Origin of the sequence: Sphingomonas sp., assembly GCF_019746015.1 — a bacterium.
Classification (GTDB): domain Bacteria; phylum Pseudomonadota; class Alphaproteobacteria; order Sphingomonadales; family Sphingomonadaceae; genus Sphingomonas.
The window spans coordinates 1-44,482 of the sequence record NZ_JAIESM010000081.1 but is presented as its reverse complement, the minus strand read 5'-3'; the positions used below and the strand labels follow the sequence as shown (position 1 = coordinate 44,482).

The 44,482-nt window shown below is 63.9% G+C and carries 43 protein-coding genes and 1 pseudogene; 36 read left to right on the top strand and 8 right to left on the bottom strand.

Going from position 1 to position 44,482, the window contains the following annotated elements; all coding sequences use genetic code 11:
* Positions 1-544, bottom strand: a pseudogene (locus tag K2Y03_RS11585) (hypothetical protein); the annotation flags it as partial.
* A complete protein-coding gene (locus K2Y03_RS11580) occupies positions 541-1,161 on the bottom strand; it encodes an RNA polymerase sigma factor (protein WP_294090840.1) in 621 nt (206 codons plus the stop codon). The gene K2Y03_RS11580 and the pseudogene K2Y03_RS11585, both read right to left, overlap by 4 nt.
* A gap of 100 nt (positions 1,162-1,261) precedes the next feature.
* Between K2Y03_RS11580 and K2Y03_RS11575 the strand changes: the two genes are divergently transcribed.
* Complete coding sequence (locus tag K2Y03_RS11575) at positions 1,262-2,173, top strand: autotransporter domain-containing protein (protein ID WP_294090838.1); 912 nt, start codon at positions 1,262-1,264, stop codon at positions 2,171-2,173.
* A 41-nt stretch (positions 2,174-2,214) separates the two neighbouring features.
* Here K2Y03_RS11575 and K2Y03_RS11570 read toward each other — a convergent pair whose 3' ends face one another.
* The gene (locus tag K2Y03_RS11570) at positions 2,215-2,958 is read right to left on the bottom strand and encodes an ATP-binding cassette domain-containing protein (RefSeq protein ID WP_294090837.1); all 744 of its coding nucleotides are present in this window, start codon (positions 2,956-2,958) and stop codon (positions 2,215-2,217) included.
* Positions 2,959-3,575: 617 nt separating this feature from the next.
* On the opposite strand from K2Y03_RS11570, the gene K2Y03_RS11565 reads away from it, so the two are divergent.
* The 7 genes from K2Y03_RS11565 to K2Y03_RS11535 all read left to right on the top strand — a co-directional run bounded on the left by K2Y03_RS11565 (position 3,576) and on the right by K2Y03_RS11535 (position 11,193).
* Positions 3,576-4,382, top strand: a complete 807-nt coding sequence (locus tag K2Y03_RS11565) for a universal stress protein (protein WP_294090836.1) — start codon at positions 3,576-3,578, stop codon at positions 4,380-4,382.
* Positions 4,383-4,507: 125 nt separating this feature from the next.
* Positions 4,508-5,962, top strand: a complete 1,455-nt coding sequence (locus tag K2Y03_RS11560; RefSeq protein ID WP_294090842.1) for a PAS domain S-box protein — start codon at positions 4,508-4,510, stop codon at positions 5,960-5,962.
* Positions 5,955-6,563, top strand: a complete 609-nt coding sequence (locus K2Y03_RS11555; protein WP_294090834.1) for a response regulator — start codon at positions 5,955-5,957, stop codon at positions 6,561-6,563. Before K2Y03_RS11560 ends, K2Y03_RS11555 begins: the two co-directional genes overlap by 8 nt.
* Before the next feature lie 99 nt (positions 6,564-6,662).
* Positions 6,663-7,043 carry a response regulator gene (locus K2Y03_RS11550; protein ID WP_294090833.1) on the top strand — a complete coding sequence of 127 codons (381 nt, stop codon included), beginning with the start codon at positions 6,663-6,665 and terminating at the stop codon, positions 7,041-7,043.
* Positions 7,036-7,788 (top strand): Crp/Fnr family transcriptional regulator, encoded by a 753-nt coding sequence (locus K2Y03_RS11545; protein ID WP_294090832.1) that lies wholly within the window; start codon positions 7,036-7,038, stop codon positions 7,786-7,788. The genes K2Y03_RS11550 and K2Y03_RS11545 overlap by 8 nt, the downstream gene beginning before the upstream one ends.
* Positions 7,789-7,937: 149 nt before the next feature.
* Entirely contained in the window at positions 7,938-9,305 is a 1,368-nt protein-coding gene (gene hemN, locus K2Y03_RS11540; RefSeq protein WP_367114773.1) for an oxygen-independent coproporphyrinogen III oxidase, read from the top strand.
* 121 nt (positions 9,306-9,426) lie between these two features.
* Entirely contained in the window at positions 9,427-11,193 is a 1,767-nt protein-coding gene (locus K2Y03_RS11535; RefSeq protein ID WP_294090831.1) for a retroviral-like aspartic protease family protein, read from the top strand.
* On the opposite strand, the gene K2Y03_RS11530 is transcribed toward K2Y03_RS11535, so the two are convergent.
* Genes K2Y03_RS11530 through K2Y03_RS11510 form a run of 5 tightly spaced genes read right to left on the bottom strand, consistent with a single transcriptional unit; the run spans position 11,126 to position 20,365 of the window.
* Complete coding sequence (locus K2Y03_RS11530; RefSeq protein ID WP_294090830.1) at positions 11,126-11,911, bottom strand: 4'-phosphopantetheinyl transferase superfamily protein; 786 nt, start codon at positions 11,909-11,911, stop codon at positions 11,126-11,128. The genes K2Y03_RS11535 and K2Y03_RS11530 overlap by 68 nt on opposite strands.
* Entirely contained in the window at positions 11,911-15,858 is a 3,948-nt protein-coding gene (locus K2Y03_RS11525) for an amino acid adenylation domain-containing protein (protein WP_294090829.1), read from the bottom strand. Before K2Y03_RS11525 ends, K2Y03_RS11530 begins: the two co-directional genes overlap by 1 nt.
* Positions 15,855-17,081, bottom strand: a complete 1,227-nt coding sequence (locus K2Y03_RS11520) for a cytochrome P450 (RefSeq protein ID WP_294090828.1) — start codon at positions 17,079-17,081, stop codon at positions 15,855-15,857. The genes K2Y03_RS11525 and K2Y03_RS11520 overlap by 4 nt, the downstream gene beginning before the upstream one ends.
* Positions 17,081-17,368 (bottom strand): phosphopantetheine-binding protein, encoded by a 288-nt coding sequence (locus tag K2Y03_RS11515; protein ID WP_294090827.1) that lies wholly within the window; start codon positions 17,366-17,368, stop codon positions 17,081-17,083. Before K2Y03_RS11515 ends, K2Y03_RS11520 begins: the two co-directional genes overlap by 1 nt.
* 27 nt (positions 17,369-17,395) lie before the next feature.
* The gene (locus K2Y03_RS11510) at positions 17,396-20,365 is read right to left on the bottom strand and encodes a Tn3 family transposase (RefSeq protein ID WP_007015734.1); all 2,970 of its coding nucleotides are present in this window, start codon (positions 20,363-20,365) and stop codon (positions 17,396-17,398) included.
* A 140-nt stretch (positions 20,366-20,505) separates the two neighbouring features.
* Here K2Y03_RS11510 and K2Y03_RS11505 point away from each other — a divergent pair, with 140 nt between their 5' ends.
* From K2Y03_RS11505 to K2Y03_RS11370, 28 genes are all read left to right on the top strand, one after another.
* Positions 20,506-21,075 (top strand): recombinase family protein, encoded by a 570-nt coding sequence (locus K2Y03_RS11505; protein ID WP_007015735.1) that lies wholly within the window; start codon positions 20,506-20,508, stop codon positions 21,073-21,075.
* Positions 21,076-22,449, top strand: a complete 1,374-nt coding sequence (locus K2Y03_RS11500) for a hypothetical protein (protein WP_007015736.1) — start codon at positions 21,076-21,078, stop codon at positions 22,447-22,449.
* A gap of 43 nt (positions 22,450-22,492) precedes the next feature.
* Complete coding sequence (locus K2Y03_RS11495; RefSeq protein WP_007015737.1) at positions 22,493-23,161, top strand: hypothetical protein; 669 nt, start codon at positions 22,493-22,495, stop codon at positions 23,159-23,161.
* Between the two features lie 60 nt (positions 23,162-23,221).
* Positions 23,222-23,851 (top strand): hypothetical protein, encoded by a 630-nt coding sequence (locus K2Y03_RS11490; protein WP_007015738.1) that lies wholly within the window; start codon positions 23,222-23,224, stop codon positions 23,849-23,851.
* A gap of 154 nt (positions 23,852-24,005) precedes the next feature.
* Positions 24,006-24,503, top strand: coding sequence for a hypothetical protein (locus tag K2Y03_RS11485; protein ID WP_039330979.1), 498 nt, complete (start codon positions 24,006-24,008; stop codon positions 24,501-24,503).
* A 177-nt stretch (positions 24,504-24,680) separates the two neighbouring features.
* The gene (locus K2Y03_RS11480) at positions 24,681-25,946 is read left to right on the top strand and encodes a DUF3422 family protein (protein WP_007015740.1); all 1,266 of its coding nucleotides are present in this window, start codon (positions 24,681-24,683) and stop codon (positions 25,944-25,946) included.
* Positions 25,947-26,113: 167 nt separating this feature from the next.
* Positions 26,114-27,544: a sigma-54 dependent transcriptional regulator gene (locus K2Y03_RS11475; protein ID WP_007015741.1), complete on the top strand. Its 1,431-nt coding sequence runs from the start codon at positions 26,114-26,116 to the stop codon at positions 27,542-27,544.
* A gap of 153 nt (positions 27,545-27,697) precedes the next feature.
* Positions 27,698-27,928 carry a hypothetical protein gene (locus tag K2Y03_RS11470; RefSeq protein ID WP_168727286.1) on the top strand — a complete coding sequence of 77 codons (231 nt, stop codon included), beginning with the start codon at positions 27,698-27,700 and terminating at the stop codon, positions 27,926-27,928.
* 107 nt (positions 27,929-28,035) lie between these two features.
* On the top strand, positions 28,036-28,998 hold the full coding sequence (locus tag K2Y03_RS11465; protein ID WP_011536524.1) for a hydrogenase: 963 nt from the start codon (positions 28,036-28,038) through the stop codon (positions 28,996-28,998).
* A 13-nt stretch (positions 28,999-29,011) separates the two neighbouring features.
* On the top strand, positions 29,012-30,655 hold the full coding sequence (locus K2Y03_RS11460) for a nickel-dependent hydrogenase large subunit (protein WP_007015744.1): 1,644 nt from the start codon (positions 29,012-29,014) through the stop codon (positions 30,653-30,655).
* An 89-nt stretch (positions 30,656-30,744) separates the two neighbouring features.
* Positions 30,745-31,125, top strand: a complete 381-nt coding sequence (locus K2Y03_RS11455; protein WP_007015745.1) for a hypothetical protein — start codon at positions 30,745-30,747, stop codon at positions 31,123-31,125.
* 11 nt (positions 31,126-31,136) lie between these two features.
* Positions 31,137-31,454: a hypothetical protein gene (locus tag K2Y03_RS11450; protein WP_039330882.1), complete on the top strand. Its 318-nt coding sequence runs from the start codon at positions 31,137-31,139 to the stop codon at positions 31,452-31,454.
* Positions 31,442-31,927: a hydrogenase maturation protease gene (locus K2Y03_RS11445; RefSeq protein ID WP_007015747.1), complete on the top strand. Its 486-nt coding sequence runs from the start codon at positions 31,442-31,444 to the stop codon at positions 31,925-31,927. Before K2Y03_RS11450 ends, K2Y03_RS11445 begins: the two co-directional genes overlap by 13 nt.
* A gap of 3 nt (positions 31,928-31,930) precedes the next feature.
* Complete coding sequence (locus K2Y03_RS11440) at positions 31,931-32,242, top strand: hypothetical protein (RefSeq protein ID WP_007015748.1); 312 nt, start codon at positions 31,931-31,933, stop codon at positions 32,240-32,242.
* A 96-nt stretch (positions 32,243-32,338) separates the two neighbouring features.
* Positions 32,339-33,337: a hypothetical protein gene (locus tag K2Y03_RS11435; protein WP_007015749.1), complete on the top strand. Its 999-nt coding sequence runs from the start codon at positions 32,339-32,341 to the stop codon at positions 33,335-33,337.
* A gap of 6 nt (positions 33,338-33,343) precedes the next feature.
* Complete coding sequence (locus K2Y03_RS11430; RefSeq protein WP_011536531.1) at positions 33,344-33,556, top strand: hypothetical protein; 213 nt, start codon at positions 33,344-33,346, stop codon at positions 33,554-33,556.
* 11 nt (positions 33,557-33,567) lie between these two features.
* Positions 33,568-33,789 carry a hypothetical protein gene (locus tag K2Y03_RS11425; protein ID WP_007015751.1) on the top strand — a complete coding sequence of 74 codons (222 nt, stop codon included), beginning with the start codon at positions 33,568-33,570 and terminating at the stop codon, positions 33,787-33,789.
* A 4-nt stretch (positions 33,790-33,793) separates the two neighbouring features.
* Positions 33,794-34,660, top strand: a complete 867-nt coding sequence (locus tag K2Y03_RS11420) for a NifU family protein (RefSeq protein WP_007015752.1) — start codon at positions 33,794-33,796, stop codon at positions 34,658-34,660.
* Positions 34,657-35,835, top strand: coding sequence for a hypothetical protein (locus K2Y03_RS11415; RefSeq protein WP_007015753.1), 1,179 nt, complete (start codon positions 34,657-34,659; stop codon positions 35,833-35,835). The genes K2Y03_RS11420 and K2Y03_RS11415 overlap by 4 nt, the downstream gene beginning before the upstream one ends.
* On the top strand, positions 35,832-38,198 hold the full coding sequence (hypF, locus tag K2Y03_RS11410) for a carbamoyltransferase HypF (RefSeq protein ID WP_230960710.1): 2,367 nt from the start codon (positions 35,832-35,834) through the stop codon (positions 38,196-38,198). Before K2Y03_RS11415 ends, hypF begins: the two co-directional genes overlap by 4 nt.
* A gap of 17 nt (positions 38,199-38,215) precedes the next feature.
* On the top strand, positions 38,216-38,485 hold the full coding sequence (locus tag K2Y03_RS11405) for a HypC/HybG/HupF family hydrogenase formation chaperone (protein WP_007015755.1): 270 nt from the start codon (positions 38,216-38,218) through the stop codon (positions 38,483-38,485).
* Between the two features lie 14 nt (positions 38,486-38,499).
* Positions 38,500-39,165 (top strand): SIS domain-containing protein, encoded by a 666-nt coding sequence (locus K2Y03_RS11400; RefSeq protein WP_007015756.1) that lies wholly within the window; start codon positions 38,500-38,502, stop codon positions 39,163-39,165.
* On the top strand, positions 39,162-40,295 hold the full coding sequence (hypD, locus tag K2Y03_RS11395) for a hydrogenase formation protein HypD (RefSeq protein ID WP_007015757.1): 1,134 nt from the start codon (positions 39,162-39,164) through the stop codon (positions 40,293-40,295). The genes K2Y03_RS11400 and hypD overlap by 4 nt, the downstream gene beginning before the upstream one ends.
* A complete protein-coding gene (hypE, locus tag K2Y03_RS11390) occupies positions 40,292-41,341 on the top strand; it encodes a hydrogenase expression/formation protein HypE (RefSeq protein ID WP_007015758.1) in 1,050 nt (349 codons plus the stop codon). Before hypD ends, hypE begins: the two co-directional genes overlap by 4 nt.
* Positions 41,342-41,356: 15 nt before the next feature.
* Positions 41,357-42,076, top strand: coding sequence for a high frequency lysogenization protein HflD (locus tag K2Y03_RS11385; RefSeq protein ID WP_007015759.1), 720 nt, complete (start codon positions 41,357-41,359; stop codon positions 42,074-42,076).
* A complete protein-coding gene (locus K2Y03_RS11380; RefSeq protein ID WP_011536540.1) occupies positions 42,076-42,318 on the top strand; it encodes a hydrogenase maturation nickel metallochaperone HypA in 243 nt (80 codons plus the stop codon). Before K2Y03_RS11385 ends, K2Y03_RS11380 begins: the two co-directional genes overlap by 1 nt.
* 44 nt (positions 42,319-42,362) lie before the next feature.
* Positions 42,363-43,211: a hydrogenase nickel incorporation protein HypB gene (hypB, locus tag K2Y03_RS11375; RefSeq protein ID WP_231725734.1), complete on the top strand. Its 849-nt coding sequence runs from the start codon at positions 42,363-42,365 to the stop codon at positions 43,209-43,211.
* 396 nt (positions 43,212-43,607) lie between these two features.
* Complete coding sequence (locus tag K2Y03_RS11370; protein WP_196490158.1) at positions 43,608-44,459, top strand: alpha/beta fold hydrolase; 852 nt, start codon at positions 43,608-43,610, stop codon at positions 44,457-44,459.
* Positions 44,460-44,482: the final 23 nt, after the last annotated feature.

The window sequence follows — 44,482 nt, the reverse complement described above, 5'->3', positions numbered from 1 at the left end:
GCGCACGGGCCAGCGGGCGGCGCATTTCGGCCGCAACCGGCGCCGGCACGGGTGCGGCGGCCACCGGCACCACCGGCGCCGGGCCGGCAACGGCGACGGGTGCTGCAAGCTCGCGCGTGATCGCGCCCTCGACCGGTGCCGGCGCCACAGGCGGCGCAACGCTTTGCACCGCCGGCGCGGCAGCGGCTGTCGGCGGCGATATACGGGGGGCCGGCCGCGACACGACCGGCGCAGGATCGGGCGCGGCGGCAACCAGCTGGGTCAGCCCCGGCAGGCGGCGCGCCAGCTCCTGGAAGAAGCCGGTCGCCGCTGCCGTGCCGGTCAGCCCGATCACCGCGACCCCGATCAGCGCGCGGCGCACCCATGGCCCGCGCCGCCCGCCATCGGCGCGGCGCCGTACAAAAGCCCAGCGCGCCGCCGGCGCCCCCGCGCCCTGCGGCAGGTGCGACAGCCGCGCGAGAAAGTCGGGCGAGGGCGGCGGCACGTCGAACCGGTCGAGCGCGGCGCCCCAGCGGGCGTTGAAATCGTCAGGGTGCGGCGTCATCTATTGGCCCCTCCAGCCGGATGTTCGGCAATGCCGGCCTGCACCAGCGCCGCCTTCAGCGTCTGCCGCGCGCGGTGCAGCAGCGATTCAAAGGCTTTCAGGTTCAGATCGAGCGCATCGGCGGCCATAGCGTTGGACAAACCCTCATAATAAGTCAGCACGATCGCCGCGCGCTGGCGGTCGGAAAGCTGCGCGATTGCGGCCACCACCGCCGCCTTTTGCTGATCGGCTTCGATCAGCGCGTCGGCGCTTGGCCCGTCACAGGCGCGCTCGGGCACCTGCTCGGTCACCACGAAGCGCGTCCGGCGCAGCCGGTCCAGGCACAGATTGACCGTCACCCGGTTGAGCCAGGCGGCCGGCCCCGCGCGTTCCGGCCGCCAGCGCGCGGCGTCGCGCCACAGGCGCAGCAACGCCTCCTGCGCGACATCCTCCGCCTCCCCCACATCGCCCAGCATGCGATAGGCGATGCGGCGCAGCCGGACGGCATGGCCGTTGACCAGCGGCTGAAACGCGCCGCCATCGCCCGCCGCCACCCGGGCCATCAACGCCGTCTCGTCAGCCGCCTCCCTTTCGATGCCGGCTGATGAAACAGGTGGTGGATCGCGATCAGCGAGCAATGACAGGTCCTCTCCCCTCCCCACGTCACCACCCAAGATAGCCAACGCGCGGCCGCGAAAAAACCTTCGCTCGCTGCGAAGGTTTTTCAATCGCCGTCCGTTGGACGATCGTAACGCCATAATGGGGGAAGATGTGTTCCATAAATTTGCGATTGCCGCCTTGCTGTGCGGCCTGCCCGGGGTCGCGCTGGCCGCTGACGAAAAGCAGGAGCGCAAGCCCGACTGGGCGGTCGCGGTCGATGGCGGCACCACCTTTGGCGGCGGCCTGGGCAACCAGCCCTTTGTCTCGCTCAGCCTGACGCGCAATCTTGACGATAATTATGTGCGCGTGTCGGTGTCGCAGATCAGCGCCGATACCAATGCGCGCACCGCGATTTTCGTGCCGGCAACGACGCGGCTGGTGCGCCTGTCGGGCGGGCTGGCGCTGGGCGATTTCACGCTGGAGGGGTATGGCACGTTCGGCGACCGCGCGTTCGACGCCCGCAATGTGCGCCGCGCCAACAATACCACAATCAATATCAGCTCGTCGGGCAGCATTGCCGGCGGTGGTGCGTCGCTGACCTATGACCTGGCGCTCAGCGAACGCCTGTTCCTGTCGCCCTATGTCGCGATCGATTACAGCCGCATCACAACCGCGCGCGTGGTGACCGGCACGGGGCTTGCCAACCCGCTGCTGCTCAACGAGTCGCAAAGCGGCGTGACGGGCAGCGGCGGCGCCACGCTGCAATATGTGTTCGGGCCGAAGGACCGGCATCTGCTGGCCTTTACCGGATCGGCGCTGACCACGTCGAACGACGCCTCGGTCAACCGCAGCAACGCAACCGGGGCCACCGGGAATGCGCTGGGCGTGCTCAACGGCAATGGCGTTTCCGACACCTGGGGCGAAATCGCGCTGACCGGGTCGTTCGGCCTCAATGACCGGCTGAGCTTCACCGTCAACGCGGTGCGCACGCTGGGCTTCGCTATTGGCGACACCACGTCGATCTCGGGCGGGCTGCGGCTGGCTTTCTGAGAACGGCTCTCAGCCGGCTTCAGCCCGGGCACCGGCGCGGCTCAATTATGGGCCAGCCGGCGCCCGCCACCCCCGGCCAGCAGCCGCAATGCCTCGTCCACCACACTGGCGCCGGTGGCCGGCAGGATCATGTCGAAATCGAACTGGGTGCCGGCCTGCTGATCGGCAAAGGGCACGAAGGCGGTGCAGCGCGCCAGCTCCGCCATGTCGCAACTGGCGACGATCGCGCCGCCGCCATCGGCGGCAACCTGTTCGATCGCGCGCCAGATCAGGTCATTTGTCTCGCGGTCAAAACCCGCGCCCGGCTCGTCGAGCAGCAGCAATTGCGGGGCGTTCATCAGGATGCCGGCGAAATGCAGGCGACGCGCCGGGCCGTTCGCCAGCGTACCGGCCAGGTCGTCGGCAAAGCCGGTCAGCGCCATCGCCTTGAGCACCGCCTCCAGCCGGGGATAGGGCGCATCGGCATCGCGCGCAGGGTTGTTGCACAACAGGTTGTCGATCACCGACAGCTCAGGATAGAGCGCCAGCCGCTGGCCCATATAGCCAATGCGCCCCCGGCGGCGCGACAGCGGCACCACCACATCCTCGCCCAGAACCGTGCCATGGCCAAGGTCGGGCCGGACCAGCCCGGCCAGCATCCTGAGCGCGGTGGTCTTGCCGCCGCCCACCGGCCCGGTCAGCCCCAATATCTCACCCCGGCCCAGCCGCAACGTCACGCCATCGACCAGCCGGGTGCCGTCGATCAGCTTGCCAAGCCCGTGAATGTCGACCAGCAGCTCAGCCACGCCGGCGGTCCATGCGCGCGCGCAGCGCGGCCGCGCGCATCACATCCCAGCAAAGGCAAACCCGGCCAGCCTGCATGAACGGACATCCTCGAAACGGGCACCAGTGGTGCCGATTTCACCGATACGGAAGACGCAAACCCGAAGTTACAACAGGATTACATCCCTGCAAGGTCAAAATGACGACGTTTGCATTAATAAGCAAAGTTTTGACAATAACGCCGATCTGTTGCGCGCAGGCAGAGCACGGATTTCCATTTCGATAATGTAACAATACCGCCCACCCGCCGTTTTTGTAGCGGGTGGCGGCATCGCTCGGCCGCGGAACGGGCCTTAGGATCAGCGCATCTGCGGCTCGCGGTCGGTGAGCGAGGCAAACAGCAGCACAGCCGAGAAGCTGGCCATCGCAACCATGACCATATCGACATAGTGGGCGGCGATGAACTGGAACATGGCAAATCTCCTGCGGCGCGAGGATCGCGCCATTCGCTCACGTTGCCGCCCGCCCGGCGATGCGTCCTTGATCCAGATCAAACCGGCTTACGTATCAATCCGCATCGCCGCGCCCCGCCGCCGGGGCCTATCCTCCATGGCATCGGGCGGGCGGATGGAGGCCGACGATGAAAAACATCCTTGTACTGATTCATGATGATGCGGGCCAGGAGGCCCGGCTGCAGGTCGCGCTGGACATTGCCCGCGCGATGGACGGGCATCTGAACTGCGTCGACATCACCATGGTGCCGATGCTGGTCAGCGACTATGTCTCGATGGGCGGCGGCGCAATGCTGCTGGGCGACGAGCAGGCCGCCGAAAGCGCAAACGGCGCGCGCATCCGCGCCCGGCTGGAGCGGGAGGACGTGCCCTTCACCTGGCAGGACATGACCGGCGACGCCGCGACCTGCCTGAAGGAAGCGGCACGGCTCGTCGATCTGGTGGTGCTCAACCGCGTGTTCGACAAGGCGCTTTACCCCAACATGGCCGATCTGGTCGGCGCGATGCTGACCGAGGGCGACGTGCCGGTGCTGGCGGTGCCCGAAAACGCGCGCGGGCTGAACGTGGGCGGCCGGGCGCTGATCGCCTGGGATGGCTCCAAAGATGCGGAGGCCGCGCTGAAAACGGCGCTGCCGCTGCTCGCACATGCCAGCGAGGTGACGTTGCTCTATGCCGATGACGGGTCGATCACCATACCCGCCGAGCAGGGCGCGATCTATCTTGGCCGGCATGGCATTCCGGCGACCGTGCGGCGCGAGGAAACCGGCACCGACCGGCCCGGCACGGTGATCCTGGTCGAGGCGGCAACCAATGCCGACTATCTGGTGATGGGCGGCTATGGCCATGCCCGCTGGCTGGAGGCGATCTTCGGCGGCACCACCGAAAAGCTGCTGGCGCGCAGCCCGGTGCCGGTGTTCCTCGCCCATCATCGCTGAACGCAATAGGGGCTGGCCCCGCGCGCCCTTGTCGCGCTAGGCTGGCCCCTGTGGTGGGTAGCGTAATCGATCCGGAATGGTCGCCGGCGGACTTGGCGGCCGAAATGGCAGGCTTTGTCGGCGGCATGCACGATCGTGCCGTGCTGTTGCTTGCGCCTGACGGCCGCATCGCCAGCTGGAACAAGGGCGCCCGGGTGCTGACCGGGTGGACCGCCGCCGAAGCGATCGGCAGGCCCGTCGACATTCTCTACACCCCCGGCGACCGCGTGCAGGGCTGGCCGGCGGAGGACCGCGAGACCGCGCTCACCAGCCCCTTGCGGCTGGAGGCGTGGCGGCAGCGCAAGGACGGCTCGGAATTCTTTGCCGACATCATGCTGGTGGCGCTGGGCCATGGGCGCGATCACATTCGCGGCTTTGGCCTGTCGTTCCACGACATCACCCCGCGCAAGGCCGCGCAGCAGGCACTTGTGCAGAGCGAGCTTCACTATCGCTCGATCCTGGCGACCGTGCCCGACGCGATGATCGTGATCGACGAGCGCGGCAAGATATTGTCGTTCAGCGCGGCGGCCGAACGGCTGTTCGGCTATGGCGAGGCCGAACTGCTCGGCCGCAATGTCAGCCAGTTGATGCCCGACCATGACCGGCGCCGGCACGACAATTATATCCGCCATTATCTGGACACCGGCGAGCGGCGGATCATCGGCATCGGGCGCGTGGTGAGCGGGCTGCGCCGCGACGGCAGCACCTTCCCTATGGAGCTGTCGGTGGGGGAAGCACGCAGCGACGGGCACCGCGTGTTCACCGGCTTCATCCGCGACCTGACCGCGCGCGAGGCTGCGGCGAGCCAGCTGAAGGAGCTGCAGTCGGAGCTGATCCACGTCTCGCGCCTCAGCGCTATGGGCACCATGGCCTCCACCCTCGCGCATGAGCTGAACCAGCCGCTGACCGCCGTTGCCAATTATCTGGAAGCCGCGCGCGACCTGCTCGACCACGAGACGGCCAACCGCGACGCCATCATACGCGAGGCAATGGACGAGGCCGCGAAAGAGGCGCTGCGCGCGGGGCATATCGTGCGGCGGCTGCGCGGCTTTGTGGCGCGCGGCGAGCTGGAGCAAAAGACCGAGCCGCTGCCCGCGCTGGTCGATGAGGCAAGCCGGCTCGCGCTGATGGGCGCGCATGAGCGCGGCGTGCGCAGCTTCCTGATGCTAGACCCGGCCGCGACCCATATCATTGCCGACCGGGTGCAGATTCAGCAGGTGTTCGTGAACCTGCTGCGCAACGCCGTCGACGCGATGGAGCACAGCCCCCGCCGCGACATCACCATCGCCAGCAAGGCCGAAGGCGATCTGGTGCGCCTGTCCGTCACCGACACCGGCGGTGGCATCGCGCCCGAGGTGGCGCCGCGCCTGTTCGAGGCATTCACCACCAGCAAGGAAAGCGGGATGGGCCTGGGCCTGTCGATCTGCCGCACGATCGTGGAGGCGCATGGCGGGCGCATCTGGGCAGAGCCCGCCCCCGATGGCGGCACGGCCTTCCACTTCACCGTTCCCAATGCCAGTATCGAGGACGCAGATGTCTGAACGCCTGATCCATGTCGTGGACGATGAAGAAGCGGTGCGCCGCTCGGTCAGTTTCCTGCTGCGCACTTCCGGCTATCGGGTCGCGCTGTACGAATCGGGCGTTGATTTTCTGGCCGAAAAACAGGTCGAGCCGGGCTGCATCCTGCTCGATGTGCGCATGCCGGTGATGGACGGGCTGGCGGTGCAGCGCGAGCTGGCCGCGCGCGGCGTGACGCTGCCGGTCGTCGTGCTGACCGGCCATGGCGATGTGACGACGGCGGTGCAGGCAATGAAGGCCGGCGCGGTCGATTTTCTTGAAAAGCCGTTCGAAAAGTCGGCGCTGATCGCCGCCATCGATATCGGCTTTGCGCGGCTGGACCAGCATGACAGCTCCGACCTGGCCGCCAAGGACGCGCAGGTGCGGCTGGCGGTGCTGACCCCGCGCGAGCATGACGTGCTGGAAGGGCTGGCGCGCGGGCTGCCCAACAAGACGATCGCCTTTGACCTGGGCATCTCGCCGCGCACGGTGGAAGTGCACCGCGCCAATCTGATGACCAAGCTCGACGTGCGCAGCCTGTCCGACGCGCTGCGCATCGCCTTTGCCGCCGGGCTTGGCAAATAGCCCCAGCCTGGCACGCGCCCAGCTTATTTTTCGGAACTCTACGTAACGACCCGGCCGGCGGCTTTTGCCACAAAGAATTCTCAAAAGACGAGAGAATTCATGGTCAAGCGCCTGCCCGCCAGCGAGTCGCCCCGCCCCCATCTGCTGCTGATCGAAGATGATGAAGGGGTGCGCCGTTCGCTCCAGTTGCTGCTCCATGCGCGCGGTTTTGACGTGCGCGCTTATGCCGCCGCCACCCCGGCAGTGAACGCCGCCGACCAGGTCGATTACGCCGCGCTGGTCAGCGACTATCGCCTGCCCGATGGCGACGGCATCGGCGTGCTGCGCGCCATGAAGCGCAACGGCTGGTCGGGCAAGGCGGTGCTGATCACCGGCTTCCCCTCGCCCCATCTGTTCGATTCGGCGCGCGCCTGCGGGTTCGATGCGGTGCTGGAAAAGCCGCTGCGCACCCATGACCTGGTCGATGCACTGAATGGCTGATCAAGAGGAACTGACGCTGGCCATGTACAAGTCCACCGCTTCCTTCGAACTGGCGCCGGAGACCGCGGTGCCGCAGCGCTGCGCCGAATGCACCGGCCGCGCGGCAGCACTCTGTGCCAACCTCGCACCGGCCGCGCTGCAGAGCTTTGCCGCGCTCGGCCGGGTGCGCCATCTGGAACCCGGCGCCACATTGCTGTGGGAGGGGGAGCCGGCCGAGTTCGTCGGCACCGTGCGCTCCGGCATGTTCAAGCTCAGCGCCTCGCTCGACGATGGGCGCGAACAGATTCTGGGGGTCGCCGGCCCCGGCGATTTCGTGGGCCAGCCGCTTGACCAGCCCGCCACCCACAGCCTGACCGCGCTTGGCCCCGCCAGCCTGTGCGTGATGCCGCGCCAGCAGTTCCACAATTTCGCGCTGGCACACCCGGCGATGACGCAGGCGCTGGTCGTGCGGCTGTTCGGCGAGCTGGAACGGGCGCGCGCGTGGATGCTGCTGCTGGGCCGCAAGAACGCCGAAGAGCGCGTCGCCAGCCTGCTCCACGATCTGGCCGAGCGCAGCGGCGCGGACGCAGGCGCGCCGGTCGACCTGCCGCTGTCGCGCCAGCAAATGGCCGGCCTGCTGGGGCTGACCATCGAGACGGTCAGCCGGCGGCTCAGCCGCCTCGCCGCCGACGGGGTGATCACCCTGCCCGATCTGCGCCATTTCACGGTGGAAGACCCGGCCGCGCTGAAGGCGCTGGCCGGCTAATGACCGCCCTGATCTGACCAACCACCGTTCGTGTCGAGCCAAGTCGAGACACGCGGACCGGGCACGGCTCCCGGCTGCACGTCCCTCGACTTCGCTCGGGACGAACGGGGCGAGGTTGAAATGCCCACCGCAATACGCGCACGACCGGCTTGACCTGGATCAAGGACGCGCCGCCGCCGCCACGCCATCATGGCATCATGTGGCGCTATCACCCCCAGCTGCTCGCGGTTGCCGTGCCGCGATACACCAGCTTCCCCACCGCCGCCGAATTTGGCGACACGGTCGGCCCCGACGACATGCACGCAGCGCTTGACGCGCTGGCGCCCGACGATGCGGTGTCGCTCTATCTCCACGTGCCCTATTGCGAGCAGCTCTGCTGGTATTGCGGGTGCAACACCGGGGTTGCCAACCGCACGCTGCGGGTGGCGGCCTATATGAAGCGGCTGGGCGAGGAGATCGACCTGCTCGCCACCCGCATCGGCGGCCGGCGGATCAGCCGCATCGCCTGGGGCGGCGGCAGCCCCAATGCCATCAGCCCGGCCCAGTTCGACGCCGCCATGGCGCAGCTGCGCGCCCGCTTCGACACCAGCGACGCGCAGATTTCGGTCGAGCTCGACCCGCGCGGCTTTGACTGGCGCTGGGCGGCGGCCATCGAACGCAACCGCGTGACGCGGGTCAGCCTGGGCGTGCAGACGCTCAGCAACCATGTGCAGGCCGCCATCGGCCGGGTGCAGCCGATCGCCCGCATTGCCTGTGTGATGGCGCAGCTGCGCACGGCTGGTGTCGGCTCGGTCAATTTCGACCTGATGTACGGCCTGCCCGGCCAGTCGCGCGCTGATCTCGCGGAAACGCTCGAACAGGCCATCGCCATGGCGCCAGACCGGCTGGCGGTGTTCGGCTATGCCCATGTGCCGCACCTCATCCCCCGCCAGCGCCAGATCGACGACAGCGCGCTGCCCGATGCAGAGGCGCGCTTCCGCCAGGCGGAACTGGCGCATTTCATGCTGACCGGTGTCGGCTATCGCGCGATTGGCTTTGACCATTTCGCGCTGCCCGGCGATGCCATGGCGAAGGCCGCGCGGGCGGGCACGCTGAAGCGCAATTTCCAGGGCTTTACCGAAGATCCGGCCGATGCGCTGGTCGGCCTTGGCGCGTCCGCGATCAGCGCCTTTCCCGGCTGGCTGCTGCAGAATGAGAAGAATAGCGGTCGCTATCACCTGCGCATCGGCCAGGGCCAGTTCGCAATTGCACGGGGGCTGCGCCGCTCGGCCGCTGACCGCGCGCATGGCCGCGCGATCGAGCAGCTGCTGTGCCAGGGGCAGACGGACCTGGCCGGCCTGCCCGAGCTGGGCGACATCCTCGCGCGGCTTGCCCCGTTCGAGAAAGCCGGCGTCGCGGCGCGGGCGGGCAGCACCCTGCGCATCGCCCCGGGCGGGGTGCCCTATGCCCGCGCAATTGCCGCGACGATCGACCCGTATCGCGCACACAGCACCACAAGGTTCAGCAGCGCGGTGTGAACGCCGCCAATAGATTGCGCCAAAGCGGCGTTTTACAGAAAAATTATATTTGATTCCGTGAAGTCGCAGTGAAATGGTGCCCCCAATGCATTTGGGGGGGGCAGCGTTAATGTCACGCATTGTGTCTATTTTTCTGGGGCTGTCACTGTTCGGGGCGACATCGGCGCATGCCGAGTGCAAGCTGGAAAAGATCGTCGAGTTTCCGGTGACGATGATCGACAACAAGGCGGTTGCCGATGCTGAAATAAACGGCACCAAGGTGCGTTTCATTCTGGATAGCGGGGCCTTCTTCAGCACCATTTCGCGCGCCTTGGCCAAGGACCTGAAGCTGGTGACGACGGACGCGCCGCCCGAGTTCCGCATCACCGGCGTCGGCGGCGAAGTGCGCGCGCAGGTGACGCGCGTCAGCCAGTTCAAGCTGGCCGGCGTCAAGATTCCCCAGGCCGCCTTTCTGGTGACCGATGCCGATTTCGGCCATGCCGGGCTGATCGGGCAGGACGTGCTGGGCTTTGCCGATGTCGAATATGACCTGCCGCACGGCATGGTCCGGCTGATGCGGTCGCGCGACTGCGCCGACGTCAATCTGGCCTATTGGGCGGCCGAGCGCCCGGTGACGATCATGCCGATCGACCGGGTGAATACCGACCAGCCGCACACGGTCGGCACGGTGGTGCTGAACACCGCCAAGCTGCGCGCGATGTTCGACACCGGCGCCTATTCGACGGTGGTCACGCTCGACGGCGCGCGCCGCGCCGGCGTGACGCCGAGCAGCCCGGGCGTGGTGGAGGCCGGCGCCAGCACCGGGCTGGGCAGCAAGGTGCTGCAGAGCTGGCTTGCCCCGTTCGACCTGATCGACATTGGCGGCGAACAGATCAAGCGCGTGAAGCTGCGCATGTCTTCGCTGGAGTTGAGCGATGCCGACATGCTGATCGGCGCCGACTTTTTCCTGTCGCACCGCGTCTATGTCGCCAACGGCTTGCGCCGGCTCTATTTCACCTATGAAGGCGGGCCGGTGTTCAACATCAAGCCCAGCGGCGCGATGCGACCCGACGGCACCCGCGTGGCGGTGGCCGACAGCGGCAGCGAACCCAAGACCGCGGACGAATTTGCCCGCCGCGGCGCCGCGCTGATCGCCAAGGGCGACATGGCCAAGGCAATGGCCGACCTGAACCGCGCGGTGGAAATGGCGCCGGGCGAGGCGCGCTATGTGCTCCAGCGCGGCGAACTGCACCAGCGCATGGACAAGGACGAGCTGGCGCTGGCCGATTTCAACCAGGCGGTGAAGCTGGCCCCCGGCGACGGCGAGGCGCGCGTCACACGGGCCGCCGCCCTGCTCAACGCGGGCGAGGATGCGCAGGCGCTGGCCGATCTGAAGGCTGCCGACGCCGCGCTGCCGGCCAATGCCGATCTGCGCCTGTCGCTGGGCTGGCTCTATACTCGCGCCGGTGACCCGGTGACCGCGATCACCAACTACGACCAGTGGTTCCGCACGCATGGCGACGACCCGTCGCGGGGCAGCGCGTTTAACGGCCGCTGCTGGGCGCGCGCGGTGCTGGGCCGCGACCTCGACAAGGCGCTGAAGGACTGCAACGCCGCGCTGAAGGTGGAGCCGGGCAGCCCCGACATTCTCGACAGCCGCGCGCTGGTGCTGCTGAAAAGCGGCGATCTGCAAGGCGCGGTTGCCGATTATTCCGCCGTCATCGCCAAGCAGCCGCGCAACGCCTGGGCGCTTTATGCGCGCGGGATCGCCCACCAGCGGCTGGGCGACACGGCACGCGCCGAGGCAGACCACAAGGCGGCACTCGCCATTGCGCCCAAGATCACGCGCTATGCCGCGCGGCTTGGGCTGGTGGAGAGCGGCGCGCCAGCCGCAGCGGCGACACCATAAGCCGCCGCTTGGGCCTGGCGGGCGTCGGGGCTGCGGGTTCGGCAAGCGGCAGGGTCCATGTCTCACCCGGCTGCACCAGCCGGCACTGCGGCGCTGCATCCCCCTGTACCGTGATTGCCACGCACAGGCCGGGCCGGGGCCACAGCACCGCCGCCTGCCAGCCGGCCACGCCCGCCTGATAGGGGGCGCCGGGGCCGTCCGCCACGATGAACGCATCGAGCGGGAAGGACAGGCCATGGCCCAGCGCCTTCACCATCGCTTCCTTGCGCGCCCAGACTTCCAGAAAAGCGGCCGGTGCTTCCTCGGGCGCCAGCGCATCCAGCGCCTTGCGCTCGACGGCAGCGAAGAAGGCGCGAGCCACCTCCCGCCACGCAAAGCCGGGGTCGAGCCGGGCGAGGTCGCAGCCGAGCGGCACATCGGCCACCGCCAGCACCCAGTCGTCACCCGCGTGCGAGGTGCTGAACTGCAGCTCGTGGCCCAGCAGCACCGGCTTGCCATAGGCGCCCTCGCCAAAGCGCAAGCCCTCGGGCGCGACGCCCAGATGCGCCGCCAGCAGGCGCCGCCGCCCGCCCCGCCGCGCAACGAAGCGCGCCCGGTCGACCGGCTGATGATAGCGCGCCGCCTGCGCGCGTTCGGCATCGTCGAGCAGCGCCCAGTCGCGCGCCATCGCCTCGGCGTCCTCCCCGCACGCGCCGAGATGGACGATGACCCCGGCCATTATGCCGCGCGCGACAGCCCGGTCGCGCCCCGGCCAAGCGCCGCGCGCAGATGCACGGCAAAGGCATCGACATGCGGCGGCGCGATCATCCCCCAATGGTCGCCGGGGGCGAGATGCGCGTCGAACCGGCCGCTGACATCGCCACGCCATGCCTCTGCATAGCGGAAGATGCGCGGCCCCTCGCGCGGTTCGATGACCAGCACGTCGCCATCATAAGCGGGCGGGTCATAGCGCCAGGCACCGGCTTCCAGCACCGCCTGCACGCGCGGCGCCAGCACCGCCTCGGGGTCGAACGGCGCGGCGGTTTCCCACAGCCCGCGCACCCGCTCCTGAAAATAGCGCCAGCGCTGGCCGGCGGGCGCCTTCAGAACCAGCGGCAGGTGGTAACGCAGCTTGCTGACCAGCTTGGCCAGCCGCCCCATGCCGCGCAGGTGTGGCGGGTGCGCGGCATGGGCCAGCACCAGCAGCTCGACATCGTCGCCCGCCGCGCGCATCTGCGCCGCCACCGCATGGGCCAGAATGCCGGCGGTGCACAGGCCGCCCAGCCGGTATGGCCCCTTGGGCTGCACCTGCCGGATCGTCTCCACCACCAGAGCGGCCGCGTCGTTGAAGTCGGTCGGGCAGCCGCGCTCGAAAATCTGGCCGAGCGCAATGCCCATGAAGGGCTGGTCCGGCCCCAGCCGCTCGGCCAGCGGCACGAACAGGCTGGCCGCCTCCAGCCACAGGATCGGCGTCTGGCGGCCATGCGGCTGGATCGGCACCAGCGCGGGATTTTCCAGCGGCCGGCCCGAGGCGATGAGCGCCGCCATATCGGCCAGCCGCCGCGCGCGGAACAGCGCGCCCATCGGCAGCTGCACGTCCATCTCGGTCTTCAGCCGCCGCAGCAGCCGCGCGACGAGCAGCGAATGGCCGCCCAGGTCGAAGAAATCATCGTCGCGCGCGACATCAGCCACGCCCAGCACATCCTGCCAGATCGCCGCGAGCTGCTGCTCCAGCGGGGTTTCGGGCGGCGTGCCCTTGCCGCCCGCCACCACCGGCTCGGGCAGCGCGGCGCGGTCGACCTTGCCGGTCGCGCCGATCGGCAGCGCGTCCATCGCCACGAAGCGCGTGGGGATCATATAATCGGGCAGCAGCTCGGCGAGCGCGGCGCGCCAGGTGGCGGCGTCCCCCTCACCCACCACATAGCCGGCGAGCGAATGGCCGCCCTCGCCTTCGGCCCAGGTCCGTGCCGCCGCTGCGCGCACGCCGGGCAGGCTGGCGAGTGCCGCCTCCACCTCTTCCAGCGCGATGCGAAAGCCGCGCACCTTCACTTCATTGTCGCGCCGGCCCAGGCATTCCAGCGTGCCGTCGCCACGCCAGCGCGCGCGGTCGCCGGTGCGATAGAAGCGGGCGCCTGCCCCTTCCACAAAGCGCGCGCCGGTCAGGTCCGGCCGGCCGCGATAGCCGCGCGCAACGCCTGCGCCGCCGATCCACAGCTCGCCAACCGCGCCCTGCGGCACCAGATTGCCATCGGCGTCGACCACGCGCAGCTGGGTGTTGTCGATCGCGCTGCCGATCGAAATTTCGCCGGCATCAACCTCGGCAACGGTGGACCAGATAGTCGTCTCGGTCGGGCCATACATGTTCCACAGCTTGCCGACGCGCGGGCGCAGTGCCCCGGCCAGCGCCGGGGTCAGGGCCTCGCCCCCGCACAAAGCGGTCAGGCGCTGGCTGCCGGTCCAGCCGGCCTCGATCAGCCCGCGCCAGGTGGCGGGCGTTGCCTGCATCATGTCAGGCGTGTCGCGGGCGATGCGCGCGGCAAGCGCTGCCATGTCGCCCGCTTCCTCGCGCGTCGCCAGCAGCACCGTGCCACCGCTGACCAGCGGCAGCCACAGTTCCAGCTCGGCAATGTCGAACGACAGCGTGGTGACCGCCAGCAGCCGCGCACCCGCCGCAAAGCCCGGCCGCCGCTGCATCGCGGCGAGCAGATTGGCAAGCGCGGCATGGCCGATCTCGACGCCCTTGGGCTCACCGGTCGAGCCGGAGGTGTAGCGGCAATAGGCCAGCATCTCGGCGCCGGGCGGCGGCCCGGCAAAGGGCTGCGGCGCGATTTCTTCCACCAGCAGGCGCTGAACGCTGTCGGGTGCGACGGCGGCGCTGGCTGCATCGGTCAGCACCAGCGCGGCACCGGCGCGCTCGACCAGCGCCTTCAGCCGCGCCGGCGGCTGGCGCGCATCGAGCGGGAGATAGGCGGCGCCAGCCCTGAGCACGCCCAGCATCGCCGCGACCATCCACGGCGTGCGATCAAGCGCCAGCGCGACCAGCGCCCCCGGCGCCACCCGGTCGGCAAGGGCGGCGGCGATGGCGTCGGCATGCGCGTCAAGCTCGCTATAGCGCCACGCCGTTTCGCCCTGCGTAATCGCCACGGCATCGGGCCGGGCGGCGACCTGCGCGGCGACCCCGGCGACGACGGTGCCGAACGGCGCGGGCGCCCATGGCCCATCCCACCCGCCGGCCAGCTGCGCGGTTTCGTCCGCATCCAGCATCGGCAGATCGGCCAGCATCGTGGCGGGATTGTCGGCAACCCCTTCCAGCAGGCGGATCCAGTGGCCGATCATGCGCCGGATCGTCGGCACCTCGAACAATTCGGTCGAATAGAGGAAGCGCCCGGCCATCCCCTCCGGCCGTTCGTCCAGTTCCAGATAGAGATCATATTTGGCGGCGCCGACCACCACGTCCATCTGCGTCAGGTCCCAGCCCGGCGCGAACGGATCGACCGGTGGCTCGATCGAGAACAGCGTGTTGAACAGCGGGTGGGTGCCCTGCCCGCGCCGGATGCCCAGCTCGCGCACCAGCCGGTCGAACGGCACGTCGCAGGCGCCCAGCGCGCCGATCACGCTTGCCTTCACCTGGGCCAGATAGTCGCGGAACGACACCGCGCCCTGCGGCCGGCTGCGCAGCGCCATGGTGTTCAGGAAATAGCCGACCAGCGGCTGCAGTTCGGGCCGGCGGCGGGTGTCGGTCACCCCGCCCACGATGATGTCGGTGTCGCCGGTATAGCGATAGAGCATCGCCTTGTACGCGGCGAGCAGCACCATGTAGAGCGTCGCGCCCTCCGCCCGGGCCAGCGCCTTCAGCCGGTCGATCAGCGCTTCCGACAGCTCGAACACTTCCATCGATCCGGCATGGGTCGGCTGTGCCGGGCGCGGATGGTCTCCCGCCAGTTCCAGCCGGGGGAGTGGCCCGGCCAGCGCCTCGCGCCAATGGGCGATCTGGCGCGCGGCGTCCGGCCCGTCGGTCTGCGCTGCCTGCCACACGGCATAATCGGCATAGTCCAGTGCGGGCTCGGGCAGCGGCGATGCCTCGCCACGCTCGAACGCGGCGACGATGGCCGCCAGTTCGGGCATCAGCGTGCGATAGATCGAGACGCCGTCGAAAATGATGTGGTGGAGCGTCAGATAGAGCCGGTGTTCCTCCGGCGCGAGCCTGGCGACATAGGCGCGGAACAGCGGCGCATGGTCGAGGGGGATCGGCGTGCGCGCGGCCTGGGTGGCCAGGCGCAGTGCGGCTGCTTCCTTGTCCGGGTGGAGCGTGAGGTCGATCAGCGGCAGCGAGATCGGCTCGGAGGGGGCAATCTGCTGCTCGACGCCGGCCTCGGTCTCGACAAAGGCGGTGCGCCAGGCCGGGTGGCGACGCACGAACTCGGTCAGCGCGCGCGCCATCACCTCATGGTCATAGGGGCCGTGCCGGTGAATCGTGATCGATTCGTTATAGAGCGGCATGTCCGGCGCCATCTGCGCGTGCAGCCACAGCTGGCTCTGCTCCAGCGTCAGCGGCACGGCGCGCGCGGGGTCGCGGCGGCCGATGGGGGCAGGCGCCGCGCGCGCGGTGCCCGCCTCGCCCGCCAGCATGCGCTTCAGGAGCGCCGCGCGCGCACTGTCGGCGGCAATCCGGGCGGGCGCGTTCATCCGAAGCGGACCGGCAGCGCCGTCAACCCGCGCAGCCCCAAATTGGTCCGCCAGCGCAGCCTGTCGCTTGCCCGCGCGACATTGGGCAGCCGGTCGAGCAGCGCGCGGAACGCAACCCGCGCCTCCAGCCGGGCCAGCGGCGCGCCGAAGCAGAAATGCGCCGCCCAGCCGAACGCCAGATGGCGATTTTCGGCCCGCACCAGATCGAGCATGTCGGGGTCGGCAAAGCGTTCGGGGTCGCGGTTGCCGGCGGCCATAACCGCCATCACCGCCTCGCCCTTGCGGATCAGCTGGCCGCCCACCACCGTATCGGCGGGGCAGATGCGGCCGGTATGCTGGCTGGGGCTTTCAAAGCGCAGCAATTCCTCCACCGCGCTTTCCATCAGGTCATGCCGGTCGCGAAGTGCCGCCAGCGCCTCGGGCCGTTCCATCAGCGTGACCAGGCCGTTGCCGATCAGGTTGGTGGTGGTTTCCTGCCCGCCCACCATGGTGACGATGGCGTTGGCGATCACGTCTTCTTCCGACAGACGCTCGCCATCCACTTCGGCCTCGACCAGGCTGCGCAGCAGGCCGTCGGCCAGCGGCCGCTCCACCTCATGGATCGCGCGGCGGAAATAATCGGTCATCTCCGCCGTCGCCTTCAGCACCAGCGGCGCGCGGTCGATATTGTGCTGAAAATTGCCCAGCATCTCGGCAAAGATTTCGGACCAGGCCTTCAGCTTCGCGTGATCTTCCTCGGGCACGCCCAGCAGCGCGGCGAACACCATCGACGGGAAGGGCGCGGCGAAATCGCCGACCACGTCCATCGTGCCGTTCGGCACCACCTGGTCGAGCAGGCGGTGGGCGATCTCGGTCACCCGATCCTCCAGCAGCTCCACCCGGCGCGGGGTGAACGCCATCGAGCACAGCTTGCGCAGCTGGGTGTGGCGCGGCGGATCGAGGAACAGCATCTGCCGCATCATCACCGCGGCCACCGGCTCCAGCGAATCGATGCCCAGCGCGCGCAGCTGTTCCGGGCTCAGCGTGCGGTCGGCGGAAAAGCCGTGCAGCACCTGATGCACATCGGCATAGCGCGTTACCACCCAGGCGTGGAGGAACGGGTCCCAATGGACCGGGTCTTCCTCGCGCAGGCGGCGATAGAGCGGATAGGGATCGGCCAGCACCGCCGGATCGAGCAGGCGGTAGAGGCTGAGCGAAGGGTCCGAGGCGGGTTTGGTGGCCATTATTCGGCTGCCCATTGCTGGATGTCGTCGTCACTCATCGAGTCGAGCTTGGCGATCACCAGCTCCTCGATGATCGCGGCGAGCCGGGCGACGGTGCGCCCCTCGAACAGGTGGAACAGCGTCAGCTCCACGCCAAAGGCGTCGCGCGCGCGCACCACCACCTGCGTGCCGAGCAGCGAATGGCCGCCGAGCATGAAGAAGTCGTCATCCACGCCCACGGTCGGCCGGCCGATCACTTCGCAGATGATACCGAGCAGAGGGCATAGCGTGGATGGTACGCTAAACAACGCTAAGGGCGAACAATCAGCGAACGCTTATGCGACGCGGCTATCCGGCGGGAGATTGAGGGCCTTGCGGCCAGCGGAAGCGGCTGCGCGATCCCAGAGGAAATCGCCGGAGAAGGCAATATGCTCCCAACCCACGGGGGACGTATGGGCGAGCAGATAATCAGGCACCGCGACCGAGGTTGATCGTAGATGCTGGGCGGCAGCATCCATGTAGATCGTGTTCCAGTAGACGATCGCGGCGATGACTAGATTGAGGCCGGATGCCCGATATTGTTGCGCCTCATGGCTGCGGTCGATGATCCGGCCTTGGCGGAAGGTGTAGATTGCCTGCGTCAGGGCATGGCGTTGTTCGCTGTTGTTGAGACCAGCATGGCATCGCTGGCGCAGATCGGGATTTTCCAGCCAGTCCAGCATGAACAGGGTTCGCTCGATCTTGCCGATTTCCTGTAGCGCGACGTCGAGTTGGTTCTGCCGTTCGTACGCGGCGAGCTTTCGCAGCATGACCGATGGCGCGACATGGCCGGCCTTGATCGAGCCGACGAGGCGCAGCACGTCATCCCATTGTTCAGCGATGATGTCGGTGCGGATACGCTTGCCCATTAGCGGGGCGATGGCCGGATAGGCCTTAACCGGCGCGATCGGCGCGAGGCGCCGGTCTGGAAAGTCGCGCAGGCGCGGGCAGAAGCGAAATCCCAGCATCGCGCACAGGGCGAAGACATGATCGGTCGCCCCGCCAGTGTCGGTGTAATGCTCGACGATTTTCAGATCGGTGCCGTGGCTGGTGAGGCCGTCGAGAACATAGGGTGCCTCATGCGTCGCGGCAGAGATCACGTTGACGTGGTAAGGCGCACGCTGGTCGGAAACATGAGTGTAGAAGCTGAAGCCATGATCGACGCCATAGCGGGCGTTGATATCGCCGCCCGATGCACCGCGCTTCGCGCCCCTGAAGAACTGGCCATCGGAACTGGACGTTGTGCCGTCGCCCCATACGCGCGAGAATGGCAGGCGGTGATGCGCGTTGATGAGCACGGCCAGCGCCGCGCAGTAGCTGTCGTCGCGGATATAGGCGTCATGGGTCCACAGGAGCTGGTCGCGCGTCACGCCCTGGCTCGCGGCAGCCATGCGCGACAGGCCGAGATTGGTGGCATCCGCAAGGATGGTGGCGAGCAGCGCGTTTTCGTTGGGGCACGCTTCGCCGGTGCGCAGGTTCGTGAATGCAGCAAGAAAGCCGGTTTCCTGCGCCACTTCATGCAGCAGCTCGGTGATGCGGATGCGGGGCATCATCGCATCGAGCCGGTCAGCCAGCGCTTCGGCATCGGGCATCGCGATCGTGCGAACCGGGGATATCTGGAGGCGGCCGTCGCGGAACCGCACACCCTCCAGAGCGTCGCGCTTCAGGCGCTGGGCAAATTTCTTCAGTCGCCAGTCCAGTTCGCGGCCCCGTTGTTCGAGCCATTCGCTGGCTGTGGGTGGCAGACCAAGAGCCGACACGATTGGCTTCGCCTTCGGTTCGCTGAGCAGGTAGCTGTCGAACTGGCGGTATCCCGCCGATCGCTCCACCCAGACATCCCCCGAACGCAACTTGTTGCGCAGATGCGCGATCGTTGCGATTTCCCAGAGCCGCCGGTTGATCTTGCCGTTATCGCCAACGACGATTTTTCGCCATTCTTTACGGAAGGGCATCGGAGCGTCGGTAGGAAGATCGCGTTTGCCCGACCTGTTGAGGTCGCGCAGCATTTCGATGGCAGCGATCGTTTTCGCACTGCCCTTTCCGGCCCTGAACTGGAGCGTCTCAAGCAGGTCGGGGGCGAACTTGCGTAACGTCGCATAGCGGTCGGCCGCGACCGTCAGCGGATCGAGGTTGGCGGTTTCCGCGATGCTCGCCACTTCCGGCCTCGCCTTCATCAGGGTGTTCCACCCGACCGATGCGTCCAGGACCTCAATTGGATCTTCGCCAGTATCGACCGCATCGGTCAGCGCATCGATCGTTCTGCGAAAGATCAGCATCAGCCGCGCCACGTTCTTCGATGTGGCGGCATAGCTACGCGCCTGGGCATTCTTCGCGCGGGTGAAGATGCTGCCGATCAGCTTGTCCGCCATCTCCAGAGCGCTGTCGGTCAGCTGCTCTTCAAGATCGAGCAGGAAGGCAACCAGCGTGGCGCGCCGCCGGGAGGGAACGTATCGCTCGATCATATAGGCAGGCGATGCACGGCCTTCCCGGACATATTGCCGGAAGCGGTCCGCGTGGATGCGGCCAGCCACGTCCGGGGAGATGCCGATCTTCCGCACTTGCCGCAGGCGGTCGAGAATCTGGCGGATATGATCGGGCCTTGCCGCGATGGGAATGGTCTTGAGCGAAGCGAGCTGGCTCATGCCCCCGGCGTCGTCAAAGAGCTGGTCGAGGGCGTGGACCTGTTCAGCGCTGAGATCGTCGATCAGGGCATAGGCGGCTTGCTTGCGGGCACGCGCGCGCCCCGCGCTGCTGGCACGCTCGATGGTGGAGATGGACGGCAGCAGAATCCGGGCCTCACGAAGGGCGGTGACAACACCGGTCGCTATCGTCATCCCCTTGTCGGTCGCCCATGCCGTTTTCGTGGCCGCTTCGATCATGAACGGAATATCGGCACGCGTCGGCCCTCGCAGTCCCAAGCGCGCGGCTAGCTCGCGAGCATGGTCCGTCATGGTCTGGTCCCTCGCCGCATAGTCAGCCAGATCCGTGACGCGCAGGCCAAGCTGTTCTGCGACGAAGGCGGCGAGATCATGGGGCATCGCTCCCCTGTTCTGTATCAACTGCGCCAGTGTGATGCCCGGGTGGCGCAAGAGCGCGAGTTGCAGCGCGACGCCCAACTGGTTCCGTCGTTCCCGTCGCGCGCCGATGATCTCGATGTCCGCAGGCTCGAAGGTGTAGAGCCGAGCCAAGTGGTCGCGATCGGTCGGGATGGCAAGGATCTGATTGCGCTCGCTCTCGGTCAGGAGTTGATGCTTGCGCTTCGTCATGCCGATTCCCGTCCACAAAAGGTCAACTGCGCCTATGGACAGCCATGAGTAAAGAGACATAGTATGTGGACGGCTATGGGCGGGGTGAAGCGGTCGCCCTTCAGAGCGTCCACAGAACGACCGTTTGGGAGACACGATAGATGGGCGGCATTCTGGGCTACGCCCGCGTCAGCACCGGCGATCAGGATGTGGCGGGCCAGACCATGCGACTGGAGAATGCCGGCGCCATCAAGGTGTTCACCGATGTAATATCGGGAAAAAGCATGGAGCGGCCTGGACTGGCCGAACTGATCGCCTATGCCCGCAAGGGTGACACGCTCGCCGTGGTCCGCCTCGATCGGCTTGGGCGTTCGCTGACTGAACTGCTCGCCACAGTCGAAACTTTGCGCAGCCAAGGCATCGCCCTCCTGAGTCTTGAGGAAAAAATCGACACCTCGTCGGCCGCCGGCGAACTCATCTTCCATGTGTTCGGAGCTATCGCCCATTTCGAGCGGCGGCTAATCTCTGAGCGGACCCGCGATGGGATCGCCGCTGCACGCGCCAAGGGCAAGCAGCCTGGCCGTCAGCCGCTCGACATGTCCAAGGTGGATGCGGCCATCAAACTGGTCGAAGCCCGTATCTCGCCGACAGAGGCAGCACGGCAACTCGGCATCGGCAGATCCACCATCTATCGCGAAATGCGCCGCCTTGGCGTGGAAAGGCCTGCCTGAATGTCCAGATTGAAATCTGCTCACGATCTGTCCGGGCTGATGAAATATGCGGATCGTGCTCCGTGGGACGAGGCGATGGATGAAATGCTGTCCGCGCATCTCGGTCCGGCATGTGAAGCGACCGGCCTCGAACCCGACGCCATATTCGAGATCATCGGTGATCATTGGCAAGGGCCGCTATGGGGCTGCGCCTTTGAAGATCTGCTGACACAGGAACTGGAACCTGACGGTCGCAATCTGGTCGATGACTATCTCAAGCGCCGAGGCTGGAACGAGAAGGCGCCGAACAAGGCCTATATGCGCGCGCTGCGGGATACGATGATGTCGCTCTATGAGGTTAGCGAGGTCGTCCCCGGTCAGTCGATGACCTTGCGTGATCTGTTGCGGGATGTTGCGCCAGTCACGGTCCGCGAACACGGCGCGACACAGACCCTCGTCAACTGGGACAAGATCGCTGCACGGGTTGTCGATGTGAACGGTCGCCATGGCATCTCGGGCGCGCTGTTGCCGTTCAGCGCTGATGGCGCCCTACAACTGATCGACGCGTTTGGCCGGCTTGCGGACGATGCAAAGGACACCTCCGAACTAAACCAGACCGACCGGGATGCTATTTTACGGGCATCAGGCCCGATGTTCACGAACATGTGGCTGCTCGATTGTCTGGGCAAAGCCATGCCTGGCACCATGCCGGATATGGTCAACGCCGATGGCGATGATCTTGTGTTCCACCGCATCGTCTTCCCCCTGGCCAAGGGCGTGATCGGCAAGAGCGTGGTTCGCAGGCTGAACGCGGCACAATGGCTGGAGCCTGCCAGCGACACATTCTGGAACTGGCTGGTGCCGGTGACGAAGGAGAGAAAACCACGAACGGCCAAAGGCGGGCAGGCTTTTGTGACGACCATGGAGGACGGCACACCCGTCTTCGCCAATGTCGAGTTGGCGGGACGCAAACTGATCGTTGAGGTCAATAGTGCCGCCCGTGCGGAGAAAGCGATTGCGCAAATGGGCGAATGGCTTGGTGATTGCGTGAGCACACCTATGACCGAAATCCGGACTCTGGCCCAGTTCATGGCTGATGACGCCGCCCGCGCTCCGCAGGAAGAGCCGCTCGATATCCCGCCGGACGAAATGGAGCGCATCGTTCATGATATGCTGACACGCGAATATACCAAAACGCTTGATGAAGCGGTGCCTGCCCTTGGCAACAAGACGCCGCGCGCTCTGGCCCGCACGAAGGCTGGCCGGGCGAAAGTGGCCGACTGGCTCAAATATATAGAGAATGGCGCAGCAAAATCCGGGGTCGGCGAGCCAATGGCTACCTATGATTTTACGTGGATGTGGCAAGAGCTGGGCATCATCGGCCTCCGCAGGTGATGCCCTTGCACGCCGTTCCGGTATTGTTCGTCCTTAGCGTTGCTTGGCGTACCTCCCACGCTATGCCCTCTTCAAGGAGCGCGGCAATACCGACGCCATGATTGTCACGCGCCGTAGCCAGCAGGTCTTCTCAGAAAGTTGCGAGGCTCACGGTGGCACCATCGTCCCGGCCGATGACCTGCGGACCGGGATGTTCCGCAACCGCGTCATTGCCCACCTGACCCGACCCACCGGGTATCGTCATCAATGGCGCGGTGAAGTGGCGATCTGCGACGGCAGCGGAGGCGAGCCGCTGGTGGGGTTCGTGTCTCTCCTGATGGATAATTCGGAGATTTCACGGTCCGGCGATATCGGGAGCCAGGTGATGGGGCGTTTGTTCGGCGGCCTGTCCAACACCACGGCGATTTACCTGTTTCACCCGGATCGACTGCCGACCGTTGCCGATGCCGCTGCGGTCGTCGACGAGGAAGAGCGCCGGATTGCCGCGGTCGAAGAGCGGTTCGAGGCAGCGAGCGAGCGGATCGCGGAGTTCCAGCGGAACCTGGCGATCGGCGACGAAAGCAACTGCGGCACGGTGATCGAGGTTCGCGGCCCCATGGCAGAGATTGCGGTGCCGACCAACCGGCGTGCGCCCAATGGGGAAAGCACCTTCTGGTCGCGGATCGAGCGCCTCGCGCCGCCCGGCTACGCGATCTGCACTTTCGGCCTCTGACGCCCACAGACCCACAATTACACATCCCCACAAGTCCACATTCACGAGGAGGATCAACAAATGCGCATAATCTCAGTCCAGAGCATTGCCGGCGGCACCGGTGTTACCAGCGTTGCCACCGAAATCATCGCCGACAAGCTGCGTGCAAAGGAGGCAATTCTGGCCATCGATCTGGGCAACACCCAAATGCTCGGCCGCAAGAATCTCGGTCGTGGTTTCGAGACGCTGGGTGACGCATCGCTGATCTTCGGCGCATGGCCCGCTGGAGTATGGCTACGGCAGGAAGCCCTTCCGCGACTCTGCCTGTTGGACCTGCGGGAACAGCGGCACCCCTATGATGCATGCGAAGAAGAGGTGCTGCTGGCGCTCACCTGCTATGACAGCGTCGGCGATATTCTCGACAGGTTGCGCGACCAGATGGCCAGTTTCGCCACCCGCTTCGACAGCTGCGTGGTGGACCTGTCCCAGGCGCCCGACCTGCTCAGGCGCCTGTTCATCGCCGTCAGCGACGAGGTGCATTTCTGCGAACGCCTGATGTCAGAATCGCAGACCTGGGAGGCCTTCCGCGAGAAATTCCTCGATGGCGAGGAGTACAAGCCCGACCAGATCTGGATCAAGCACCCCGATCGCGGCGAATGGCGGCCGCAGGTGATCGAGGACTGCCCGGGAATGCGGCTTGTCGATGCCTGATCCTTCATCGGCGTGCGCTGCGGCGGGAGGTCGAGCAAACGGTGTCCACCAAAGGGCCGCCCTCCCCTCGCTTCGGACTGCATCGAAGACCCCTTCGATCGCTCATTGACCTTGGTCCGGCACATACGCAGTCGGAGTGTCGAAGGAGAAAGCGATGCGTACCTCATTCGATCTTGGCAAATTCGATCCCGAGGTCACCTTGATGGATGCCGCCGTCGAAGAGGAGATCTTGCCGACCATGCGAATGGTGGCAAATGCCAGCCTGGGCGTCGAGCCCTTCGACGCCTACTACGCGGCGCAGGAACTGCTCGAGGTGCTGGAGGCGGTCCAGAGAAAGACACCCGGGGCAAAGGTAAGGCTGGCAGGCATTCTTTCGGCGGACTGCGACGATTACCAGCGTTGCCTCTATTACTGCCTCGCTGGGCGAGGAGCTGGCGTTATGCTCCTGTCCCTGTCGTGGCTGGTCCGCATTCTCCGCGGAAGGGCGGGTGCAATGGGCGAAGTCCTGCGAACGAAGGCAGAGGTGGAGCCGCCCTGCCCTCCTTATGTCGCCTCCCAACCTGATGGCCCGGTACCGTCGGCAAGCGAAGATTTCCACCTCGGTCCATCCTGGACCAGGGACCCGTTGACATATGGGCCGATCAAAGATTGAAGCGGCAACTTTGTTGGACGGTCCGGAACGGCAGGTTTTGGGGAGTGAACGAGGGATAGCTGCCCATTGTTGCGGCCATGTCCGATGGCAGCTAGCCGAGATCGATTTTACCGGCATTGCGGCTTCGCGCTTGTTTGAATAGGTCTGGCCCGGAATCCACTGGCGGGGAATGAGGCTATGCGAGAACATGAGTTGCGGCGGCAAGTTGTCAGCGAAATGCATTTGCGTCGCTGGCCGCTGTTGCAACTGCCGGTCGCAGTGTTCCAGTGGGTGCTTGAGGTTGGGCCTGGCGAGCGTGAGGCGGAGCGCTCAGTCTTGTCCGCTCTGTGCGGAAGCCAATCGGATGAAGAGAATCCGCGCCACCTGTCAGGTGCACTCTTTGGCGACGTCTCCTTTACATGGGAGCGACAGAGCGAAGGTTCGACGCTGACAGTGTTTTGTCCGGAACGCGCCATCGAAGTTTTGCTCGACCCCGGACTGGACTCTTCGGTGGGCGAGGCCATTGACTGGGCGGAAACCCTGCCGGGCGCAATCATTCGCGCGACATCGATCTGGGTTGGTGGCGACGAAGCCGAAGTCGAGAGGGCATTGCCGGCGGTTGATTTCAATCGCAGCGAGCTTGTGTCATGCGGCCTCTCCGGGGGAGTGCGTATCTGGTCGGATTTTCGCATTCACCCCGATGGCCGGGGGCGCCTTGTGGTGTCAGCCGGGGAAGTCGACCGGAGTGATCTCACCCGGCAACTGCAGCAATTGCAGGAGCTTGGGAATTACCGCAACAAGGCGCTCTTGGGGCTGCCGGTGGCACAAGAGGCCTGGCCAAGGCTGGACGCGGCCGAACGCGAATTGGCCGCACTTGCCAAGGCCGTAACGTCCTCGGTGGCCTCTGACGATGATTTGCTGGCGCAATTGTCTGACCTCAGCCTGGAACTTTCGACCATTGCCACGTCAATCGGCTATCGCATGAACGCTACCGCAGCCTATTCGCGTCTGGTGGAAGAGAGGCTCGCACAACTTGCTCCGGAACCGATCCGTGGGTTCGCTTCGCTCGTCGACTTCACTGAACGCCGCTTCCTGCCAGCAGCGCGCACCTGCGCCGCCTTGACTGAGCGCGAACGCCAGCTGACACGGCGTGCGCGCCAAATCTCCGAACTGCTGCGCGCCCGCATCGAGACGCGAATCGAGAACCAGAACGCGAAGCTGCTTCGATCGATGGAGCGCAGCACGACGATGCAAGTGCGCTTGCAGCAGATCGTCGAGGGCCTCTCAGTAGTGGCCGTGAGTTATTATGCCATCGGCCTGCTAGGGTATGCCATAAAGGGTGCGTCCCATCACTTTGACTGGGTTGATCCGGAAGTTGCGATCGCTTTGCTGGTGCTGCCGGTCCTGGGATCCGTGTGGTTTGCGCTCCATTCGCTCAAGAAGCGGGTTCTGGGCGGCCATTAACTGCATCCACGCGGAAATTGCGCAAGCGACAGCGCCTGTTACCAGCCTCCAAGCACATTTCATTGTTAAGTTAGCAGGCGAAATGCAAACTTTCCTTGCACATCGGTCGCGACTGGCAGTAGCAGTTGCGGTCCGCTGCATGTTGGGAGGTGCATTTGGCCGGGGAATTGACGATCCTTGTTGTTTCGCGCGACGATGCGCTGATCAGCGCGGCGCGAGCTGGGCTGAAGGAGCGAGCAGATTACCGGCTGGTCATAGCTGAGGACGGCAAGGCCGCGCAGGAGCGGCTCAACGACATCGAAGTACACCTCTTGCTTTGCGATCTCGACACGGTGGACGATGCCCAGGACAACATACTGACACGCGCGCGCGTGTCACATCCGGGGGTTTGTCGAATTGCGGTCTCTTCGCAGAATCGCGACGAAGCTGACAGCGAGGCAGTCCGTCGCTCTGCCGCCTATCTCTATCTGTTCAAGCCGCTAACACCTCATCAGATTGCGCTCATGGTAAAGCGCAGCCTGGAAATGAACGAACTTTCGCGACGCCATCGCCTTCTTTCGCGTGAACTGAAGATTTCGGTCGATGACCAGATCTTCGAGGAACGCGTGGATATGTCAGTCAAGGGCGGTTACTCGCAATTCGAGAAGCTCGTTTATGCCAGCGCCAAGATGGCTGATTTGATCGTTGAAGCGCGCAAGGCGGCGGTTACCGATCTGCCAGTCCTCATCGAGGGCGACACCGGGACGGGCAAGGAACTGCTGGCGCGAGCGATCCATTTCAACTCTACACGTGTCGATTCTCCGATCCATGTACAGAATTGCGGCGGTATGCTGGATTCCACGCTCCATTCCGAATTGTTCGGACATGTGCGGGGGGCTTACACCGGAGCCACCGCAGACCGGCTTGGGCTGTTCCGTGCCGCAGATGGCGGAACGGTGTTCCTTGACGAAATTTCAGATGTTTCGCCGAGTTTCCAGGTCAGCCTGCTGCGCTTCCTTCAGAATGGCGAGGTTAAACCGCTAGGGTCGGACAAGTTGTTGCATGCCAATGTCCGGATCATTGCGGCGTCGAACCGGCCGCTTCTGGAAATGGTCGAAAAAGGCGAATTTCGGCGTGACCTGTATTATCGTCTCAAAGGCTTTTCGCTGAGCATCCCGGCGCTGCGAGACAGGCGGGAGGATATTCCTGTTCTTACAGATTTCTTCATCGAGAAATATGCCGGAGTAGTCGGCCGCAGGGTAATTGGCATTACGCAGAGTGCGCTCGACAGGCTGCAGGCTCATCAATATCCAGGCAATGTCCGGGAACTGGAAAGCGAGATCAGGCGCGCGGTGGCGCTGGCTGAAAATGGTGGTTACATTACAGAGCGTAACCTTTCGGCCGTGTTTGATAATCTCGTTGTTGCCCCGGATGTCGGCCAGCAGGCGGAAATGGAAGGCGGCACACTCAAGGAGATGGTCGAGCGTCTGGAGCAACGGGTCGTGGTAGGTGCACTCACCCGTTTTCGCTGGAACCAGAGCAAGACTGCCGACGCGCTGGGGCTATCCCGCGTGGGCCTGGCCAACAAGATCAAGCGCTACGGTCTGCATGATGGCTGACGTTGGTCTCATGCAGGAGCAGGAGCAGGAACGGGAGTGGCAGTGAAATGGCAGACCGGGACAATGTTGTTCGCTTGCGTTTTTCCCGCATGCCCTATCCGGGGCAAGAGGCGCCACAAGACCTCGGCTCGACAAAACTGACGCGAACAGCGGGTGCAGGACTTTCTGGTGCGCATGGCCATTGGTGCGGGCGCTGCAAAGGCATCTGGTATTCGGCGTTCGGCGAAGTTGAATGCCCGGTCTGCGGCAACCGGCACGGCTAGCCTGAACGGTTGGCATACGCACCTCCTGCGGCTCCGACTGCAAAGAATGTTTCAAGGAGTGCGTGCAAAGTTTCTTTGCATTTTCTTCGCCGAAAATATGAGCTTCATCATAAAATACTGAAAATGCTTTATTATTTTTCTGGCACGAATCATGCTTAATGTCCTCCCATAGCCCGCAGGGGCATTTGGCCGGTCGGGCACTCCGCCGGGAAGTTGGGAGACTGAGAAATGGCGAATCTGTTGTGGCTTCAAGGCGGTGCGTGCTCTGGCAACACCATGTCCTTCCTTAATGCCGAGGAGCCCAGCGCATGCGATCTGGTGACGGATTTTGGCATCAATGTCCTTTGGCATCCCTCGCTTGGCCTCGAGCTGGGTGAGAATGTCAAAGTCATGATGGAAAAGTGCCTTTCCGGCGAAATCCCGCTCGACATTTTCGTGTTCGAAGGCAGCGTCATCAATGCGCCCAACGGTACCGGCGAATGGAATCGCTTCTGTGGCCGCCCGATGAAAGACTGGGTGGCAGATCTTTCTGCCAAGGCGCAATTTGTTGTGGCAATCGGCGATTGCGCCACCTGGGGCGGCATCCCGGCAACGGCGCCGAACCCGTCTGAAAGCGAAGGCTTGCAGTTCCTCAAGCGGGCCAAGGGTGGAGCGCTGGGCGAAGGCTTCACGTCTCAGGCTGGCCTTCCGGTCATCAATATTCCCGGCTGCCCCGCTCACCCTGACTGGGTAACGCAGATCCTTGTCGCCGTTGCCACGGGCCGCGCGGGCGACCTGACGCTGGACGAATTCCATCGGCCAAAGACCTTCTTCTCCAGCTTCACGCAGACGGGCTGCACCCGCAACATGCACTTCGCCTACAAGGTCTCGACCACGGCCTTCGGTCAGCGCAAGGGCTGCCTCTATTACGATCTGGGGTGCCGCGGCCCGATGACTCACAGCCCCTGCAACCGCATTCTGTGGAACCGCGTTTCGTCCAAGACCCGTGCTGGCATGCCCTGCCTTGGCTGTACGGAACCGGAATTCCCCTTCTTCGATCTCGCCCCAGGAACTGTCTTCAAGACCCAGACTGTGATGGGCGTGCCGAAGGATCTGCCGCTAGGGGTTGATCGTACCGGCTACGTCAAGCTCACAGCTGCCGCCAAGGGTGCGGCTCCGGCGTGGGCCGAAGAGGATATCTTCGTCGTCTGATTCATGAGGGTTCATGGCGCGCAGCGAAGCGCGCCGCACACAGAATTTCGGGAGAATTACAATGGCAGCTACACAAACCCTCGACATTTCGCCCGTTGGCCGGGTGGAGGGCGACCTTGATGTCCGCGTCGACATCGAGAACGGGATCGTCACCAATGCATGGACGCAAGCGGAAATGTTCCGCGGCTTCGAAGTCATCCTCAAGAACAAGGATCCACAGGCCGGGCTTGTCGTTACGCCTCGTGCTTGCGGCATCTGCGGTGCCTCGCACCTGTCCTGTGCTGCCTGGGCACTCGATTCCGCCTGGGGTACCACCGTTCCGCGTAACGCGATCCTTGCCCGCAATCTCGGGCAAATCGTCGAAACACTCCAGTCAATCCCGCGACATCACTATGGTCTGTTCATGATCGACTACACCAACCAGAACTATGCGAAGTCCAAGTTCTACGAAGAAGCGGTGAAGCGCTATGCGCCCTTCACAGGGACCTCCTATGAAGCGGGTGTGACCATTTCGGGCCGCCCGGTAGAAATCTATGCCCTGCTTGGCGGGCAGTGGCCGCATTCTTCCTTCATGGTTCCTGGCGGCGTGATGTGCGCCCCGACCCTGACCGACGTGACCCGCGCCTGGTCGATCCTGGAGCACTTCCGCCGCAACTGGATCGAACCGTTGTTCCTTGGTTGCTCGATGGAGCGCTATGAGGAAATCACCACGTACGATCAACTGATGGCGTGGCTTGATGAGCGGCCGGAACACGCGAATTCCGATCTCGGCATGTTTATCCGCATGTCGCTCGACATCGGACTGGAGAAATATGGCACTGGCCACGGCAAGTTCATCTCGTGGGGCTATCTCCCGCATGAAGACCGTTACAACAACCCCACGATTGAAGGCCGCAACAGCGCCGTGATCATGAAATCGGGGACGTTCGACGGTGCCAGCGGCGCGTTCAAGCTGATGGATCAGGGCAATGTCCGCGAGGACATGCAGCGCGCGTGGTACAACGAAGGGGACGATATCCACCCATTCGACCGGACGACGATGCCAATCGCGAAAAACGACATCGATACTGATGGCAAATACAGCTGGTCGACTGCCGTTCGCCACGCCGAACATGGTCGTCTTGAGGCCGGCCCGCTCGCGCGGCAGCTGATCGCTGGTGGCGATCATGGCGAGGCCTGGCAACACAGTGATGGACTGGTGCTCGACATGTATCGCAAGCTTGGCGGCGCTTCGACCTACCTGCGCCACTTCGCCCGCCTGCATGAGCTGTGCAAGCTATACCGCGAAGCCGAACGCATCCTGCGCGAGTTCCGTCTCAACGATGAATGGTACATCAAGCCTACTGAGCGCGATGGCCAGGGATGGGGCGCGACCGAGGCTGCGCGTGGCGCCTTGTGCCACTGGATCGACGTGCGCGATGGCAAGATCCACAATTACCAGATCATCGCTCCGACCACATGGAATGTCGGCCCGCGTGCGAGCAATGGCGAGTTGGGACCGATCGAGGAGGCACTCATCGGCACCCCGATTACAAATACTGCCGATCCGGTTGAAGTCGGACATGTCTGCCGTTCCTACGACAGCTGCCTGGTTTGTACGGTCCACGCACACGATGCGAAAACGGGCGAGGAACTGGCGCGCTTCCGCACAGCTTGATATCGGGCCGCCGGGTGGGAGGACGCTGTGAGGTGTCTCCCACCCGAGGCTGCGAATAGAATAACAACCCGTTGGGAGAATGCGCCGGAATGACTGGCGACAACACCGAATTGCAGCGCCAGCGCGAATGGCTCCTGTCCCGGTATGGCGTGGTGCCTTCAGAGGCCGATCATGCGACACTTCTGCGCATGATCGAGGATTATCTCAACGAAGGGCTGGAAACGCAGGTTGAGCCATTTCCCGAAACCGACCGCGAGTTTTCAGGCATTCTTGACGAGTTAAGGGCGCTCGACCCGGATGATCTAAGGGCCAAGCTCGACATTTCCGGCTGGTTGCTTCGCCCGTACGGGGCAGACGAGATGCGCTGTCAGGAATGCATGTATTATCTGGTCCACAGGCGCTGGTGTGACCTGCCGGAGCTAAGCTTGCCCGCCGAGCCCGAATGGTGGTGTCGCCTCTGGCGCATTTGAAGGAGTTGCGCATGGCCACTGATGCAGACGAAACCCTACGGCGGGAGATCGCGGGTCTTCTGGCTGGCGGCCTTGAAACCGAAGTCTTCCCCAGAGCCGAAGACTCCGCGCAGGTCAACGCGATCGTGTCCCGCCTGCAATCGGAAGGCAAGGACCTTGCTTCCAAACTTGTGATTGCCGGGTTTACAGATCACACCATCACGGCTGATGAACTGGAACAGCCCTGCGAAACCTGCATGTATTACCTTATCAAGCGCCGTTTCTGTGATCTGCCTGAACTTATGCTGCCGGTTGAACCCGAGTGGTCGTGCCGCCTGTGGCGAATTTAGACGCACCTGCCACTGCGATCATTGGCTGCGGCAATATCAATCGCGGTGATGACGGGGCTGGTCCGGCCGTCATCGCCCGGCTTGCTGCTGAAGATTTGCCGTCTGATGTAGCGCTGCTGGATGCCGGCACTGATGGGATGGCAGTGATGTACCGTGCGCGCGGGGCGCAGCAGCTTATCGTGATCGATGCAAGGGAGCCCGAAGGCAAGCCGGGGGCTATCTACGAGGTTCCCGGCGATGTGCTGGCGGCAGAACCGGTCCATGGCGTGGGTCTTCACGCGTTCCGTTGGGACAACGCCCTGTTTGTGGGACGCAAGATCTTTGGCGATGACTTCCCTTCTGATGTGCAAGTCTATCTGATCGAAGCGCAGACGCTGGACTATGCCACCGAGCTTTCCGGGCCGGTAGTTGCAGCGGTCGAGAAGGTGGCGGCCAAGATCGCGGCGCGGCTCGTCATCGCCCCCGAGGCTTAAGTCATGGAGCAGACCATCTCGGTCGCGCGCGGGACGATCCGGTTTCCCGCAGGCCTGGTCGCTACCTATTTCTCGGGCATCGATGCAGTTGCGGTGCTGATCGATGGCGCGACCTTGCGGATTTTGCCGGTGTTTCACGCGGCGGCCGGAGGAGCGCTGTTGAAACAACGCAATGCTCAGGGTGATCGGGTAGTTGGCGCTTTCGATGTGTTCGAGGCGCACGGCCTGGCCGACTTCGAGGCGCAGGACGTCCCCGTAAGGTGGTCAAGCGGAGATGCGGCGCTTCTTGCGGACCTCCCCGTAACTGATAACTAAGTTTACATAACGAAAAACTGGTAGACAATTTACCCGGCGCTCGTTTTAAGGGCTGCAGGCCCGAATCCGATCAAGGGGAGGCCGGGGAGAGTCGGGATGGTTGCGCTCAGTCGCACAGAGGATCAGCTGGCGGCCGCCTTGAAGGTGGTGGAGGAAAGTGACGCTTCGGTTATCGAGAAAGCCGAAATGCTCATGGAAATTGCCATGGGTCTGCAACAGCGGCCGAAGGAAGCCGACGACCTGCTGGCAGCCATCGAACTCTATGAACAGGCAATCCATCAGTGCGGAGACCAGGATGCACTGCTGACTGCCCGGATTCGTGCGCGAATGGCCACGGCGCTCATGGCAATTCCTTCCGAAATTGCCGCACCGATCGAACAGGCTCGTGACTTGCTGAAACAGGCAACACCGGTCCTGGCGGAGGGAGGCAGCGGCGAAGAGGTGGCTGAAGCGGAAATGAACCTTGGCCTCGCCCTGCAGACTCTTGCAGGCGCAGGCATGGCACGAATTACAGATGCAATATCCGCCTATCAGCGATCGCTGCGGACGTTCAACAAGCTGCGTCATCCACGCGAATATGCCATTCTGAACAACAATCTGGCGACCGCCTTCCTCTCCGTTCCGATTACGAGCGAAAGCGGCAAGATCAGCGAAGCGCTGGCGGTGCAATCATTTGAAGAAGGACTTTCGGCGGTCAATCTGATCGATCAGCCGATGGAATATGCAATGCTGCAGAACAATCTGGGCAATGCGCTGCAATATGCATCATCGAGCCACCGGGTCGAGAACGGTTTCCGTGCGCTGGAGGCCTATGACGAGGCGTTGAAGGTGCGCCAGCGGGACAACACTCCGCTTGAATATGCCAACACCATAGCGAACAAGGCCAATTGCCTTTGCAACCTCCCTGACGATCCGGAAGACGGAGAAGCAGGCAATCCACGCAACATCGCGCAGGCGATCAAGCTGCTGCGCGAAGCGCGCGAAATATTTGCCGCTTCCGGAGCGCAGGACCGGGCCGAGAGCGCGGCGCAAACGATCATCGAACTTGAAATGGCAGTGCGCGGCGAACCCTCGCGCGCCAACGGCGGATTTTAGAGAACAATGGAGGTGAATTTGCTCGTAATTTTACTGCTGGCCCTAGTGGCCGGAATAGCAGGGGCTCTTGTCGGCGGCGCGCTCTCGGGCCTGAAGATTGGCGGGGCTGCGCTGGGCAAGCAACTGGCAGCCCAACTGGGCGGGCTATACGGCCTGCTCGCCGGAGTTCCCGGTGTAGTCATGGGACTCGCCGTGCTGTTTTTCATGCAATCGGCCTGAGGGAGACTACCATGTTTGATATGGTTTTCAGTTCAACCAAGTTGTTTTTTCAGGGCAAGCTGTTCCAGGATACGGCCCTCGCCATCCGTCTACTTGTGACCGGGGCTGCCGCAGCTACCGTTGCAACTGTATTGGTTGGCATGGTTGCACCACTATGGGGAGCGGCGATTGCCGGGGGCCTGGTGGGCGGCTTGCTTCAGCCTTACCTCTACCGGAACATCAAGTACGCCTGATCCGATGTCAGAGGCGGATCCCCAGCGGCCCGAGCCAACGCTTTCCCGCCTGCTGGGGGATCTGACCGCGCTGGAAGCGCTGGCAGAGAACTGGGAAGAAGGTGCACGCAATGGTGCGCAGGCACGGGCAGCGGCGCTTGACGCGCTCAATGCCGAAGCCTTCCGTCGCCTGATCCGGTCGCTGCGTGAGCTGCCCGGCGCAGCCGAGGCTTTGCGTCAGGCGGCGGCGGACGAGGTGGTCTATTGCGTGCTCCGCCGCCATGGCATCCTCAAGGCCAGCCTGTTCGAGCGGGTCGATGCCGCGCTTGCCACGGTGCGCCCGACGCTGGCCGGCCATGGCGGCGATGCCGAACTGGTCGAAGTATCTGGCGACAAGGCAGTGGTCCGTTTTCTGGGGGCCTGTGATGGATGTCCCGCTTCGGCGCTGACTTTCTATGCCGGGGTAAAGAAAGCGATCACTGAGCAAGTGCCCGAAATCCGCGAAGTCAAACAGGCCAAGGGGCTGGGTGGCGGCGGCGGTGACACGGTGCATTTCACCTCTCCCTTCGCCGCGCATGAGCATGAAGGCTGGCTCCACGCGCTGCAACTGACTGAATTGCCCGACGGGACGACTTCTGTCCTGGAGCTGGAAGGGCGTTCGCTGCTTCTTTCGCGCTTCGGGGACAAGGTTACCTGTTTCGAGAACGCCTGTGCGCATCTTGGCATGCCGATGGACCAGGCGGAAATTACCGATGGCTTCATCACCTGTCCGCACCATGGTTTCCGTTATGCGCTCGAAAGCGGTGAATGCCTGACGGCACCGGAAGTGCAATTGCAACCTCATGCCGTACGCGTCCGAGGGGACGCCATCGAACTGAGGCTGACGCGATGAAAGTATCGCTCGCGCCCTCCTTCCGTCCGGTCAAAGCCGAAGGGACGCAAATCGCGGGGGCACCGCTGCTGGAAGAAGGCGGGCCGCGCGTTGTGCTCGGGTGGTCGCCCGGCGACATTGCAACGCCGCTGTCTCCCGCCGCTGCAAGCCTGTTCGGGCCGCGCGGTGTCTGCCTGCATCCTGATGGAACATTGTGGGTCGCGGATACCGGGCATCATCGGCTGCTGGGATGGCGAAAAATTCCACAATCGGACAATGAGCCTGCCGACATTCTGATCGGCCAGCCGAGTTTCTCACGCGAAGGCCGCAACGCCAAGGGGCCTCCCGGTCCTGCTACGCTCAATGTGCCAACTGGCCTGTGCTCATGGCGCGGCGGATTAGCCGTGGCTGATGCCTGGAACCACCGCGTGCTGATCTGGCGCGAAGTGCCAACAGGCAATGGCCAGCCAGCCGATCTGGTGCTGGGTCAGGAGGATAGTGAATCCGTTCTGGCCAATCGCGGCGCTGACCGTCCAACCTCGGCCAGCCTGCACTGGCCCTATGGCGTGGCCGAAGTGGCCGGCAGACTGGTCGTATGCGACAGCGGCAACCGCCGCCTGCTGGTTTGGAGCGATCCTTCAGAAACCGGCCAGCCAGCCGATCTGGTGCTGGGCCAGCACGACTTCTCTACGCGCGACGAGAACGCGGGCGGCGAAGTCACGGCGATGTCGATGCGGTGGCCGCATGGAGCCTGCTGGTGGAATGGCCATCTCGCGCTGGCAGATAGCGGCAACAATCGTGTAATGCTGTGGCGCGGATTTCCAGAGCACAATGGCGCGCCTTGCGACGCAATCCTGGGACAGCGGGACGCCGCGCATTGCGATCACAATATGTCCTCCTACTATCCCAGCGCGGCCAGTGTGAACATGCCCTATGCGACGGTTGAAGCCGGTGGCCAGCTGATTGTGGCCGATACCGCGAACTCGCGTCTGCTCGGCTGGGCAGACAGCGCCACCGGCATTGCGGCGAACCGGCTTTGTGGTCAGCCGGACTTCGCCAGCAAAGGCGACAATCGCTGGGGCATGCCCGAACGAGACAGCCTGTGCTGGCCCTATGGCCTGTCAGCGCTGGGTGATCTGGTGGCGGTTGCCGATAGCGGCAACAATCGCGTCCTTTTGTGGAATCTGGCGCGGTGACCGGCGAACGCCTTCTGGTACGCGGCCAGGTGCAGGGCGTAGGCTTCCGGCCCACTGTATGGCGGGTTGCACGCGAGCTTGAGCTAACCGGTGATGTGCGCAACACCAGCAGCGGGGTTGAAATTCGCCTTTGGGGCGAAGCGGTGTCGCGCTTTGAAAGCGAACTGCGCGCGGCTCTGCCTGCATTGGCGCGGATTGATGCGATAGAACGCGTGGCAATTGATGCTGTGCGGCCCGAGAGCTTCGTTATCGGTGCATCGGAAGGTGATGGCATGCGCGGGGCTGTAACGCCCGATGCGGCAATCTGCTCCGCCTGCCTTGAAGAAGTGCGCGACCCTTTCGAGCGTCGCTATCGCTACCCCTTTACCAATTGTACCGAATGCGGGCCGCGTTTCTCGATTATCGAGACCGGCCCCTATGATCGTGCCCGCACGACCATGAGGGGTTTCGCGATGTGCCCGGAATGCGGAGAGCAATATTCCGATCCGACAGACCGGCGCTTCCATGCCCAACCTATCGCGTGCCATGTTTGCGGACCACGCGCATGGATCGAGCGCCTTGGCCCCGGTACTGTTAATCACGAAGCCTTTTCGATGATGGACGACGTGGATGCCGCAGGCGGCATGCTGATGAACGGGCATATCGTCGCCATCAAGGGGCTTGGCGGCTTTCATCTCGCCTGTGATGCCACCCGCGCGGAGGTGGTGGCCGATCTGCGTATGCGCAAACGGCGCAGGGGCAAGGCCTTTGCCCTGATGGCGCGCGATCTGGACGTTATCTGCCGTTATGCCGAATTCTCGGAACAGGAAGCCGAACTGCTGGCATCGCCTGAAGCGCCGATCGTGTTGCTGCGCGCATCGGGGGAACCGCTGCCCGAAGCGGTTGCGCCGGGGCTGGACCGTATCGGCTTCATGCTGCCGCACACCCCGCTACATCACCTGCTGTTGCGGCGGATGAAGCGCCCGGTGGTGATGACTTCAGGCAATCTCTCAGGCCGCCCGCAATGCACGACTAACGAGCAGGCCCGCGCCGAACTGGAAGGCATTGCCGAATTCGCGCTGATGCACGACCGGCACATTGCCAACCGGATCGACGACAGCGTTGCGCGGGTCGATCTGGGCCGGGTCCGGCTGCTGCGCCGCGCACGCGGCTATGCCCCCAGAGCTATCGACCTGCCCACCGGCTTTCCGCGTGACATTTCAATACTGGCCATGGGCGCGGAGCTCAAGAACAGCTTCTGTCTGGTGCGCGATGGCGAAGCTGTGCTGAGCCAGCACATGGGCGATCTGGAAGATGCGGCCACCGAAGATGATGTGCGCCGCAACCTCGATCTTTATACCCAGCTCTACGACCATCAGCCAGCGGCAATCGCGGTGGACGCGCATCCTGAATATCTTTCGACCAAGCATGGGCGCGAAATCGCGGATGGACGACCGGTGATCGCGGTACAGCATCACCACGCCCATATCGCCGCCTGTCTGGCAGAAAACGGCCGCTCGCTCGATGCCGCCCCTGTACTGGGAATCGCGCTTGACGGTCTGGGTCTGGGTGATGACGGCACGATCTGGGGCGGTGAGTTCCTGATCTGCGATTATCGCGGATACCGTCGTGCCGGGATGCTCAAGCCGGTCGCACTACCGGGTGGGACTGCGGCGATCCGCGAACCCTGGCGCAATGCCTATGCCCATTTGATGGCGCAGATGGGCTGGGCCGAATTCGCGATGAATTTCGCTGACCTGCCATTGTTTGCCCGCCTTTCCGCCATGCCGCGATCCACGATCGATGCGATGATCGCCAGCGGCACCAATAGCCCACTTTCTTCCTCATGCGGGCGGTTGTTCGATGCCGCTGCGGCGATCTGCGGTCTCGCCTGGGATCGGCAGGAATATGAAGGGCAGGCAGCCATGTTGCTGGAAGCAGCAATCGATCCGGCGGCGCTGAATGAGCCGGACGATCTGGCCTATCCTTTTTCCATTCCGTTGCTGGGCGGGCGTGGGCTTCCCTATGTTGAACCGCTCGCCGTGTGGCGGGCGATGCTGGGTGACCTGCTGCTGAATACGCCTGTTGGGGTGATGTCCGCGCGGTTCCATCGCGGCCTCGCACGGTCTGTTGTGGCCATGGCGCAGCGCCTGACCGCAGACGATGGCCCTGATACTGTGGCCCTGTCTGGCGGCTGTTTCCAGAACGCCACGCTGTTCCGCCTGGTCCATGAAGGATTGGAACAACTGGGGCTCAACGTCCTCAGCCACTCGAGAGTGCCCGCCAATGATGGCGGTCTGGCTTTGGGGCAGGCCGCTGTGGCCATGGCCCATTTGCACGAAGCGACCGCGGAAACCGAAAATGGGAGAGAAGTATGTGCTTAGGTATTCCGGGACAGATCGTGGAGATCACCGATGCCGGGCGCAAGCTGGGCGTGGCCAATGTCTCGGGCGTGCGGCGCCCGGTCAACCTCGCCTGCGTTATTGGCGAAGGCAGTGTCGAAGACCTGATCGGCACATGGGTGCTGATCCATGTCGGATTTGCCATGAGCAAGATTGACGAGGATCAGGCGGCCGAAACACTGCGCATCCTGACCGAGCTGGGAGAGGCGCAGCAGGAACTTGCAGCCATGCGCGACGGCGATCGCGCGTTGGGAGACGCGCAGTGGTGACCACTGGCCCTGCCTTGAATGCGCTTTATCCGCATATGCGCAGACGTGGCGAACAGCTCCGTGCCTCGGCGCAAAGCCTGCGCCATTCGGTTGAGAGCAAGGCTCGGGACCACACTGAGGTGTTCGGCAAGTTTTTTGCAGAACAGGCAGACGAGCTGGTCGCCGCCGCGACCACGCTGGCCGCAAGCTATCGCCAGGGCGGGCGCCTGCTGGCCATGGGCAATGGCGGATCGAGCTGTGATGCCGCGCATGTCGCGGTGGAGTTTCTCCATCCAGTGACCGCCGGAAGGCCGGCGCTGGGTGCGATCAACCTCGCGGCCGATGTCGCGATGCTGACGGCAGTCGGTAATGATGTCGGACAGGACCATGTGTTCGTGCGTCCGCTGATTGCCCACGGGCGGCACGGTGATTGCCTGATCGGCTTTTCGACCAGCGGCAATTCCGCAAACCTCATCCGGGCTTTTGCCAAGGCACGGGAGATGGGCATTGCCACGATCGGCCTGGCGGGTGGTGACGGGGGCGAGATGGCCCGCGCCGGACTGGATCATCTGCTGGTGGTCCCAACAGGCTCGATCCACCGGGTGCAGGAATGCCACCTCGCGGCCTATCACATCCTCTGGGACCTGACCCACACGCTGCTAGCCAATGACCGGGCCGCACCGCTGGAGGCAGGCGCATGAAGTATGTCGACGAATTCCGCGATCCGGTTCGCGCCGGTGTCCTGCTCAAGGAAATCGAGGCCCTGACTGCACAGATCATGGCCGGGCGCGATCGCCCAGTCGTCATCATGGAAGTGTGCGGCGGCCACACGCATTCGATCTTCCGATACGGCATCGAGAAGATGCTTCCGCCGGAAATCGAGTTTGCCCATGGGCCGGGCTGTCCGGTTTGCGTGTTGCCGATGGGCCGGGTCGATGATTGCGTGGAACTGGCTATGAAGCCGGAGGTGATCTTCACTACGTTTGGCGATGCCATGCGCGTGCCGGGATCGCGGCTCAGCCTGCTAGGCGCAAAGGCCGAAGGGGCCGATGTGCGGATGGTCTATTCACCACTCGATGCCCTCGCGCTGGCCCGTGCGAACCCGGACCGCGAAGTGGTTTTCTTCGGCCTCGGCTTCGAGACGACGATGCCCTCCACAGCCCTGACAATCCTGCAGGCCCAGGCAGAAGGGATCGGCAATTTCTCGCTGTTCTGCAACCACATCACCATCATCCCCACGATCAAGGCGATCCTCGATTCACCCGATATGGGGATCGATGGCTTTCTCGGGCCGGGCCATGTCTCGATGGTCATCGGCACTGATCCCTATGACTTCATCGCACGCGACTATCACCGTCCGCTGGTGGTCGCCGGCTTCGAACCGCTCGACGTATTGCATTCGGTTTGGATGGTGCTTCGGCAAATGGCCGAAGGCCGGGCGGAGATCGAAAACCAGTATGCCCGGATTGTGCCACGCTATGGCAATGAAGCTTCGCTGGCTGCGGTTACGGAAGTATTCGAACTGCGGGAATTCTTCGAATGGCGCGGGCTGGGCTCGATCGACCATTCTGGCGTCCAGATTCGCGAGGCCTATGCGGCCTGGGATGCTGAGCGAAAATTTGCCGTTGCATCGCCTAGCATTCCGGATCCCAAGGCTTGCCAGTGCGGCGAAGTGCTGAAAGGCGCGATCAAGCCATGGCAGTGCAAGCTGTTCGGTCGGTCGTGCACACCGGAAACACCGATGGGTGCCCTGATGGTTTCGTCTGAAGGAGCATGTGCCGCCTATTATCAGTATGGCGGGATCGATGCGGTGCCGGAGCCAGCGCAATGAACGCTGTAACTCCCACTGGCAACGGACGGCTGCGAGCGGAGCGGGTCACGCTGGCGCATGGCGGTGGCGGCAAGGCCATGCGGGATCTGATCGAGGATGTGTTTACCTCGGTTTTCGAACCCGACGGGTTGGAAGACCAGGCGCGGTTGAGCCACGAAATGTTGGCCGTGGAGGGTGCCCGGCTGGCCTTCACCACGGACAGTTTCGTAGTGCAGCCGCTCGAGTTCCCCGGTGGCGATATCGGCAAGATTGCGGTTTGCGGCACAGTTAACGACCTTACCGTCGGCGGCGCGCAACCGCTGTGGCTGTCGGCGGCCTTTATCATTGAGGAAGGCACCGAAGTCGCCTTGCTACGCCGCGTGGCAGCGGCCATGCGTAGGGCGGCCGACCAGGCCGGTGTGCGGATCGTGACCGGCGATACCAAGGTGGTTGAGCGCGGTGCCGCCGATACGCTGTTCGTCACCACTTCCGGAGTGGGAGTCATCCCTGCGGGACGCGAACTTGCCGCGGAGAAAGTTCGCGCGGGCGATGTCGCGCTGGTCAACGGCGTACTGGGTGATCATGGCGCCGCCATTCTGGCCGCGCGCGGAGACATGGTTTTCGAGGCGGATATTCGTTCGGATTGCCGCCCGCTCAATCACCTGATGGAAGCGGTGATCGAAGCCGCACCGGGTGTGCGCTGTGCGCGGGATGCCACCAGAGGAGGCCTGGCCAGCGCACTCAACGAAATATCGCAAGCCTCGGCCATCGGGATCGAGATCGACGAGGCCAGATTGCCAATGAGGGCCGAGGTCAAGGGCGTGTGCGAACTGCTCGGGCTTGATCCACTCTATCTCGCCAATGAAGGGGCGCTGGTGCTGTTCGTTCCAGAGGAGCAGGCGGAAGCTGCGCTGGCAGCCATGCGCTCAACCGAGGCAGGGCGCGATGCAGCCATTATCGGGCGCGCGGCAGAGATGCGCAGCCCGCGCGTGGTCATGCATAGCCTGTTCGGCGGAAGCCGGATCGTCGACATGCTGGTCGGCGAGCAACTGCCGCGTATCTGCTGAGGGAGAAGACCTGCCATGCAACTCTCGTTGATCGCCCTGGGTTTCCTTGCCGGAATGGGCCATGCGCTCGAACCCGATCACCTCGCCGCAGTCGGTGCCATGGCCACGGGACGGAATTCGCGCCGGTCGATGGTGCTGCGGGGTGCTGCGTGGGGGCTAGGGCATACGCTCACCCTGCTCGCGATCTGTTCTGCAGTGATCCTGCTGGGCATGGCATTGACAGGCCGTACGGCAGCCCTTCTGGAGAGCGCCGTTGGCTTCATGCTGATTCTGCTGGGGGGCGATGTACTTTGGCGGATGCGCAAGGCACGGGTGCATTTCCATCTGCACGATCATTCCGATGGCGAACGTCATTTTCATGCTCACAGCCATCTTGGCGAACGGGCGCCCCATGATGCGAGCCGCCACGAACACTCTCACCCCCACAAATTTCCCTTGAAAGCGCTGGCTGTCGGGCTGGTGCATGGCGCGGCAGGATCGGCTGCCCTGCTTACCCTGGCAGTCGCTTCGGTTGGTGATCCTCTGCTGGCGGTTATCTATGTCCTGCTGTTCGGAGTTGGCTCAATTGCAGGAATGGCTGCGCTCAGCTTTGTCGCCTCCTGGCCGCTTGGCTATGCAGAGCGTGTTGCCTTGCGACTTCATCGAGCGCTGAATCTGTCGTTGGCTGTGCTGGCACTTGGCCTGGGATTGCACACGATCTACGCCAACCTGCCTGGCGTGTTGGGGGCGGCCTGATGCACGAGCTGTCTCTTGCCCGGAATATTGTCGCCATTGTTGGTGATCACGCGCAGGGTCGGCGGGTGTCGCGTGTTCGCCTGGCAGTCGGCCCCTATGCCTGCGTAGAGCGCGAGGCGATCCGATTTTCATTCGAGGTGGCGAGCGAAGGTACGCTGCTCGAGAAGGCTGCACTCGAATTTCTGGAAGGCGAGACCGACCAGTTCATCATCAAGGATTTCGATATGGAGGAAATGGCCTGATGTGCGGCACCTGCGGATGCACCGATCCTGACAACGAGATCGCGATGATCGACCCGGAAACCGGAAAGCGAGTGCTGCTTCGCGGCGGCGATGACCATTCCCACGATCATGACCACACCCACGATCACAATCATTCACACGATCATGATCATTCACACGGGCACCATCATCACCATCATCATGATCACGGGCATGACCATCACCACCACGGTGAACAAGCGGCGCGTGTATCGCTGGAAACCGCCGTGCTTGACCGGAATGATCGCCAGGCGGCTCGCAACCGGGGCTGGTTCGAAGGGCGCGGTGTTGTCGCGCTCAATCTCGTCAGTTCGCCTGGGGCTGGCAAGACGACCTTGCTCGAAACCACGATCCGGGCGCTGGAAGGAAGTCTGCCGATTGCCGTTATCGAAGGTGATCAACAGACGGCCAATGATGCCACGCGCATTCGCGAAGCGGGGGCCCGTGCAATCCAGATCAACACAGGGGCCGGCTGTCACCTCGAAGCCGATATGGTTGCCCGCGCTGTTGAAGAACTCGCACCGAAATCCGGCTCGTTGCTGCTGATCGAGAATGTCGGCAATCTTGTTTGTCCGGCGATGTTCGATCTGGGTGAGCGGATGAAGGTCGCCGTTATCTCCACCCCGGAGGGCGAGGACAAGCCACTCAAATATCCGCACATGTTCCGCGCAGCAGAGGTGGTGCTGATCAACAAGATCGACCTCGCCCCGCATGTTGGATTCGACGAGGCCGCATGCCGCTCAAACATCTCCTCAGTAAACCCCAATGCGCGCGTCTTGCTGGTTTCCGCCCGCACCGGTGAAGGGATGGACGCGTGGTACGATTTTCTGCGAGCAATGGCGTCAGCAGCCGCGGATGGCGGGTGCCTCATTTAGGCGGGACTGCCCACGGGACTAAGATCGTCATCTTGCCCTATCGAGGAATGGCGGCTTTCTTTAGTTTTAGAGCCCAGACCGGACGGTCCGAAACCGGCCCTGTTTCACCCATGATCCGCCGCGTGAATCTATGTCCGGTTTCAACGGTTGGTTCTGAGACCGGGAACGACGGCTCTGTTGGCGGCAGCAGCCTGCCAAACCCTAACCGCAGCTATTGCAATTGGCATCCCGGAACCGGATTTTCCGGACACAAGCCAAAAGCGGTCACATTAACATAGCTTTGAATTATATTGTGATAGACCCTCGAAAATTCCAGCCTTGGCGAAGGTTGAAATGTCCTCAAAGGCAAGAAGGCGATCATTCCTAACGTGGCGAACACGATTGGGCTGTATGGGGATGCTGGCTTTGATTGCCGGACTTACCGGCATCTGGGTTGTTGGTTCGGCAATGACTGGCGCGACCAACGCGTCGGTTGAACCTGCCCCCGCGCCCGCCACCGAAATCCGGTTGACGACATCGGATCAGGTCGAGATCGCTGCGAGTTACTGGAAGGCTGACGATTCCACCGCCCCGGCCATTCTCTTGTTGCACGGCAACGGCGGCAATCGGCGAGATATGCTCGATATGGCAACGTGGTTGGCAGGCGAAGGCTATTCCGTGCTGTCCATCGATATGCGCGGACATGGCCAATCCAGTCCACAAAGCAAAAGTTTCGGCTATCTTGAAGCCCGTGATGCCCATGCCGCACTCGCGTGGCTCAGGCAGCAGCACCCCGCGAGCAAGCTGGGGGCAATCGGTTTCTCTCTGGGCGGTGCGGCCAGCGTTCTTGGCGACAGAGGCCCTCTCGACGTCGACGCTCTTGTGATGATGTCGGTCTACCCTGACATTCGCACGGCCATTTTCAATCGCATCGAAGCCGCCGTCGGGACCCTGCCGGCAGTGGCAATCGAACCGATGCTGAGCTATCAGTCCATTCCACGCTATGGAGTTGGACCGGATAAATTGTCTCCCCTCGCAGCCATGAACAAGGTTCGCGTTCCGGTCATGGTGGTTGGGGGAGAGCTCGACGCATACACTCCTCCCGCTGAGATTGAAGCCATGTACCGGGCAGCACCGCCAGGAAGCGAGTGGTGGATACTGGAGGGCTTGGGACACGATGAAGTGGTTCGCGCTAATGACCCTGCGTTTCGTAAGAGGCGTCACCTCAAGCTTTGTACGCTGAACAACGATTTTCCGGACATAATGTGAACATTGGTGTCAGGCAGCGGCGC

Excerpts from the sequence above, each read along its gene's own strand:
- K2Y03_RS11545 (WP_294090832.1), top strand. The coding sequence starts at position 7,036 with ATGGCTGATCAAGAGGAACTGACGCTGGCCATGTACAAGTCCACCGCT.
- K2Y03_RS11415 (WP_007015753.1), top strand. The coding sequence starts at position 34,657 with ATGAAAGTATCGCTCGCGCCCTCCTTCCGTCCGGTCAAAGCCGAAGGG.
- K2Y03_RS11550 (WP_294090833.1), top strand. The coding sequence starts at position 6,663 with ATGGTCAAGCGCCTGCCCGCCAGCGAGTCGCCCCGCCCCCATCTGCTG.
- K2Y03_RS11430 (WP_011536531.1), top strand. The coding sequence starts at position 33,344 with ATGGAGGTGAATTTGCTCGTAATTTTACTGCTGGCCCTAGTGGCCGGA.
- K2Y03_RS11530 (WP_294090830.1), bottom strand. The coding sequence starts at position 11,911 with ATGGCCGGGGTCATCGTCCATCTCGGCGCGTGCGGGGAGGACGCCGAG.
- K2Y03_RS11560 (WP_294090842.1), top strand. The coding sequence starts at position 4,508 with ATGCACGATCGTGCCGTGCTGTTGCTTGCGCCTGACGGCCGCATCGCC.
- K2Y03_RS11505 (WP_007015735.1), top strand. The coding sequence starts at position 20,506 with ATGGGCGGCATTCTGGGCTACGCCCGCGTCAGCACCGGCGATCAGGAT.
- K2Y03_RS11520 (WP_294090828.1), bottom strand. The coding sequence starts at position 17,081 with ATGGCCACCAAACCCGCCTCGGACCCTTCGCTCAGCCTCTACCGCCTG.
- hypB (WP_231725734.1), top strand. The coding sequence starts at position 42,363 with ATGATCGACCCGGAAACCGGAAAGCGAGTGCTGCTTCGCGGCGGCGAT.
- K2Y03_RS11565 (WP_294090836.1), top strand. The coding sequence starts at position 3,576 with ATGAAAAACATCCTTGTACTGATTCATGATGATGCGGGCCAGGAGGCC.
- K2Y03_RS11440 (WP_007015748.1), top strand. The coding sequence starts at position 31,931 with ATGGAGCAGACCATCTCGGTCGCGCGCGGGACGATCCGGTTTCCCGCA.
- K2Y03_RS11370 (WP_196490158.1), top strand. The coding sequence starts at position 43,608 with ATGCTGGCTTTGATTGCCGGACTTACCGGCATCTGGGTTGTTGGTTCG.
- hypD (WP_007015757.1), top strand. The coding sequence starts at position 39,162 with ATGAAGTATGTCGACGAATTCCGCGATCCGGTTCGCGCCGGTGTCCTG.
- K2Y03_RS11460 (WP_007015744.1), top strand. The coding sequence starts at position 29,012 with ATGGCGCGCAGCGAAGCGCGCCGCACACAGAATTTCGGGAGAATTACA.
- K2Y03_RS11555 (WP_294090834.1), top strand. The coding sequence starts at position 5,955 with ATGTCTGAACGCCTGATCCATGTCGTGGACGATGAAGAAGCGGTGCGC.
- K2Y03_RS11525 (WP_294090829.1), bottom strand. The coding sequence starts at position 15,858 with ATGAACGCGCCCGCCCGGATTGCCGCCGACAGTGCGCGCGCGGCGCTC.
- K2Y03_RS11485 (WP_039330979.1), top strand. The coding sequence starts at position 24,006 with ATGCGTACCTCATTCGATCTTGGCAAATTCGATCCCGAGGTCACCTTG.
- K2Y03_RS11450 (WP_039330882.1), top strand. The coding sequence starts at position 31,137 with ATGGCCACTGATGCAGACGAAACCCTACGGCGGGAGATCGCGGGTCTT.
- K2Y03_RS11455 (WP_007015745.1), top strand. The coding sequence starts at position 30,745 with ATGACTGGCGACAACACCGAATTGCAGCGCCAGCGCGAATGGCTCCTG.
- K2Y03_RS11490 (WP_007015738.1), top strand. The coding sequence starts at position 23,222 with ATGCGCATAATCTCAGTCCAGAGCATTGCCGGCGGCACCGGTGTTACC.
- K2Y03_RS11480 (WP_007015740.1), top strand. The coding sequence starts at position 24,681 with ATGCGAGAACATGAGTTGCGGCGGCAAGTTGTCAGCGAAATGCATTTG.
- K2Y03_RS11380 (WP_011536540.1), top strand. The coding sequence starts at position 42,076 with ATGCACGAGCTGTCTCTTGCCCGGAATATTGTCGCCATTGTTGGTGAT.
- K2Y03_RS11510 (WP_007015734.1), bottom strand. The coding sequence starts at position 20,365 with ATGACGAAGCGCAAGCATCAACTCCTGACCGAGAGCGAGCGCAATCAG.
- K2Y03_RS11465 (WP_011536524.1), top strand. The coding sequence starts at position 28,036 with ATGGCGAATCTGTTGTGGCTTCAAGGCGGTGCGTGCTCTGGCAACACC.
- K2Y03_RS11385 (WP_007015759.1), top strand. The coding sequence starts at position 41,357 with ATGCAACTCTCGTTGATCGCCCTGGGTTTCCTTGCCGGAATGGGCCAT.
- K2Y03_RS11500 (WP_007015736.1), top strand. The coding sequence starts at position 21,076 with ATGTCCAGATTGAAATCTGCTCACGATCTGTCCGGGCTGATGAAATAT.
- K2Y03_RS11425 (WP_007015751.1), top strand. The coding sequence starts at position 33,568 with ATGTTTGATATGGTTTTCAGTTCAACCAAGTTGTTTTTTCAGGGCAAG.
- K2Y03_RS11420 (WP_007015752.1), top strand. The coding sequence starts at position 33,794 with ATGTCAGAGGCGGATCCCCAGCGGCCCGAGCCAACGCTTTCCCGCCTG.
- hypE (WP_007015758.1), top strand. The coding sequence starts at position 40,292 with ATGAACGCTGTAACTCCCACTGGCAACGGACGGCTGCGAGCGGAGCGG.
- K2Y03_RS11435 (WP_007015749.1), top strand. The coding sequence starts at position 32,339 with ATGGTTGCGCTCAGTCGCACAGAGGATCAGCTGGCGGCCGCCTTGAAG.